At 63.2% G+C, this 55,961-nt stretch carries 53 protein-coding genes and 2 tRNA genes; 26 read left to right on the top strand and 29 right to left on the bottom strand.

The annotated features are described in order from the left end of the window. Positions 1-167 precede the first annotated feature (167 nt). The 10 genes from ACVOMF_RS03715 to ACVOMF_RS03670 all read left to right on the top strand — a co-directional run bounded on the left by ACVOMF_RS03715 (position 168) and on the right by ACVOMF_RS03670 (position 11,185). Complete coding sequence (locus tag ACVOMF_RS03715) at positions 168-1,178, top strand: N-acetylornithine carbamoyltransferase (protein ID WP_481508074.1); 1,011 nt, start codon at positions 168-170, stop codon at positions 1,176-1,178. 147 nt (positions 1,179-1,325) lie between these two features. Beyond that, on the top strand, positions 1,326-2,516 hold the full coding sequence (locus ACVOMF_RS03710) for an argininosuccinate synthase (RefSeq protein ID WP_282269815.1): 1,191 nt from the start codon (positions 1,326-1,328) through the stop codon (positions 2,514-2,516). 217 nt (positions 2,517-2,733) lie between these two features. Continuing rightward, positions 2,734-3,831 (top strand): acetylornithine deacetylase, encoded by a 1,098-nt coding sequence (locus ACVOMF_RS03705; protein ID WP_481508073.1) that lies wholly within the window; start codon positions 2,734-2,736, stop codon positions 3,829-3,831. A gap of 72 nt (positions 3,832-3,903) precedes the next feature. Then, the gene (locus ACVOMF_RS03700) at positions 3,904-5,232 is read left to right on the top strand and encodes an acetylglutamate kinase (protein ID WP_481508072.1); all 1,329 of its coding nucleotides are present in this window, start codon (positions 3,904-3,906) and stop codon (positions 5,230-5,232) included. A 2-nt stretch (positions 5,233-5,234) separates the two neighbouring features. Next, on the top strand, positions 5,235-5,843 hold the full coding sequence (locus tag ACVOMF_RS03695; protein WP_481508071.1) for a GNAT family N-acetyltransferase: 609 nt from the start codon (positions 5,235-5,237) through the stop codon (positions 5,841-5,843). Beyond that, entirely contained in the window at positions 5,840-6,793 is a 954-nt protein-coding gene (gene argC, locus ACVOMF_RS03690; protein WP_481508070.1) for an N-acetyl-gamma-glutamyl-phosphate reductase, read from the top strand. The genes ACVOMF_RS03695 and argC overlap by 4 nt, the downstream gene beginning before the upstream one ends. A gap of 91 nt (positions 6,794-6,884) precedes the next feature. Next, positions 6,885-8,183: an argininosuccinate lyase gene (locus tag ACVOMF_RS03685; protein WP_481508069.1), complete on the top strand. Its 1,299-nt coding sequence runs from the start codon at positions 6,885-6,887 to the stop codon at positions 8,181-8,183. A 304-nt stretch (positions 8,184-8,487) separates the two neighbouring features. Next, positions 8,488-8,745: a YciI family protein gene (locus tag ACVOMF_RS03680; RefSeq protein ID WP_481508068.1), complete on the top strand. Its 258-nt coding sequence runs from the start codon at positions 8,488-8,490 to the stop codon at positions 8,743-8,745. 4 nt (positions 8,746-8,749) lie between these two features. Then, the gene (proB, locus tag ACVOMF_RS03675) at positions 8,750-9,898 is read left to right on the top strand and encodes a glutamate 5-kinase (RefSeq protein ID WP_481508067.1); all 1,149 of its coding nucleotides are present in this window, start codon (positions 8,750-8,752) and stop codon (positions 9,896-9,898) included. Positions 9,899-9,928: 30 nt separating this feature from the next. Next, entirely contained in the window at positions 9,929-11,185 is a 1,257-nt protein-coding gene (locus tag ACVOMF_RS03670) for a glutamate-5-semialdehyde dehydrogenase (RefSeq protein WP_481508066.1), read from the top strand. Positions 11,186-11,404: 219 nt separating this feature from the next. On the opposite strand, the gene ACVOMF_RS03665 is transcribed toward ACVOMF_RS03670, so the two are convergent. The 6 genes from ACVOMF_RS03665 to ACVOMF_RS03640 form a co-directional block, all read right to left on the bottom strand. Next, entirely contained in the window at positions 11,405-12,616 is a 1,212-nt protein-coding gene (locus ACVOMF_RS03665) for a CynX/NimT family MFS transporter (RefSeq protein WP_481508065.1), read from the bottom strand. An 80-nt stretch (positions 12,617-12,696) separates the two neighbouring features. Continuing rightward, positions 12,697-12,773 (bottom strand) — tRNA-Pro (locus ACVOMF_RS03660). A 162-nt stretch (positions 12,774-12,935) separates the two neighbouring features. Beyond that, positions 12,936-13,012 (bottom strand) — tRNA-Pro (locus tag ACVOMF_RS03655). A gap of 60 nt (positions 13,013-13,072) precedes the next feature. Further along, complete coding sequence (gene cydX, locus ACVOMF_RS03650; protein ID WP_282269734.1) at positions 13,073-13,183, bottom strand: cytochrome bd-I oxidase subunit CydX; 111 nt, start codon at positions 13,181-13,183, stop codon at positions 13,073-13,075. A gap of 30 nt (positions 13,184-13,213) precedes the next feature. Further along, the gene (gene cydB, locus ACVOMF_RS03645; protein WP_481508064.1) at positions 13,214-14,365 is read right to left on the bottom strand and encodes a cytochrome d ubiquinol oxidase subunit II; all 1,152 of its coding nucleotides are present in this window, start codon (positions 14,363-14,365) and stop codon (positions 13,214-13,216) included. Positions 14,366-14,380: 15 nt separating this feature from the next. Then, positions 14,381-15,967 carry a cytochrome ubiquinol oxidase subunit I gene (locus tag ACVOMF_RS03640; RefSeq protein WP_481508063.1) on the bottom strand — a complete coding sequence of 529 codons (1,587 nt, stop codon included), beginning with the start codon at positions 15,965-15,967 and terminating at the stop codon, positions 14,381-14,383. A 191-nt stretch (positions 15,968-16,158) separates the two neighbouring features. Here ACVOMF_RS03640 and cydD point away from each other — a divergent pair, with 191 nt between their 5' ends. Together cydD and cydC are read left to right on the top strand one after the other, a co-directional pair. Next, on the top strand, positions 16,159-17,889 hold the full coding sequence (cydD, locus tag ACVOMF_RS03635) for a thiol reductant ABC exporter subunit CydD (RefSeq protein WP_481508062.1): 1,731 nt from the start codon (positions 16,159-16,161) through the stop codon (positions 17,887-17,889). Further along, entirely contained in the window at positions 17,886-19,553 is a 1,668-nt protein-coding gene (cydC, locus tag ACVOMF_RS03630) for a thiol reductant ABC exporter subunit CydC (protein ID WP_481508061.1), read from the top strand. Before cydD ends, cydC begins: the two co-directional genes overlap by 4 nt. A 66-nt stretch (positions 19,554-19,619) precedes the next feature. Here the strand turns inward: cydC and ACVOMF_RS03625 are convergent, their stop codons facing one another. The 18 genes from ACVOMF_RS03625 to ccmA all read right to left on the bottom strand — a co-directional run bounded on the left by ACVOMF_RS03625 (position 19,620) and on the right by ccmA (position 34,639). After that, positions 19,620-19,892, bottom strand: coding sequence for a hypothetical protein (locus tag ACVOMF_RS03625; RefSeq protein ID WP_481508060.1), 273 nt, complete (start codon positions 19,890-19,892; stop codon positions 19,620-19,622). A gap of 50 nt (positions 19,893-19,942) precedes the next feature. Then, positions 19,943-20,545 carry a GyrI-like domain-containing protein gene (locus ACVOMF_RS03620; RefSeq protein WP_481508059.1) on the bottom strand — a complete coding sequence of 201 codons (603 nt, stop codon included), beginning with the start codon at positions 20,543-20,545 and terminating at the stop codon, positions 19,943-19,945. Positions 20,546-20,596: 51 nt separating this feature from the next. Next, a complete protein-coding gene (locus ACVOMF_RS03615) occupies positions 20,597-22,570 on the bottom strand; it encodes a PEP/pyruvate-binding domain-containing protein (protein WP_481508058.1) in 1,974 nt (657 codons plus the stop codon). Positions 22,571-22,816: 246 nt separating this feature from the next. Further along, on the bottom strand, positions 22,817-23,425 hold the full coding sequence (locus tag ACVOMF_RS03610; protein WP_481508057.1) for a DUF1294 domain-containing protein: 609 nt from the start codon (positions 23,423-23,425) through the stop codon (positions 22,817-22,819). A gap of 243 nt (positions 23,426-23,668) precedes the next feature. Continuing rightward, complete coding sequence (locus ACVOMF_RS03605) at positions 23,669-24,505, bottom strand: DNA ligase (RefSeq protein ID WP_481508056.1); 837 nt, start codon at positions 24,503-24,505, stop codon at positions 23,669-23,671. Positions 24,506-24,596: 91 nt separating this feature from the next. Further along, positions 24,597-25,721: a homoserine O-acetyltransferase MetX gene (gene metX / locus ACVOMF_RS03600; RefSeq protein ID WP_481508055.1), complete on the bottom strand. Its 1,125-nt coding sequence runs from the start codon at positions 25,719-25,721 to the stop codon at positions 24,597-24,599. A 63-nt stretch (positions 25,722-25,784) separates the two neighbouring features. Continuing rightward, the gene (locus tag ACVOMF_RS03595) at positions 25,785-26,456 is read right to left on the bottom strand and encodes an endonuclease/exonuclease/phosphatase family protein (RefSeq protein ID WP_481508054.1); all 672 of its coding nucleotides are present in this window, start codon (positions 26,454-26,456) and stop codon (positions 25,785-25,787) included. A gap of 54 nt (positions 26,457-26,510) precedes the next feature. Then, the gene (locus ACVOMF_RS03590) at positions 26,511-26,801 is read right to left on the bottom strand and encodes a hypothetical protein (protein ID WP_481508053.1); all 291 of its coding nucleotides are present in this window, start codon (positions 26,799-26,801) and stop codon (positions 26,511-26,513) included. Between the two features lie 10 nt (positions 26,802-26,811). After that, positions 26,812-27,846, bottom strand: coding sequence for a tetratricopeptide repeat protein (locus ACVOMF_RS03585; protein WP_481508052.1), 1,035 nt, complete (start codon positions 27,844-27,846; stop codon positions 26,812-26,814). Continuing rightward, positions 27,840-28,292, bottom strand: coding sequence for a cytochrome c-type biogenesis protein (locus ACVOMF_RS03580; RefSeq protein WP_481508051.1), 453 nt, complete (start codon positions 28,290-28,292; stop codon positions 27,840-27,842). Before ACVOMF_RS03580 ends, ACVOMF_RS03585 begins: the two co-directional genes overlap by 7 nt. Continuing rightward, positions 28,289-28,915 carry a DsbE family thiol:disulfide interchange protein gene (locus ACVOMF_RS03575; RefSeq protein WP_481508050.1) on the bottom strand — a complete coding sequence of 209 codons (627 nt, stop codon included), beginning with the start codon at positions 28,913-28,915 and terminating at the stop codon, positions 28,289-28,291. Before ACVOMF_RS03575 ends, ACVOMF_RS03580 begins: the two co-directional genes overlap by 4 nt. Beyond that, the gene (locus tag ACVOMF_RS03570; protein ID WP_481508049.1) at positions 28,912-30,846 is read right to left on the bottom strand and encodes a heme lyase CcmF/NrfE family subunit; all 1,935 of its coding nucleotides are present in this window, start codon (positions 30,844-30,846) and stop codon (positions 28,912-28,914) included. The genes ACVOMF_RS03575 and ACVOMF_RS03570 overlap by 4 nt, the downstream gene beginning before the upstream one ends. After that, complete coding sequence (gene ccmE, locus ACVOMF_RS03565) at positions 30,847-31,314, bottom strand: cytochrome c maturation protein CcmE (RefSeq protein WP_481508048.1); 468 nt, start codon at positions 31,312-31,314, stop codon at positions 30,847-30,849. Then, positions 31,311-31,484, bottom strand: a complete 174-nt coding sequence (gene ccmD / locus ACVOMF_RS03560; RefSeq protein ID WP_481508047.1) for a heme exporter protein CcmD — start codon at positions 31,482-31,484, stop codon at positions 31,311-31,313. Before ccmD ends, ccmE begins: the two co-directional genes overlap by 4 nt. Then, on the bottom strand, positions 31,481-32,233 hold the full coding sequence (gene ccmC / locus ACVOMF_RS03555; protein ID WP_481508046.1) for a heme ABC transporter permease CcmC: 753 nt from the start codon (positions 32,231-32,233) through the stop codon (positions 31,481-31,483). The genes ccmD and ccmC overlap by 4 nt, the downstream gene beginning before the upstream one ends. Before the next feature lie 322 nt (positions 32,234-32,555). Beyond that, positions 32,556-33,188 (bottom strand): TetR/AcrR family transcriptional regulator, encoded by a 633-nt coding sequence (locus tag ACVOMF_RS03550; protein ID WP_481508045.1) that lies wholly within the window; start codon positions 33,186-33,188, stop codon positions 32,556-32,558. Between the two features lie 99 nt (positions 33,189-33,287). Continuing rightward, entirely contained in the window at positions 33,288-33,983 is a 696-nt protein-coding gene (ccmB, locus tag ACVOMF_RS03545; protein WP_481508044.1) for a heme exporter protein CcmB, read from the bottom strand. Beyond that, positions 33,980-34,639 carry a heme ABC exporter ATP-binding protein CcmA gene (gene ccmA / locus ACVOMF_RS03540; RefSeq protein ID WP_481508043.1) on the bottom strand — a complete coding sequence of 220 codons (660 nt, stop codon included), beginning with the start codon at positions 34,637-34,639 and terminating at the stop codon, positions 33,980-33,982. The genes ccmB and ccmA overlap by 4 nt, the downstream gene beginning before the upstream one ends. A 171-nt stretch (positions 34,640-34,810) precedes the next feature. Here ccmA and ACVOMF_RS03535 point away from each other — a divergent pair, with 171 nt between their 5' ends. The 4 genes from ACVOMF_RS03535 (at position 34,811) to ACVOMF_RS03520 (ending at position 37,630) form a co-directional block, all read left to right on the top strand. Next, a complete protein-coding gene (locus ACVOMF_RS03535) occupies positions 34,811-35,959 on the top strand; it encodes a pyridoxal phosphate-dependent aminotransferase (protein ID WP_481508042.1) in 1,149 nt (382 codons plus the stop codon). Positions 35,960-35,973: 14 nt separating this feature from the next. After that, positions 35,974-36,285 carry a hypothetical protein gene (locus ACVOMF_RS03530; protein WP_481508041.1) on the top strand — a complete coding sequence of 104 codons (312 nt, stop codon included), beginning with the start codon at positions 35,974-35,976 and terminating at the stop codon, positions 36,283-36,285. Positions 36,286-36,290: 5 nt separating this feature from the next. Further along, positions 36,291-37,106 (top strand): amidohydrolase, encoded by an 816-nt coding sequence (locus ACVOMF_RS03525; RefSeq protein WP_481508088.1) that lies wholly within the window; start codon positions 36,291-36,293, stop codon positions 37,104-37,106. A gap of 92 nt (positions 37,107-37,198) precedes the next feature. Next, entirely contained in the window at positions 37,199-37,630 is a 432-nt protein-coding gene (locus ACVOMF_RS03520; protein ID WP_481508040.1) for a hypothetical protein, read from the top strand. 372 nt (positions 37,631-38,002) lie between these two features. On the opposite strand, the gene ACVOMF_RS03515 is transcribed toward ACVOMF_RS03520, so the two are convergent. The 5 genes from ACVOMF_RS03515 to ACVOMF_RS03495 form a co-directional block, all read right to left on the bottom strand. Then, the gene (locus ACVOMF_RS03515; RefSeq protein ID WP_481508039.1) at positions 38,003-38,638 is read right to left on the bottom strand and encodes an ATPase; all 636 of its coding nucleotides are present in this window, start codon (positions 38,636-38,638) and stop codon (positions 38,003-38,005) included. A gap of 3 nt (positions 38,639-38,641) precedes the next feature. Next, positions 38,642-38,986 carry a type II toxin-antitoxin system prevent-host-death family antitoxin gene (locus ACVOMF_RS03510; RefSeq protein WP_481508038.1) on the bottom strand — a complete coding sequence of 115 codons (345 nt, stop codon included), beginning with the start codon at positions 38,984-38,986 and terminating at the stop codon, positions 38,642-38,644. A 178-nt stretch (positions 38,987-39,164) separates the two neighbouring features. Next, positions 39,165-40,799 (bottom strand): pseudouridine synthase, encoded by a 1,635-nt coding sequence (locus tag ACVOMF_RS03505; RefSeq protein ID WP_481508037.1) that lies wholly within the window; start codon positions 40,797-40,799, stop codon positions 39,165-39,167. Then, positions 40,792-41,643, bottom strand: coding sequence for an SMC-Scp complex subunit ScpB (scpB, locus tag ACVOMF_RS03500; protein ID WP_481508087.1), 852 nt, complete (start codon positions 41,641-41,643; stop codon positions 40,792-40,794). Before scpB ends, ACVOMF_RS03505 begins: the two co-directional genes overlap by 8 nt. Positions 41,644-41,659: 16 nt before the next feature. Continuing rightward, positions 41,660-42,556: a segregation and condensation protein A gene (locus tag ACVOMF_RS03495; protein ID WP_481508036.1), complete on the bottom strand. Its 897-nt coding sequence runs from the start codon at positions 42,554-42,556 to the stop codon at positions 41,660-41,662. Positions 42,557-42,623: 67 nt separating this feature from the next. Here ACVOMF_RS03495 and ACVOMF_RS03490 point away from each other — a divergent pair, with 67 nt between their 5' ends. From ACVOMF_RS03490 to ACVOMF_RS03445, 10 genes are all read left to right on the top strand, one after another. Continuing rightward, positions 42,624-42,827: a hypothetical protein gene (locus tag ACVOMF_RS03490; protein ID WP_481508035.1), complete on the top strand. Its 204-nt coding sequence runs from the start codon at positions 42,624-42,626 to the stop codon at positions 42,825-42,827. Between the two features lie 80 nt (positions 42,828-42,907). After that, positions 42,908-43,207 (top strand): YciI family protein, encoded by a 300-nt coding sequence (locus ACVOMF_RS03485; protein ID WP_481508034.1) that lies wholly within the window; start codon positions 42,908-42,910, stop codon positions 43,205-43,207. Then, positions 43,204-43,482: a BolA family protein gene (locus tag ACVOMF_RS03480; protein ID WP_481508033.1), complete on the top strand. Its 279-nt coding sequence runs from the start codon at positions 43,204-43,206 to the stop codon at positions 43,480-43,482. The genes ACVOMF_RS03485 and ACVOMF_RS03480 overlap by 4 nt, the downstream gene beginning before the upstream one ends. Before the next feature lie 144 nt (positions 43,483-43,626). After that, positions 43,627-44,646 carry a LacI family DNA-binding transcriptional regulator gene (locus tag ACVOMF_RS03475; protein ID WP_481508032.1) on the top strand — a complete coding sequence of 340 codons (1,020 nt, stop codon included), beginning with the start codon at positions 43,627-43,629 and terminating at the stop codon, positions 44,644-44,646. 77 nt (positions 44,647-44,723) lie between these two features. Next, positions 44,724-47,693, top strand: coding sequence for a TonB-dependent receptor (locus ACVOMF_RS03470; protein WP_481508031.1), 2,970 nt, complete (start codon positions 44,724-44,726; stop codon positions 47,691-47,693). Between the two features lie 202 nt (positions 47,694-47,895). Further along, positions 47,896-49,428: a glucoamylase family protein gene (locus ACVOMF_RS03465; RefSeq protein WP_481508086.1), complete on the top strand. Its 1,533-nt coding sequence runs from the start codon at positions 47,896-47,898 to the stop codon at positions 49,426-49,428. Between the two features lie 13 nt (positions 49,429-49,441). Next, entirely contained in the window at positions 49,442-50,716 is a 1,275-nt protein-coding gene (locus ACVOMF_RS03460) for a sugar ABC transporter substrate-binding protein (protein ID WP_481508085.1), read from the top strand. Continuing rightward, on the top strand, positions 50,713-51,594 hold the full coding sequence (locus ACVOMF_RS03455) for a carbohydrate ABC transporter permease (protein ID WP_481508030.1): 882 nt from the start codon (positions 50,713-50,715) through the stop codon (positions 51,592-51,594). The genes ACVOMF_RS03460 and ACVOMF_RS03455 overlap by 4 nt, the downstream gene beginning before the upstream one ends. Continuing rightward, positions 51,591-52,442 (top strand): carbohydrate ABC transporter permease, encoded by an 852-nt coding sequence (locus tag ACVOMF_RS03450; protein WP_481508029.1) that lies wholly within the window; start codon positions 51,591-51,593, stop codon positions 52,440-52,442. The genes ACVOMF_RS03455 and ACVOMF_RS03450 overlap by 4 nt, the downstream gene beginning before the upstream one ends. A gap of 128 nt (positions 52,443-52,570) precedes the next feature. Further along, entirely contained in the window at positions 52,571-55,720 is a 3,150-nt protein-coding gene (locus tag ACVOMF_RS03445; protein ID WP_481508084.1) for a discoidin domain-containing protein, read from the top strand. The last annotated feature ends 241 nt before the right edge of the window (positions 55,721-55,961 follow it).

The raw sequence follows: 55,961 nt of genomic DNA, 5'->3' as shown, positions 1-55,961 counted from the left end.
CCCACATATTCGCTGGGTGACCGGAGCTTCGTGCTGTCTGTTCGGAAAACCCAGCCCAGGCTGGGTTTTTTCGTTTCTGGTTCGGCAAAAGTTTCAAACGCAATGAGCCGCGCGCATGCGCATCCGCCCACCGGCGACGGTGGATCTCCGCAATAAAGGATGGATCGATGTCTCTGAAGCACTTTTTGAACACCCAGGACTGGAGCCGCGCCGAGCTCGACGCGCTGCTTACCCAAGCGTCGTTGTTCAAGCAGAACAAGCTGGGTGATGACCTGAAGGGCAAGTCGATCGCCCTGGTGTTCTTCAACCCGTCCATGCGTACCCGCACCAGCTTCGAGCTGGGCGCGTTCCAGCTGGGCGGCCACGCGGTGGTGCTGCAGCCGGGCAAGGATGCATGGCCGATCGAGTTCAATCTCGGCACGGTGATGGACGGCGATACCGAAGAGCACATTGCCGAAGTGGCCAAGGTGCTGGGCCGTTACGTCGATCTTATCGGCGTGCGTGCCTTCCCGAAGTTCGTCGACTGGAGCAAGGACCGCGAGGACCAGGTGCTCAAGAGCTTCGCCAAGTACTCGCCGGTGCCGGTCATCAACATGGAGACCATCACCCATCCCTGCCAGGAGCTGGCGCACATCCTGGCGCTGCAGGAGCACTTCGGCACCAGCGACCTGCGTGGCAAGAAGTATGTGCTGACCTGGACCTACCATCCCAAGCCGCTGAACACCGCCGTGGCGAACTCGGCGCTGACCATTGCCACCCGCATGGGCATGGACGTGACCCTGCTGTGCCCGACCCCGGACTACATCCTGGACGAGCGCTACATGGGCTGGGCCGAGCAGAACGTCGCCGAAAGCGGTGGTTCGCTGCAGGTCAGCCACGACATCCGGAGTGCCTATGCCGGCGCCGACGTGGTCTACGCCAAGAGCTGGGGCGCGCTGCCGTTCTTCGGCAACTGGGAACCGGAAAAGCCGATCCGCGACCAGTACAAGCACTTCATCGTCGATGAAGCCAAGATGGCGCTGACCAACAACGGCGTGTTCAGCCACTGCCTGCCGCTGCGCCGCAACGTCAAGGCTACCGACGGCGTGATGGATTCGCCGCAATGTATTGCAATCAACGAAGCCGAGAATCGCCTGCACGTGCAGAAGGCGATCATGGCGGCAGTGATCGGCAAGTAATGCTTTAGCCCCTCTCCCGCCGGGAGAGGGGTTGGGGTGAGGGTAAGGTCCCTCGCTCCAGATGCATCCTCATATACGCCAACCCCCTCCCCAACCCCTCCCCCGGCGGGGGAGGGGCTCAAGAACCACAGCAGAGATTCCTTCCCCATGAGCAAAGACATCGTCCTCGCCTTCTCCGGCGGCCTCGACACCAGCTTCTGCGTGCCTTACCTGCAGGAGCGCGGTTACAACGTGCACACCGTGTTCGCCGACACCGGCGGCGTGGATGCCGACGAGCGTGATTTCATCGAAAAGCGTGCGGCCGAGCTGGGCGTCACCAGCCACGTCACCGTCGATGGCGGCCCGGCCATCTGGAATGGCTTCGTCAAGCCGTTCGTGTGGGCAGGCGAGGGCTACCAGGGCCAGTACCCGCTGCTGGTCTCTGACCGTTACCTGATCGTCGATGCCGCGCTCAAGCGCGCCGCCGAGCTGGGCACCAACATCATCGCCCACGGCTGCACCGGCATGGGTAACGACCAGGTGCGTTTCGACCTGGCGGTGAAGGCATTGGGCGATTACCAGATCGTCGCGCCGATCCGTGAAATCCAGAAGGAGCACACCCAGACCCGTGCCTACGAGCAGAAGTACCTGGAAGCGCGTGGCTTCGGCGTGCGCGCCAAGCAGCAGGCCTACACCATCAACGAGAACCTGCTGGGCCTGACCATGTCCGGCGGCGAGATCGACAAGTGGGAAGCCCCGGGCGAAGGCGCACGTGGCTGGTGCGCACCGCGCAGCGCCTGGCCGATCGAGCCGCTGACCGTGACCCTGAAGTTCGTCGAAGGCGAAGCGGTTGCCCTGGACGGCAAGGAACTGCCGGGTGAGCAGATCCTGGCCAAGCTCAACAAGCTGTTCGCGCAGTACGGCGTGGGCCGTGGTGTTTACACCGGCGATACCGTGATCGGCCTGAAGGGCCGCATCGTGTTCGAAGCCCCGGGCCTGGTCTCGCTGCTGGCTGCGCACCGCGCGCTGGAAGACACCGTGCTGACCAAGCAGCAGAACCGCTTCAAGCCCGAAGTCGCGCGCAAGTGGGTGGAGCTGGTGTACGAAGGCTTCTACCACGACCCGCTCAAGACCGACATCGAAGCCTTCCTGAAGGCCTCGCAGGCCAAGGTGACCGGTGAAGTGGTGCTGGAAACCCGCGGCGGCCGCGTTGATGCGGTGGCGGTGCGTTCGGAGCACATCCTCAATGCCAAGGGCGCGACCTACGCGCAGTCGGCCGACTGGGGCGTGGAAGAAGCCGAAGGCTTCATCAAGCTGTTTGGCATGAGCTCCACGCTGTACGCGCAGGTAAATCGCTAAGGCGAGATGCGTGATGCTCAAAGCCCCTCTCCCGCCTGCGGGAGAGGGGTTGGGGTGAGGGGAGCTTTTGCCTTGGCCTGTGCTGTTGTCTCTGCTTTTGCATCCAGAGCAAAAGCAAAAAGCAAAAGCGCCCCCCATCCGCCCTTCGGGCCCCTTCCCCCGCAAGCGGGAGAAGGGATGCTCCCCCGATCATTGCTGTGATGACCTGCCTGCAACCATGACCAAGCTGCTCCAATCCACCCTCGATCACCTAGAAAAGCTGGTGTCCTACGACACCCGTAATCCGCCGCGTGCCATCACCACCGGTGGCATCTTTGATTACCTGCGCGACAACCTGCCGGGCTTCAATGTCGAGGTGATCGACCACGGTGCCGGTGCGGTCAGCTTCTACGCGGTGCGTGGCACGCCGAAATACCTGTTCAACGTGCATCTGGATACCGTGCCGGACTCGCCGCACTGGTCCGCCGATCCGCACGTGATGCGTCGCCTGGACGACCGCGTTGTCGGCCTCGGCGTCTGCGACATCAAGGGCGCCGCCGCAGCGCTGGTGGCCGCTGCCAACCTGAGCGATGGCGACGCCGCTTTCCTGTTCTCCAGTGACGAAGAAGCCAACGATCCGCGCTGCATCGCCGCCTTTCTGGCGCGTGGCATCGCCTATGAAGCGGTGATCGTCGCCGAACCGACGATGAGCGAAGCGGTACTCGCGCACCGCGGAATCAGCTCGGTGCTGATGAAGTTCCAGGGCCGCGCCGGCCACGCCTCGGGCAAGCAGGACCCGTCCGCCAGCGCCCTGCACCAGGCCATGCGCTGGGGCGGCAAGGCACTGGACCACGTCGAGTCGCTGGCGCATGCGCGCTTTGGTGGCCTGACCGGCCTGCGCTTCAACATCGGCCGCGTCGAAGGCGGCATCAAGGCCAACATGATCGCGCCCGAAGCCGAGCTGCGCTTTGGCTTCCGGCCGCTGCCGTCGATGGATATCGACGCGCTGCTCGGGACCTTTGCCGGCTTCGCCGAGCCGCAGGCCGCGCATTTCGAAGAAACCTTCCGTGGCCCCAGCCTGCCATCCGGTGATATCGCCCGCGCCGAGGAACGTCGCCTGGCCGCGCGCGACATCGCCGACGAGCTTGGCCTGCCGATTGGCAATGCCGTGGATTTCTGGACCGAGGCTTCGCTGTTCTCGGCCGGTGGCTACACAACCATGGTGTACGGCCCGGGTGATATCGCCCAGGCCCACACCGCCGATGAGTTCGTCACGCTGGAGCAGTTGCAGCGCTACGCAGAATCGGTGCTGCACATCCTGCAACGCGGCGCCTGAGCCGCCCGTGGCCCGGCGGCATGCCGCCGGCTCCTTTCCGCGACCCTCAAGGTCGCCATGTAGATACAAGCAATGTCCCCAGCCATGCAGCCGCACCGCCAGACCCGCCAGACCATCGTCCGCCTGCTTTCGAGCATGGCCAGCGCGAAGGAAATCAGCCAGTACCTCAAGCGCTTCTCGCAGCTTGATGCCAAGCGCTTTGCCGTGGTGAAGGTCGGTGGCGCCGTGCTGCGCGACGATCTGGAAGCGTTGACTTCGTCGTTGTCGTTCCTGCAGGAAGTCGGCCTGACCCCGATCGTGCTGCACGGTGCCGGCCCGCAGCTGGATGCCGAGCTGTCCGCTGCCGGCATCGAGAAGAAGACCATCGATGGCCTGCGTGTGACCTCGCCCGAGGCACTGGCGATCGTGCGCAAGGTGTTCCAGCAGTCCAACCTCAAGCTGGTCGAAGCGCTGCAGCAGAACGGTGCGCGCGCTACGTCGATCACCGGTGGCGTGTTCGAGGCCGAGTACCTGGACGTGGACACCTACGGACTGGTCGGCGAAGTGAAGAAGGTCAACCTGGCGCCGATCGAAGCCAGCCTGCGTGCCGGCTCGATCCCGGTGATCACCAGCCTGGGCGAAACCCCGAGCGGGCAGATCCTCAACGTCAACGCCGACTTTGCCGCCAACGAGCTGGTGCAGGAACTGCAGCCGTACAAGATCATCTTCCTGACCGGTACCGGCGGCCTGCTCGACGAGGAGGGCAAGCTGATCGATTCGATCAACCTGTCCACCGAATACGACCAACTGATGCAGCAGCCGTGGATCCACGGCGGCATGCGGGTCAAGATCGAGCAGATCAAGGACCTGCTGGATCGTTTGCCGGAAGAGTCCTCGGTATCGATCACGCGCCCGGCCGACCTGGCCAAGGAGCTGTTCACCCACAAGGGTTCCGGCACGCTGGTACGCCGTGGTGAAAAGGTGCTGAAGGCGACGTCGTGGGACCAGCTGGACACCGCACGCCTGAAGTCACTGATCGAGTCGAGCTTCGGCCGCACCCTGGTGCCTGATTACTTCGAGAAAACCAAGCTGCTGCGTGCCTACGTCAGCGAGAACTATCGCACTGCGGTAGTGCTGACCGATGAAGCCGAGGGCGTGTACCTGGACAAGTTCGCGGTGCTCGACGACGCCCAGGGCGAAGGCCTTGGCCGCGCGGTGTGGAACGTGATGCTGGAAGAAACTCCGCAGCTGTTCTGGCGCTCGCGCAATGGCAACCCGGTCAACCATTTTTACTATTCCGAGTCGGACGGTTGCTACAAGCTCGACCATTGGAAGGTGTTCTGGTTCGGTGCCAATGACTTCGACAGCATCAAGGGCTACGTCGCGCACTGCGGTGAGCGCAAGCCGAGCCTGCAGGGGTGAGCATGGACCTGGCCACCGCCGGGCACTGGAGCCAGGTGCCGACCCTGAAGGGCGGGCATGTGACGCTGGAGCCACTGCAGCTTGAGCACGTGCCAGCGCTGCAGCGTGCCTTGGGCGAGGGCGAGTTATCGCGCTGCTGGTATACCAACGTACCCGCGCCGGAACGCGCAGGCCACTACATCGTCGCCGCGCTGGAAGCGCAGGCACAGGGCAGGGTGCTTGCGTTCGTGGTCAAGGATGCCAGTGGCGAGGTTGTTGGCAGCACTCGCTACTACGCGCTTGAAGCCGACGTGCCGCGCTTGAACATTGGCTACACCTGGTACCACCCGCGCGTGCAACGCAGCGGACTCAATACCGAGGCCAAGCTGCTGTTGCTGCGGCATGCATTTGAAACCCTGGGCTGCATCAGCGTCGGCTTCGAGACCAGCTGGTTCAACCATGCCTCGCGTACCGCCATTGCCCGCCTCGGTGCGAAGCAGGATGGCGTATTGCGCAGCCACAAGCGTCACGCCGACGGATCGCGTCGCGATACCGTGGTGTTCTCCATCATCGATACGGAATGGCCGGCGGTGAAAACCCATCTGCAATTCCTTCTGGATTCGCATTCATGACTGACAAGAAATTCTCGGTAGGCATCGTTGGTGCGCGCGGTTACACCGGCGCCGAGTTAATCCGCCTGCTGGCCGCACACCCGCGCATCGAGCTGGCCTTCGTGTCCTCGCGTGAGCTGGCCGGACAGCGCGTGGCCGACCACAACGATGCCTACAACGGCGAGCTGTGCTACGAAAGCCTGGACCCGGAGGCGGTCGCTGGGAAGGGTGTGGACGCGGTGGTGCTGGCATTGCCCAACGGCAAGGGCGAACCGTTTGTGGCCGCGCTGGATGCAAACGCGCCGGATACGGTGATCGTTGATCTGTCAGCGGACTATCGTTTTGACAACAGCTGGTACTACGGTCTGCCGGAATTGACCCGCGCCCGCTATGCCGGGCAGAAGCGGATCAGCAACCCGGGCTGCTACGCCACCGCGATGCAGCTGGCCATCGCGCCACTGCTGAGCCAGCTGGCCGGTCCGCCGACCTGTTTCGGCGTTTCCGGTTGGTCCGGTGCCGGCACCACACCGTCGGACAAGAACAACCCCGAGCTGCTGCGTGACAACCTGATGCCGTATGCGCTCACCAACCACGTGCACGAGCGCGAGGTGTCGACCCAGCTGGGCGTGCCGGTCGAGTTCATGCCGCATGTCGCGCCGCATTTCCGCGGCATCACCATGACCGTCAACTTGTGGCTGCAGCAGCCACGCGGTCGCGAGGAAGTGATGGCGCTGTACCAGCAGCGTTACGCCAACGAGCCGCTGGTTGAAGTAGTGGATGAGGCGCCGTGGGTCAGCCGCATTGCCGGCAAGCACGGCGCGCAGATTGGTGGTTTCACCATGGCGCCTGGCAACAAGCGCGTGGTGGTGGTGGCGACCATCGACAACCTGCTCAAGGGTGCGGCTACGCAGGCTCTGCAGAACCTCAACCGGGCGTTGGGGCTGGATGAATTGATGGCGGTTCCTTATTGATTTTGTGGAGTGCTGGTGGCCGTAGGGTCACCGGCTTCGCGGCTTACGCCGCTCCCACAGGTTCCACAGCGCTGCACTGAGAGAGACAGACATGACTAATTTGCTTTGGCAGAAACCCGGCGTTGCGGTAGACGCGAAGATCCAGACCTTCCTGGCCGGTGACGACGTCATCCTGGACCGCGAGTTCTTCCTGCACGACATCCAGGCCAGCACCGCGCATGCCGAAGGCCTTCAGCACATCGGCATCCTCAGTGCCGACGAGTTGGTTGCGTTGAAGCGTGAGCTGGCGATTCTGGCCGAGGATTTCCGCAGTGGTGCGTTCGTGCTGGACGAGCAGTACGAGGATTGCCACTCGGCCATCGAGGCACGCTTGACCGAGCGCCTGGGCGATGCCGGCCGCAAGATCCACACCGGCCGCAGCCGCAACGACCAGATCCTGGTCGCTACCCGCCTGTGGCTGAAGGACAAGCTCGAGCGTGTTGCGCAGATCAGCACCGAAGTTGCGAAGGTCGCGCTGGACCGCGCCGCTGCCGAACAGCTGCAGCCCTTGCCGGGTTACACGCATATCCAGCGCGCCGTGGTTTCCTCTGCTGGCATGTGGTGGGCCGGCTGGGCCGAGGCCTTCATCGACAATGCCATCCGTGCCCGCGACACCCGCGCGCTGATCGACACCAATCCGCTGGGCACTGCTGCCGGTTATGGCGTCAACCTGCCGCTCGATCGCGAACACACTACGGCAGCACTGGGTTTCTCGCGCATGCAGATCAGCCCGATCTACGCGCAGCTCTCGCGCGGCAAGTTCGAGCTCGCCGCATTGGAAGCACTAGGCGGGGCGACGCTGGACCTGCGTCGTATCGCCTGGGATCTGTCGCTGTTTACCACGGGCGAGTTCGCTTTCGTCGCGTTGCCGGCGCAGTACACCACCGGCAGCTCGATCATGCCGAACAAGCGTAACCCAGACGTGATCGAGCTGATGCGCGCCATCCATGCCAGTGTTGCTGCTGCACGTACCGAGATCGAACAGCTCCTGTCGCTGCCATCCGGTTACCAGCGCGACCTGCAGAACTCAAAGGGCGCAATCGTGCACGGCTTTGGCCGCGGCCTTGCCGCGCTGGAACTGCTGCCGGCCTTGCTGTCGAATCTGGATTGGCGCGATGACAACATCCGCGCAGCGATTGATTCGGGCATGTATGCGACCGACGTTGCGGTGGAAGCCGCGGTGGCGGGCGTGCCGTTCCGTGATGCTTACAAGGCTGCAGCAGAGGCGGCGGATACGGCGGGGCAGGGGCGTACGCCCGAAGGCAGCCTGGCGGCGCGCGTTTCGCCCGGTGCTGCCGCGGATCTGCGACTGGAAGAGCTCAGTGCGCGCTGGAGCGCGTTGCAGGGCTGATGTTCTGATGCGGGCGCCGGAAGGCGCCCGTATTGGTTTGGCTCTTGCTCAAGCCCCTCTCTCGCTTGCGGGAGAGGGGTTGGGGTGAGGGGAAGTTTCTAGCTAGGTAGAGTCAAAAGTCCCCTCATCCGCCCTTCGGGCACCTTCTCCCGCAGGCGGGAGAAGGGACAGCCATAGCCGCAGCCAAAGCCCAAGCCGAAGCCAAAGCCAAAGCCAAAGCCAAAGCCAAAGCAAGTTCCAAGCGAAAGCAATCGCGCCAACTTCCCCTTCGGCGTGGTGTCATATGCAGCTAAAGGAGAATGCAATGAAGCTCTACCTGGTACTGGCAATGCGCAAGCCGTCATTCGACGACGCAGTGATTGCCCCACACATAGCGTTCCTCAACGCACTTGTTGCGAAAGACCAGCTGCACCTGACCGGTGGCTTCAGCGACGGTACCGGCGGCGCCTACGTGCTGAAGAACGTCGACACCCTCGAAGCCGCCAAGGCCATCGTCGCCAGCGACCCTCTGGCCATCCAGGGCAGCTCCGAGCTGACCATCCACGAGTGGAACACTCGCTGATCCCATGATCCAGACATCGTTCTCCCCGTTCACCGAACAAGCACTGCCGCAGTGGCGCCGCGCCGTCCTCAAGGTCGGCAGCAGCCTGCTGGCGGCCGATGGTGGCGGCTTGACCCCGCGGGACGCGCTTGGGCTGGCGCAGTTCGGGGCGGCCAATGTGCTGGCAGGGCGCGACGTGGTGATCGTTTCTTCTGGCGCAGTGGCCGCAGGCCGCGCCATCGTACCCAAGGCCGCCGAAGCCGGCGCGGCCATGGCGGCCAGACAGGCCTTGGCTGCACTGGGCCAGGCGCAGCTGATCGGGCTGTGGCAGCGTTTCTTCGAACGCCCGGTGGCGCAGGTGCTGCTCACCCACGACGACCTGCGCAATCGCCGCCGCTATCTCAACGCGCGCGCAACGCTCAACGAGCTGCTGGCGCTGGGCGCGCTGCCGGTCATCAACGAGAACGACACCGTGTCGGTGGATGAACTCAAGCTCGGCGACAACGACAATCTCGCCGCCATCGTTGCGGCGTTGGTCGATGCCGATGCCTTGTTCATCGCTACCGACATCGACGGCCTCTACACCGCCGATCCGCGCAGCAATCCCGATGCAGAACCAATCAATGAGGTCACCGAGCTGACGCCGGAGGTCCTTGCCATGGCCGGCGGCAGTGGCAGTACGGTCGGTACTGGTGGCATGCATACCAAGCTGCAGGCTGCCGCCAAGGCCGGTGCTGCGGGGATCGACACCTTCCTGTTCAATGGTCGCAGCGGCGATGTGGTGCGCGGGCTGGCGCAGGGGAGGTTGCATGGCACGCGCCTGCATGCCGGGCAGTCGCGTATCGCCGCGCGCAAATATTGGCTGAAGCACGCACCGCTTGAACCGGGCGCGATCCTGATCGACGCCGGCGCTGCACGTGCGCTGCGCGACAAGGGGGCATCGCTGCTACCCGGTGGCGTGGTGGCCGCGGAAGGCGAGTTCCGTCGTGGCGACATGGTGGAAGTGCGGTTGTTCGATCCGCACGGCCAGCAGCGCGTGGCACGTGGCGTCAGCCAGTATTCCGCCGTCGATATCCGCCGCATCAGCCAGCACCACACCAGCGAGATCGAATCCATCCTCGGCTACAACTACGGCGACAACGTGGTCCATCGCGATGACCTGGTGCTGCTGTGAGTTTTTCTTTGATCATCGGCAGGACAGTACATGAGTGATATCCGCACCCTCGCATTGCAGTGCCGCGACGCCGCGCAGAAACTGGGCCTCCTTTCCAGTCAAGCCCGCTGCACGCTGCTGAAATCGATGGCAGCTGCCTTGGAGGCTGATGCTGGCAGCATCCTCGCCGCAAACGCACGCGATCTACAGGCGGCGCGCGAGAAGGGCGTTGGTTCGGCAATGCTGGATCGCCTGGCTTTGAATCCAGAGCGCCTGCGCGGGGTCGCCGATGCGCTGCGTGAAGTTGCCGCCTTGCCAGATCCGGTGGGCGAGGTAACCCGTGATTACGATCGCCCTAATGGCATCCGTGTGCAGAAGGTGCGGGTGCCGCTGGGCGTGATCGCGATGATCTATGAGGCGCGGCCGAATGTGACGGCTGACGCGGCAGCGCTGTGCATCAAGGCCGGCAATGGCGTGATCCTGCGCGGTGGCTCCGAAGCCATCTATTCCAATACGGCAATCGCCGCCAGCCTGAAGCGTGCTCTGCGCGAGGCTGGCCTGCCGGATGCTGCATTGACGCTGGTCGAAGACCTGCGCCGCGAGACCATGCTGGAGCTGCTGCAGCTCAATGACATCATCGATCTGGCGATTCCGCGCGGTGGCGAAGGCCTGATCCGCTTCGTCGCCGAGCATGCTCGGGTGCCGGTGATCAAGCATTACAAGGGCGTCTGCCACCTGTTCGTTGATGACAGTGCCGACCTGCAGCTTGCTGTGGATCTGTTGATCGACGGCAAGACCTCGCGACCGTCAGCCTGCAACTCGTTGGAGACGTTGCTGGTGCATGAGGGCATCGCAGCTGAGTTCCTGCCATTGGCAGCGGCGGCGCTGCGTGAGCGCGGTGTCGAGCTGCGTGGTGATGCGGCTACCCAGGCGCTGGTTGGCGATATCGTCCCGGCCGCAGATGATGACTACGCCGCCGAGTACCTCGACCTGATTCTCGCAATCCGGGTTGTACCGGACATGGCTGCGGCCATCGCCCATATCCAGGCCTATACCTCCGATCACACCGAAGTTATCGCTACCGGAAGCTCGGCTCATGGCGAAGCGTTCGTGCGGGCGCTGCGTTCTGCGGTGGTGATGGTCAATGCTTCTTCGCGCTTCTCTGATGGCGGCGAGCTCGGCCTTGGTGCGGAGATCGGCATTTCCACGACTCGCCTGCATTCCTACGGCCCGATGGGTCTGGAGGCGCTGACGGTGGAGCGCTTCGTTGTGCGCGGCGAGGGGCAGGTCAGGCATTCGTTGAAGTAGTTGTGGCAACCAAACTTGGTGGCCCAGGTGAGCCGCGAGGCACCCACAGCTTTGGCGTGTACAAAGCTCCAAGACTTTCAACACTCTCAGCGTCGCGGCTTACGCCGCTCCCACAAGAAGCGTAAGCCACGGGTGCGCCGCGCTTACCGGGGCCAGGTTGCTTCCGCGAATAAAAAAGCCGCCGATTCATATCGGCGGCTTTCATGTTTCAACGGCAGTTTACTTCCAGTGATCTTCCAACTGCTGCGGTTTGCAGGCAAACCACGCACCGGTCAGCAATACACCCGAACAGCAGGCGAGGAAGGCAAATGACCATGCCCAGCCATCGCTCATGCCGTGCAGCCATCCAAACAACAGCGGGCCCAGGCTTGCCAGGCTGTAGCCGACGCCCTGCATGAAGCCGGACAGTGCCGCCGAGCCGGCCTGGCTGCGCGTGCGCAGGTTGATCAGGGTCAGGCCGAGCGGGAAGGTCGATGGGCCAAGGCCGGCGATGACGGCCCATAGCAGCGGTGCGCTCATTGGTGCCCACAGCAGGCCGGCAAAGGCAATCATGTTCAACACGAACACCATCACCGCAATCGGGAAGGGGTTGCGCATGCGCACCGCCAATGCGGGCACCAGCAGCGAGGGCAGCAGGCCGATGGCCGAATACACCGCCACCATCACGCCTCCGAAGGATTCACTGGCACCGGCTTCCACCATTACCTTCGGCAACCAGGTGAACAGTGAATACGTGCCCAGCGAGGTCATGCCGAACATCAGTGCCATGCCCCAGCCGAGTTGCGTCTTCCAGACGCGGCCAGCGGCGTGCTCGGTGCTGGTGGTGATTGCTTCCGCGCGTGGGGCGCTGCGTGCGAGCAGGATCCAAGGCAGCAATGCGGCCAACGACAGCAGTGACCACATGCCAAGCGAGATGCGCCAATCGAATTGATCAGCCACCGGCACCGCCAGCAGCGCCGGCACCATCGTGCCGGCCTGCAGCACGGTGATGTAGATCGTGCTCAGCGTGCCCACGCGGTCGGCGAAGTAGCGTTTCACCAGCGGTGGCACCACCACGTTGCCCATGCCCATGCCGGCCAGGGCGATCGCCGAGCCCAGCAGGAGCACGCCGACGTTGCCGGAGAAGGCGCGCAGTAGCAGGCCGATGGTGGCCAGCACCATGGTCAGCACGGCAGTGCGTTCCAAGCCGATGGCGCGGGTGATACGCGGCGTGGCCAGGCCAAACACGGCGAAGGCGGCGGTCGGCATCATGCCGAGCACACCGGTCATGGTGCTGCCGAAATCGAAGACGTGGCCGAGCCGGTCCAACAACGGGGTCAGCGAGGTGACCGCGCTGCGCAGGTTGGCCGAGACCAGCACGATTGCGATGAACGCCAGCAGGCGGCCCTTGAACAGGGGGTGCCGGATGAGGGACTGGGCGGGCGTGGACATTGCTTACTCCGACGCGGTGGGTGGCGTCGTTTGAAACCCACCAATAACAAAAGCCGACCAGAGGCCGGCTTTTGTCAAATTGGTCGGGGAGACAGGATTCGAACCTGCGACCTCTACGTCCCGAACGTAGCGCTCTACCAGACTGAGCTACACCCCGAAGGAGCCGCCTATAATAGCGGTGAACCTCGTGCCTTGCAAGTTCTTTTGTTCAGCCAACGCTGCCTGCAAGGCGTGGTGCGTTGACTGCCAGCAACTGTGTACTGGCGAATAAAAAGCCTGGAAAACGTTGCCGTTATTCCAGGCTTTTTTACCGACCCTTTGGTCGGGGAGACAGGATTCGAACCTGCGACCTCTACGTCCCGAACGTAGCGCTCTACCAGACTGAGCTACACCCCGCGAAGGGAGCCGGAAAGATACGCTCAGTCCGGCGTTTTGGCAATACCTTCACGCAGTTTTTCAGCGCTTTGCATCGATCTTGTTTGCTTCGCGCGCTTCAAACCACATGCCGTTGAGGATGGCGACCGTCGCAGCGAGGCCAGCACCCAGAATCCAAGCGAAGTACCACATGAGTTGTCTCCTTAGTGTTGTCGTTGCGGATCAGTAGGCGTTCGGGTTTTCACCCATTTCTTCCAGCGTGGTCTTGCCCTTCAGTACGCGGTACACCCAGGTGGTGTAGGCGATGATGATCGGCAGGAAGATCACGGTGGCCAGCAGCATCACCCACAGGGTCAGGTGGCTGGAGGAACCGTCCCACACCGTCAGGCTGGAGCCTGGCTGGGTGGAGGAGGGCAGCAGGAACGGGAAGATCGCAAAGCCAACGGTGAAGATGATGCCGGCAATGGAGGCACCGGAGGCGATGAAGGCCAGGCCGCCACGACGCTTGCGCAACAACACAGCACTGGCCAGCGCACCCAGCAGGCCCACCACCGGCGCCAGGATCGTGACCGGCATGGTGCTGTAGTTGTGCAGCCAGCCTCCAGCCTGCGTAAACTCAGCCGTCTTCAACAGCGGGTTGCTGGCACCGTCGGTAACCACCTGCGAGGTGATCTGGTAACCCGGCAGGCCGAAGGCAACCCAGGCACCGGCAAGGGCGAACAGTACGAACGAGGCGATGGCGGCGATGCTGCCGATCTTTGCCGAACGCTCAGCGACCGGGCCGCTGGTCTTGAGCACCAGCATGGCCGCACCGTGCGACACCAGCATCGCCACGCTGACCAGGCCAGCCAGCAGGGCGAACGGGGTCAACAGGCCGAGCAGGTTGCCGGTGTAGAACACGCGCTGGGTGTCATCGAAGTGGTACGGCACGCCAAGCAGCACGTTGCCAACCGCCACGCCCATGATCAGCGCCGGGATGAAGCCGCCGATGAACAGCGCCTTGTCCCAGTTGTTGCGCCAGCGCTGGCTGGGCATCTTGCCGCGGTACTTGAAGCCGACCGGGCGCAGGATCAGGGCGAACAGGATCAGGAACATCGCCAGGTAGAAGCCGGAGAAGCTCACCGCATACAGCGGCGGCCAGGCGGCGAAGATCGCGCCGCCACCGAGTACCAGCCACACCTGGTTGCCTTCCCATACCGGGCCGATGGTGTTGATCACCAGGCGGCGCTCTTCATCGGTCTTGGCCACGAACGGCAGCAAGGTGCCAACGCCCAGGTCGAAACCGTCCATCACCGCGAAGCCGATCAGCAGCACGCCAAGCAGCAGCCACCAGATCACGCGTAGCGTCGTGTAGTCCAGAAGAATGAATTCCATGTGTGTTCTCCTGCCTTATGCCTGGCCGTTGCCGGCGGCATTGGCGTGGTTGTTTGCGACGGCCGACTGCTGCAGCGAGGGCAGGATGTCGTCCGGGCCCTTGCGGATGGCCTTGAGCATCAGCTTGATTTCGATCACCAGCAGCACCGTGTACAGGGCGGTGAAGCCGACCAGCGTTGCCAGGATTTCGTAAACGGCCAGACCGGAAGCGGCGTAGAAGGTCGGCAGCACGCCATCAACAGCCCACGGCTGGCGGCCGTACTCGGCGATGAACCAACCGCATTCGATGGCGATCCACGGTGCCGGCAGCGACCACAGGGCAACCCGCAGGAAGGTGCGCTTGTCCTCGAAGTTGTTGCGGCAGGAGTAGTAGAAGGCCAGGGCGAAGAAGCCAATCATGTAGATGCCGAGGCCGACCATGATGCGGAAGGTCCAGAACAGCGGGCCAACCGTCGGCACCGTATCCAGCGCAGCCTGTGCAATCTGCTCGGGGGTGGCGTTCTCGATGTCGTCGCGGTAACGCTTCAGCAGCAGGCCGTGGCCCAGATCCTGCCAATGACGGTCAAAGACCTCGCGGGCTTCAACATCGTTCTTGTCGGCGCGGATGCGTTCCAGTGCGGCGTAGGCGATCTGACCACCCTTGACGCGACCCTCGGCCTGCTTGACCAGGTCCAGGATGCCCGGGATCTCCTCATCCAGCGAACGGGTGGCGATCAGGCCCATCACGTACGGAATCTGCACTTCGAAGTCGTTGCGCTGTTCCTGCTGGTTCGGGATTCCGAATGCAGTGAACGGCGCCGGAGCCGGATGGGTATGCCACATGCCTTCGATGGCAGCCAGCTTCATCTTCTGGTTTTCGGCCGTGGCGTAACCGGATTCGTCACCCAGCACGGCGACCGAGATGGACGCCAGCAGGCCGAACGCCGAAGCGACAGCGAACGAGCGGCGGGCGATGTCACGGTGCTTGCCGCGCAGCATGAAGAAGGCCGAGATCGACATCACGAACATCGCGCCAGCCACATAACCGGCCGAGACGGTGTGCACGAACTTGGCCTGGGCAACCGGGTTCAGCAGCACGGCGGCGAAATCCACCACTTCCATGCGCATCGTTTCCGGGTTGAACACCGCACCCACCGGGTACTGCATCCAGCCGTTGGCGATCAGAATCCACAGCGCCGACAGGTTGGTGCCGAGTGCCATCAACCAGGTCACGGTCAGATGCTGCACCTTGGACAGGCGGCCCCAGCCGAAGAAGAACAGACCGATGAAGGTCGCTTCCAGGAAGAACGCCATCAGGCCTTCAATGGCCAGCGGCGCGCCGAAGATGTCACCCACATAGTGGCTGTAATAGGACCAGTTCATGCCGAACTGGAACTCCATCACGATGCCGGTACCCACACCCATGGCGAAGTTGATGCCGAACAGCACGCCCCAGAACAGGGTCATCCGGCGCCAGACATCCTTGCCGGTCATCACATAGACGCTCTCCATGATCGCGATCATGAAAGAGAGCCCCAGCGTGAGCGGGACGAAAATGAAGTGGTACATCGCGGTCAGCGCGAACTGTAGACGTGACAGTTCTACGACTGTTGAGTCGATCATGGCCTGGCTACCTCGTGGGAATTGGGCGTCATGGAGTGGCTGGGAGGGGTTCTATGGCAGCAATACTCCCCGTTCAGGCCTGCCAATGCCTTGATCTGGATCAATGTGGGCTGGCTGTCCAACGCCGATCGTGCAGGGCCGGCAGGCTGGGTACGGCTTGCTTACAATCACGTAGATCTCCTTCACCTGAGTTGTCAGTCTTGAGCGAAGTTCCACATTCCAACACGGTGCAACAGCAACGCCGCGTACAGCAGCAGTGGCTGGCGGCTCTGGCGTCCGGGGCCCGGTCACAGCAGCGTTTGGCGGCCTTGGCCGTCTGTACTTCAGGTGCGCTGCTGATCGTGCAGGCTGGCGCCATTGCCTGGTTGATCCAGAGCATAGTCGTGGAACGGCTGAATTGGGTACAGGTAGTTCACGGTTTCTGGATACTGGCGGCCGTGCTGGTGCTGCGCAGCCTGCTCGGCGGGGTCGCCCAGACCGCCGCCGGCAAGGTCGCCGACAGCGCCAAACTGGCGCTGCGCGAGCAGGTTTACCGGCGTTTGCTGGCACGCGGACCGTTGTGGCTGCGCCGTCAGCGCACGGGTGAGTTGGGCGAGCTGCTGCTGTCGCATGGCGATGCCATCGAGGGCTACTACGCCGGTTTCCAGCCGGTGCGGGTCGAAGTGGTGGTGGTGCCGCTGCTGATTGCCGCCGCCGTGGCCTATGTGGACTGGGTGGTGGCGCTGATCTTCATCTTCACCGCGCCGCTGGTGCCGTTCTTCATGATGCTGGTGGGCTGGGGCGCCGAGGCGGCCGGTCGGGCACAGCTGGGTGAGCTGGCGCGCATGAGCGGCCACTTTGCCGACCGCATCAAAGGTTTGGGGCTGCTGCGCCTGTACGGGCGCGGTGAAGCCGAGCTGGAAGGGGTTGCCGCCGCCGCTGATGGCGTGCGCGAGCGCACCATGAAAGTGCTGCGCATCGCCTTCCTGTCCTCGACCGTGCTGGAGTTCTTTGCCTCGGTCAGCGTGGCGATGGTGGCCCTGTACCTGGGGTTGAGCTATCTGGGCCTGATGTCCTTGCACTCGGTGGTGCCGACCCTGGGCACCGGCATGTTCTGCCTGCTGCTGGCGCCGGAGTTCTACGCGCCGCTGCGGCGGCTGGCCGCGCATTACCACGACCGTGCCAATGCGTTGGCGGCAGCGGCCGAAGTCGAGCGCCTGCTGGCTGACGATCAGGATGCTGCTGCGGCAACTTCCGTCGCTGCGTCCCTGGTAGCGCCGGAGCCGGCGCAGTTGCACGCGCCGCTGGTGTCGGTACGCAGTGTCGTGCTGCGCCCGCAAGGCGCCACCCACGATGTGTTGAAGGACTTCTCGCTCGAGATTGGCGACGGTCAGCGCCTGGCCCTGATCGGCCCCAGTGGCAGTGGCAAGAGCACCTTGCTGGAAGCCCTGGCCGGCTGGCTGCCGCCGCGCGAAGGTCGCATTGTTGTCCGCGACGGCGTGCGCATCGGCTACGCAGGCCAGCGTCCCTATCTGTTCCACGGCTCGATTGCCGACAACCTGCGCATGGCCGACCCGGCAGTAAGCGCTGCGCGCCTGCAGGCGGTGGCTGAAGTGGCCCAGGTGATGCGCTTTGCCCAGTATCTGCCCTTGGGCTTGAACACGGTGATCGGTGAGCGCGGCTTTGGCCTGTCCGGTGGCGAAGCGCGACGGATTGGACTGGCGCGGCTATTGCTGCTGGAGCCGGATCTGTTCTTGCTTGACGAACCCACCGCCTTCCTCGATCCGCAGACCGAAGCGGATCTATTGCAGGCCCTGGCCGCGCATACGCGTGGTCGCACGGTGCTGATGGCCACCCATAGCGAGGCGGCGATGCGCTGGGCCGACAAGATCATCGATCTGCAGGACAGCGTGCAGGTTGCAGTGCAGGGAGCGCGCGCATGAGCCCGCAGACGATGCGTGATGTATTCAAGCGCCACCGCTGGCGGCTGGCGTTGGCGACGGCGTTGCTGTTCACCACCATGCTGGCGGGGGTTGGCCTGCTGGGTTTGTCTGGTGGCTTCCTCACCGCCGCAGCGTTGGCTGGTGCCTTGGGCATGGGGGGCACTTTCAATTTCTTTTCACCGTCGGCCGGCATTCGTGCATTGACGATGGCGCGCATCGTGTCGCGCTATTTCGAAAAACTGGTCGGCCACGATGCGACCTTGCGGATTGCGCGTGACCTGCGCGTGTGGTTCTTCCAGCGTGCACTGCCGTTGGCGCCTGCCCGACTGGGCAGCAGTCGTACCGGTGAGTTGCTGGCGCGGTTGATCACCGATATCGGCGAAGTCGATGGTTTGATGGTGCGCGCCATCAGTCCTTTGTTGGCCTTGGCGGGCATCGCGCTGGCAACGGTGGGAGCGGCTGCTTTGATCTACTGGCCGGCGGCGCTGCTGTTGCTGGTGCTCGCCTTATTGGTGGGCATCGGCGTGCCAGTGTTCGCGGTGCGCCGTGGCGACGCGGTCGAGGCCGAGCGCGCGCAGCAGCGCGCCAGCCTGCGCACGCTGGCATTTGAAGGCCTGGAAGGCGCGGCTGATCTCACCGCCCTGGATGCCCGCGATGATTGGGCGTTGCGTGTGGATGCAGCAGCGCAGCAGCTGGCGCGCAGCGATCAACGACGTCGTGGCCGTCTGATCGGTGGCAACGTACTGCACTCGGCGCTGGCTGGGCTTGGCCTGTTGGCGATGCTCTGGCTTGCCTTGACGGCGTTCCAGGCTGGCAAGGTGGAGGCGCCATTCGCCGCAACGCTGGTATTCCTGACCGTTGCGCTGTTGGAAGTTTCCGCAGGCAGTGGCATTGCCTGGCAGGCCCTGCAGTCGGCGCGGGTCGCAGGCAAGCGTCTGCGGCAGATTGTTGATCAGGCACCAGCCGTGCAGGACCCGGCCCGGCCTCGCGCCGTGGTTGCGGGTGCCGCCGCGGTTGTGTTCGAGCAGGTGGTGTTTGCCTGGCCGGGTGAGACGCGGCGCCTGCTCGATGGCGTGGATCTGCAGTTGGCGCCGGGTGATCGCATCGCGATTCGTGGCGACAGCGGTTGCGGCAAGACGACCTTGTCCGCCCTGCTGCTGCGGCTATGGGACCCGCAGCAGGGGGCAGTGCGCTTCGGTGGTGTCGATCTGCGTGAGTTCGCCCAGGACGATTGGTATCGACAGATTGCCTGGTTGCCACAAGGGGCGCCGGTGTTTGCAGGCAGCATTGCGGACAATCTGCGGTTGGGTGATCCGCAGGCCAGCGACGACGCGCTGTGGGCGGTACTGGCGCAGGTGCGCTTGAACGATTGGGCGCAGCAACAAGGCGGGCTCGCCGCTTGGGTGGGTGAGAACGGTGCCACCATGTCGGCGGGTCAGGCGCGGCGTTTAGCCTTTGCGCGTGCCTTGCTGCGCAACGCGCCGATCATGGTGCTGGACGAGCCGACCGAAGGCCTGGACGTGGATACCGCGCATGCGCTGCTGCTCGATCTGGCCGTGGCGCTGGGTCAGCGCAGCCTGTTGATGATCACCCACGACCGCTTGCCCGAAGGTGTGGTGCAGCGCGAGTACCGGTTGCAGCAGGGGCGGTTGAGCCTGCAGTAGCAAGCGTTGAGCCGGGTTGTGCCCGGCTGTTTAGACCTCCGGCTTGCGATGCGCAGGCGTGCGTCGTCAGCTGCGTTTGTTTCTACGCAAGCGTTTGAAAGCGTAGGCGACAATGCTGGCTGTCGGTAGGGTAACCATCGGCCCGAACAGGAAGGCCAGACCATCCTGGGCATCGCGGTGGCCGGTCACGTCCCAGACAAAGCGCAGGCCAAGATAGGGGGCGAGCAGGCCGCCGAGCAGGGCGGCAAACAGCACGGCAAGCCAGGTTCGCCGGCACAAGGCGCCGGCCGCCAAGCCCAGGCCGATGCTGGCTGCTGCTGCGACCAGCCAGAAGGTCATGCTGGGTTCCTGCTATTCGGGCTGAGGGCGGGGTTGGTCATCATTGCGATTCACTGCATGGGCTGGCGGATGATGGTTTTCCACTTCTCCGGCGCGGCCCTTCTGATGTCACTCAAGTAGATCTCATGGTGCTTGCCGCGCAATGCGGATCGTTCGCCGATGAAAGCATGCAGGCGCTCGATCGCTGGTCCCTCATCGGCGAAGGGACCAACATGCAGCAGCTGCGCACATCGTCCTTCGTGAAACGTCTCGAAGCGCAGCTTTGACAGGCTGGCAAGTGACTTCTTCTGCAATGCGATGATCGCGGATTCCACGTCCTGCCCGCACACGTCCTGCGGTTGCATGATCATCATGGTCCACAGCCAATGCTGCTTCTCATCGCGCTGGAAGGCCGCCATGTCATCAGCCCACCACAGTCCCTCCAGCGGCATCACGGCGTAGTCCAGTCGCCCGGCTTTCTTGAGTGCGAACTTGATGGTGTAGGCGATGGAGAACAGCGCCTCCACGGCATCCCTGTAATCCTGCGAGGTGTTCGGATTGCCAGCGCCGTCGATCATCAGGAAGTTGAAGGCAGGCACGTCGACCTCGGCAATGGCCTTGGCCGAGGGCTGGTAGAGGTGCTTCAGCTGGCGCTTGAGATCGATCTTGTCCATGAGCACGTCCGGATTGGCTGGTACTGGGCGACGGAGAGGTTGGGACGGTCCCTAGCGGCTGCTTCCATCCACGTAGGGGCGCGATTGCAGGATGAGTATGTCATCGCCAACCACTGCCCATTCGATGTCCTGGTCGACTCCGCCCAATGCCTGTTTGGTACGGTTGCCTACGGCTGCCAGCCTCGCGATCAAGGCGTCGGTCAACACTTGGCGGGAGCCGGTCAGCGCCACCTCGCGGACACCGCCGCTGGCATTGGCGACCAGTTGGGTGTCCTCCGCGGAGCGGCTGAGCACCTGTACGGCCTTGGACCAGTTCGAATACATCACCTGCTCGGCCTGTCGCTTGCCTTCCACCACCCGGATGCCGAGGCCGCGCTTGGCCGAGATATAGGTGATGTGGCGATGTCCTGCATCAAATGGGTCGCGGGTGATCATCACCCCGGAACTGTCCGAGGGCGCGGCCAGCTGCACCAGTACCGCCATCGCCACTGCATCTTGGCCCAAACCAGCAGCGCGGCGTGCTTCGTAGGCCTCGAAGTTGTAGACCGACGCCCATACCGTCTGCACTGCGCGCACCAGCGTATCGGCAGCGATCACGTTGGGCACGGTCGTGTACAGGCCGGCGCCGCTGAAATTCGGCAGGTCCTCCGAGTTGGAAGAGCTGCGCACGAACACGCCGCGGCCCCGCAATTGGCTCTGCCACTGCGATTGCAGGCTGCGGACCAGTGCCGGGTCGGGGGTGGCACCGCTGATCTCCGACCGTAGCGCGGCAAGCGCCTCGCGGCGGACCTTGGCATCGCTGGCGAAGCCGGGCTGCTGCTGCAATGCGGCCAGCCGCTCGCTGATGCGCAGTCTCTGCATTGCAGATTGGTAATGCGAGAAGGGGACACAGAATCCATCCGGGACCCGCGCGGAGGGCGGCAATGCGGATTTCAATGTGCCCAGATTGGCCGCCTTGACCCCGCAATGGCTGCTGTCCCTGGCGCGAAGCGCCGAAAGCGGCTTCAGCGCGGTTATCGATACGTCGGGCCGTGGCAGATTGCGCACGGCTGCCTGCGTGGTTGTGGAGGGCGTGTTGGCCGGACGAAGGGCTGGCCGCACCTTGTAGTCATTGTTAGTGACTTCCAGCTCGATCCATTGTCCGTCGTAGACGCGCAAAGCAGCCTGCGCGTCGCGGACATAGACGTTGGGGATACGCCACCCCTTGGCAAGCAGGTTGACGTGCGACAACAGCGTCGATGGGCGTTGGGTGACAAGGCCGGCTACCGGCGACAGCGAGATCGGAACCTCGTCCAGTACCACGATGTCCTGCGGCGACAGGTCGCTTGCCTGTTCGATCGAGCCGACGATGCGCAGGCGGCCCTGTGCGATACCCGTGTTCAAGGGCAGGAAGGGCTGCTCGCGCAGCAGTGCTTCCTGGGTGATGAAGGGTAGGCCGGCGGAGCGGGCGGTTTGCTCGTGCAGCGTGGAATTGGTCTTGAAACGGATCGCCTCGTAGAACGAGCCCCGCACCAACTGATCGGTCTGCCTGAGCAGTGCGGCTGTCAGCTGGTCGCCTTCCCAGAACTCGTAGGTATAGCCAGGCAGATCGCGCTGCCAGCTCACCGTGCCGAACAGGAAGCGCCGCTGCGGGTCCTTGTACTGCGCGTTGAGCGTGGCCTTGTTCAGGTGCGGCAGCAACCGTTCGCGCCGCACGAAGTTCTCGTGCAACTCGTAGCGCTGCGTATTGATGTAATGGATACGGGCCGGATCGCGGCGGTCGATGGTGAATATCAGGTGGGGCATTTCCAACGGCGTGCCCGGGTTGTAGATCCGGGCAAGACGCATGAAATCCTCGCGGCTGGCTATGCGCGGCAATTGCGCCGGGGCTTGGGCGTTGTCGATGGCGGGTGCGGTGGTGCCCTGCCTGGCCTCGTAAGGCGAGGGCTTGCGTGCGGTTTGCGCCAGCGCGGTCGGCATCGCTGCGAGGAGGAGGGCACTGAGGGCGACAAGATGCAGGCAAGCGAGGCGGAGTGCGGACTTCATACGGGCTCGATCCATGATGCCGTGTTGGAGCTGGGGAGCGCAGATGATAAGCGACCGGTATCTGCACGGCTCGGCTGCACAGCCAGGCCATGATCGGTCTTCAAGCTGGAAGTCGCAGAATCCATTGGCATGGTCGGCGACTTGCTGGCCCGGAGAAAGCGTTTCACCTCCAAACCTGAGGAAGCGGTGGCTGTTTTTGGGTGCTCGGCCGGAGTTCCCGGGTGCGCTGGCATTGCGGCTGCGTGCTTAGTGGGGAAGGCTCAGTCTGCCGCTGGCAAGGAGCCAGATTGCGGTGACATTGAGTACGACCGTCAGCCAGAACATGAGCTGGAAGCTGGACTTGCTGGTCTTGTGGCGGAACAGCCCCTGGCCGATCAGCGCGCCCGGCCAGCCACCGAGCAGGGAGATCAGGTGCAAGGTGTTTTCGGGCGTGCGCTGCTCACCGCGGGCAGCTGCGCCCTTGTCGTAGAGATAGAAGCCCAGCGCTACGACGCTCATCCCGCCAATCACCGGCAAGGTCCATTCGGGTATCAACTTGGCAATCCATAGTCCCAGTACGCAGAGCAGGGCACATACGCCCAGCAGGACATGCGGCAGGCGGGCGGTGAACGGAGGCTGCTTGGGCTTGGAAGTGACGGTTTTGGTGGCGCTTGCCGAACGCACCGCGATGGCATTGAAACGGCCGCGTCCATCCTTGCGCAGCGCGTAGCTGATCAGCATGCCGTCAGTCGGGCGTTGCGTGCGCTGCTCGAAGGCTTTGATATGGACGAAGGCGCGGTCACCACCGCCGTTCGGAACCACGAATCCGAAGCCCTTGTCATCGTTCCAATCCTGCAGCCGACCTTGATAACGCATTGAGCTTGCCCTTGTTTGTCGCCGCTATTGCAGCGCAAACATGGGTAGCTGTGAAGCCCTGTTCCTGCATGGGAACTGTTCTTTGTGGGAGCGGCATAAGCCGCGAAGCTGGCAATGCTGAAGGTCTTTGCATGTTTGCCATCTGATGAAGCCTTTGCTTCGCGGCTTACGCCGCTCCCACAAAAAAAGCCGGCTGCATCGTTCATTTTCTTGCGTTTAGCACTACGGATGAATCGAGCCCTTTCAAGGCTCGTCGCGCACCCGCAGGAAGCGCGGGAAACGCGGCAACCCGTGCACGGTCAGCCCGTTGTACCGATAGGTCACCTGGCTGCCGATCGGCGGTGGATCGGCACGCTGCGCATCACTCAGACCGCTGCCGAGGCGGAACTGTGCACCGCTGTCGGCACGCACCAGCAGCGCGCCGACCATGCTGGCGTACTTGCCCTTGCCAGGGACATAGCCGATCACGCGCGCTTCGGCATCGTCATACAGTTTGAGTTTGAACAAGCCAGCGCTGCGACCATCGCTGTAGCGATTGTCCTGATGATGCAGCATCAGGCCTTCGCCGCCGGCCTGGACGACGCTGCGCAGGTGTCGGTGCAGGCTCTCTGTATCTGGCAGGCGGCGTTGCTCTATGGCGAGCAGGTAGGGGTTGGCTTGATTGGCGATGATCCGGCGGAGCTGGGCGTGGCGCCGGGCGAAGCCATCGGTTGCAGTAGGCAGATCGAAGGCCATGAAGCGTAGGGTGCGCCACTGCGCTTCGTCGGTCGTGCTGCTGCGGATGAGCGCACTGGTGGCTTCGAACTGACCGCGCGCCATCCACAATTCGCCGTCGATCGCCTGCTTGGGCCAGCCCTGGGTAAACCATGCCGGCGTCGGGATGCGGTGACCGGCGCGGGTCCAGAGCGCGTGGCCGTCCCAGCGTGCGCGCACGCCGTCGAGTTTCTCGCTGACCAGATAGAGGGATACATCCGGCCCGTCCTGCCAGCTGCTGGCCAGCATCAAGGGTGGCGCGGCAGCGAGCGCCGTGTTGAGCGAGCTGGCCAGCAAGAAAAGTAGAATCAGGAGGAAACGTCGCATGCTCGGCCCCGGTTGTCGGAAGCTCAAGCGTGCTTTGCAGTCAGTGCAGGCGACCATCAGCGGCCGCCTGCATCCAAGATCGGTGTACTGGCTATGCGTTCGTCGGCAGTGCCTGCAGAAACTGCGCTACTGCTGGCCCGAAGCGGTCGTAGTCCACCAGGAAGGCGTCATGGCCCTGTGGTGAATCCATACCGATGAACTGCGCGTCGGCGCCGCCTGCGCGTAGGCCGTCGGCGATCTGCTGCTGCTGTTCTACCGGGAACAGGATGTCGGTATTGGCGCCGATGGCAAGTGCGCGCTCAACGCGGATCTTCGCCAGCCCGGCCAATACATTGCCATCGGCGTATTCGGCCAGATCGAACCAGTCCATGGATCGACCGAGGTAGAGATAACAGTTCGGGTCGAAGTTGCGCACGAAGCGGCGGGCGTGGCCTTCCAGATAGCTCTCGACCTGGAATTCCAGGCCGAACGGGTCTTCGTCGGTCTGGTCCGAGTCCAGTCGCACGCGGCCGAAGCGGCCATCCCATTCCAGCGCCGAGCGATAGGTGATGACGCCGAGTTTTCGCGCCATGCGCATGCCCGATTCCGGGTAATGCACTTCGTCGTAATCGCCGTTGTTCCATGCCGGATCGAGGCGGATTGCTTCGCGTTGCAGCGAACGGATGGCGATCGAGAACGGCAGGGCGCGGGCGCTGCCGGAAATGTTGATGTGGCTGCGGGCGATGCCCGGGTGTTGCAGCAACACCGCCAGTGCGGTCATGCCGCCCATCGAGTTGCCGATCAGGCAGGCCAGCTGGGTGATGCCAAGTGCGCGCACGACTTCGGCGGCGGCGTTGGCCACGTCTTCAATCGACAACTCGGGGAAGGACAGCCGGTAGGTCTTGCCGGTGGCGGGGTCCAGCGAGGCCGGGCCGGTAGAGCCCTTGCAGCTGCCCAGCGAGTTGACGCAGATGACGAACCAGCGGTTGGTATCAATTGGCTTGCCGGGGCCAAGCATCGGCTCCCACCAGCCGTTGGCGGGGTTGTCGGCATTGCTGGCAGCGTGTGCATCCGGCGAGAGGCCGGTGACGATCAGGATGGCGTTGCTGGCATCGGCGGCCAACTTGCCCCAGGTTTCGTAGGCAACGTGGGCGCCGACAAGGCTGCCCCCGCGCTTCATCGGGAATGGGGAAGACAGCGCATGGAAGCGGCTGCCGACAGGGGTGAATTCAGTCATCTGCCAATTTTAACGGGGATGCCGGGCGCATCTTCGCATGGATGATAACCAGTGGTTATCACGCTATTCCGGCGAGGAGGGCGCGGCAGCGGAGCGTGCTGGGGCTGAATGCCAAGCCAGTCCTGCGCGCACGGGTAGATGGTCGGAGCCAATGTCGGGCCCACGTTGGCGGAAGGTGCCGGCCAACTGCGAAGAAACCAACACATGATCAATACCGATGCCGATCAGCCCTGCTCCTTCGCTTGGGTAGGTAGGGGCGCTGCCGGTAACGCGTAGCAGCTGATGTCGTTGGGCTGCATACAAGGCGCGGGACCATGGTGTCGCATTGAGGTCGCCCGCAACGATAAGTGGTTGGGCCGTGGACTGGGCAAGTTCGCGTAGCAGTTGATCGCGTGCGCGGAACTTGCGTACTGCCATTGGCGGCTTGGGGTGCGCTGCGATCAGGCGTATCGATTGGCCATGAAGGACGATCCGCGTTTCCAGATGCAGGGCACCGAGCGCATCGCTGTAAAGGCGTTGGTCGTGCAAGGGCCGGTCGGAGAGGATGCCGAGCCCGAGCGGGGAGTCCTGAGCGTGTATTGCTGCGTGAGAGAAGCCGCCGTTCGCCGCCGCAGCCAGTTGCTTGGCATAGGTGGGCGAAAGCTCGGTCAATACGACGATATTGGCTGGATGTGTGTGCAACCATTCCAGCAGGCGATGAGGGTCACGTTGGTGGATGTTGACGTTGGCGACCACTACTACCAGTTCGGTAGGTCGCAAGGTTTCCGTGCCTGGACGACTTGCGGTAAGCTACGGCAGCGCAGCAAATGGTAGCGCCCACAGCCAAGGTCGCTGGTTGATAGCGATCAGCGTGCAGCTCAAGCCCCAGGCCACGGCGTACCACGGCTGCCAATGGGTGAGCAGGTCCAGAGCCCAGGCCAAACCGTCGTTGCCGGGAAACCAGGCCCGCTGCAGGGGCGGCAGCATTCCAAACAGAGCTAGGGCAGCCAAACATCTCAGTAGCGTGCGCAGTGAACGATGCATGCCGGTGATGCCTTGCCATCGCCGGGGTTTGGACCTGCTCTCGGTCAAGGCGTCCATGCCTGATGGCTCAGGGTTTGCCGCCGATCTGAAGATCCAGCGGAGCGCTTGCTGGCAGTTTTACCCTTACTGCATGTGATTCCACATCGTCCTGTCCGCGCATCGCCGTGCCGCTGCTGGACAGGCGCGCGAATACTTCCACTTCCTGCAGGTCGGACAGCTTCTGCGTGGGCATCGGGCTGTCGCCGTCGTCGAGGGTGACGGTCAGCGGCGCTGCCTGTGCAGGGTGGCGCTCGACGGCGACCGGCATTGGCGGCCCGCCGGGGATGCGGGCGATGACGAACACAGTTTCCTTGCCGGAGGCGGCGCGTTCGGCCAAGGCAGGAGCCAGGGTTACTGTTACGGTGATGCCAGCACCCGCAGCGTTTGCTGGAGCCGCTGTTGTTGCCGCTGTGCCAGTCTGCGCGGTGGTCGGTGCTTTGCCACGGGCGATATCGATCTGTGCCTGCAGCGCGTTTGCTGCGGCGGGCTCCAGCCTTGGCAGCAGGCTTTCCCAGGTCTGCGCGGCCTGTTCGTTCTGGCCTTGCTGGCGCTGCACGATGCCGGTTAGCCAGATGACCCGCTCGTTGTCCGGTGCGATCTGGCGGGCGCGGGCAAGCCACTGCTGGGCGGTGTCGTCGAACAGGAATTTGGGATCGGCCTGGGCGCGGGTCTGTGCGGCTTCGAGCAGCAGGCCTGGTTCATCCGGCGCCAGCTGTACGGCGCGCTGGTAGGCCGCGGCGGCATCAGGGATCTTGCCAATCTCCAACTGCGAGCGGGCCAGCAGCACCCAGCCGTCAACGCGCTCCGGGTTCTGCTTCAGGGCGTCCTGCAGTTGGGCGATGCCTTCTTCGATGGTCTGCGGCGCGGCGGCAGCTTCAGGTTGCGGCTGCATCGCTGCCGGGGTTCCCAACAACTGGTACAGGCCCAGCGTGGCGACCAGCGCCATCGCAACCAGGCTGCCCCATATCCGCCGTTTGCCGGCGCGCCACAGCGGCCACAAGGTGATGCCGGTTGCCACTACCGCCAGCACTGCAGCGCCTGCCATGAACCCGGTATTCACCATTCGCGTTCTTCCTGACTGCCGTCGTCATTGGCCGAGACAGGTACGGCGCGGCCACGCCGCCGTACATATACGATCAACAGCACGGCGCCGGCCAGCAACAACAGGCCGGGACCGAACCAGAGCAGGGCGGTGCTGGCTTCCAGTTGCGGGCGGTACAGCACGAACTCGCCGTAACGGTCGACCAGGAATTGCTTGATCTCGGCATCGCTGCGGCCTTCGTGCATCAGCTTGAGCACTTCGCGACGCAGGTCGTGGGCGATCTGCGCGTTGGAATCGGCCAGCGATTGGTTCTGGCATTGCACGCAGCGCAGCTCGGCGGTGAGTGCGTGGAAGCGTACTTCCTCGGCGCGGTCGCGGTATTGCAATGGGCTGGGGTCGCCGGCTGGCTGCGCGCTGGCACTGAAAGCCAGGCACATCCACAGCAACACACCAGCCCACGCTTTCATCGGGCGGCTCCCAGATCCGGTGCGCCGTGTTTGCCACCGGCGGCGGCTTCGACTTTTTCCAGTGCCGGAATCAGTTGCTCGTCCATGACCTGCTGGGTGATGGCACCGCTGTACTTCCAGCGCACGATGCCGCTGCCGTCGACCAGGAAGGTTTCCGGTGCGGCGGCGATGCCCCAGTCCAGTGCGGCGCGGCCTTCCTGGTCGGCCAGCACCACCATGTACGGATTGCCCAACTGCTCCAGCCAGCGCAGTGCTTCGCTGGGCTCGTCCTTCCAGTTGTAGCCGATCACGCGCACGCGCTTGGTTTCGGCAAAACGGGTGAGGATGGGGTGTTCGTCGCGGCAGGTCGGGCACCAGCTGCCCCAGACATTGAGTAGATAGGGTGCGCCGCGCAGCTGCTTGTCGGTGACATGCACGCTGGGGTCATGCAACACCGGCAATGAGAATTCCGGGGCAGGTTTTCCGATCAATGCCGACGGAAGACTGTCGCGATCGGGTTTGCCGGAGCGGCTGACGCCGTACAGCATCAAGCCCATCAGGCCGAGGAAGAACAACGCACCGAGCACGATGGCGACCGGCGGCAGGCGATGCTTGGTTTTGGATTCGGGAGATGGATTGGTCATTTCGATTTCTCAGGCAGCCGGCGGAAACGGCGATCGACGGCGGTAATGAAACCGCCCAGCGCCATCAGCGCCGCGCCCAACCAGATCCAGCGGACAAAAGGTTTGATCTGTACGCGCACGGCCCAGGAGCCGTTGCCCAGTGATTCTCCCAGTGCGACGTAGATATCGCCACCCAATGCGGGGTGGATGCCGGCCTCGGTCATCGGCTGGCCGCCGCTGGCGTACATGCGTTTTTCCGGGTGCAGGCGGGCAATCAGCGTGTCGCCGCGCAATACCTGCAGGTGCCCGCGGTCGGAGTGAAAGTTCGGCCCATCGCTGGCATCCACGCCTTCGAACAGCAGCGTATAACCGCCGGCGTCGATGGAGTTGCCTGGTGCCAGGGCCACTTCATGCTGCACATGCAGCGCTTCCACCAGCAAGGCGCCGACCAGGAACACGGCCACGCCGAAGTGGGCGATCAGCATGCCCCAGGTTTCGGCATTGGGCCGGCCACTTTTGCGCAGGCGCATCCACAGGTAATAGCCGGTGCCGCCAGCGACCCAGGCCGCGCTGGCAATGCCCATTGCAGTCTTGAACTTGCCTTGCGGGGCCATCCACCAGCCGATGATGCCCAGCACTACCGCCAATCCCGCCCACGGTGCGAGCAGCGCCAGGGTGCGAAGGCCTTGCTCGCGTTGCCAGCGGCTGAGCGGGCCGAATGGCAGCAGCACGATCATCGGTGCCATCAACAGCACGAACAGGGTGCCGAAGTACGGTGGGCCCACCGAGACCTTGCCCAGATCCAGCGCATCGGCCAACAGCGGATACAAGGTGCCGAGCAGCACCATCGCGCAGGCGCAACTGAGCAGCAGGTTGTTGGCCAGCAGCAGGCTTTCGCGGGAGTTGAGCGCGAACGCGCGGCGCGGGTCGTTGCTGTTGCCACCCATGCCGGGTGCGCGCAGTGCATAGAGAAGCAGCGAGCCGCCCACCACGATGCCGAGGAAAATGAGGATGAACAGGCCGCGCGAGGGATCGGCGGCAAACGAGTGCACGCTGGTCAGCACGCCGGAGCGCACCAGGAAAGTGCCGAGCAGGGACAGCGCAAACGCGGCGATTGCCAGCAGCAGGGTCCAGCCGACAAACACACCACGTTTTTCAGTGGCCGCTTGCGAGTGCAGCAAGGCCGCGCCAACCAGCCACGGCATGAAGCTGGCGTTCTCCACCGGGTCCCAGAACCACCAGCCGCCCCAGCCCAGTTCGTAATACGCCCACCAGCTGCCCAGCGCGATGCCGATGGTCAGGAAGCCCCAGGCCGCGTTGGTCCACGGCCGGGTCCAGCGCAGCCAGCGCACGTCGATGCGGCCGTCGATCAAGGCTGCGATGGCGAAGGCAAACGGTACCGCGAAGCCGACGTAGCCCAGATAGAGCAGGGGCGGGTGGATGATCAGCCCGGGGTCCTGCAGCAGCGGATTGAGGTCGTGGCCTTCACCTGGTGCCGGCAGCAGGCGCGCGAACGGGTTGGAGGTGAACAGCAGGAAGGCAAGGAAACCGACGCTGATCATGCCCATAACCGACAGCACCCGCGCCATCACCTCGGGCGGCAGCTGCCGCGAGAACGCGGCCACCGCCGCCGTCCACAGCGTCAGCACCAGCGACCACATCAGCAGCGAGCCTTCGTGTGCTCCCCATACCGCCGAATAGCGGTAGATCATCGGCAGCAGGGTATTGGAGTTATCGGCGACGTAGCGCAGCGAGAAATCCTGGCGCACGAAGGCAATCGTCAGCACCACGAAGGCGGCGAGCACCATGGTCAGCTGCAGCATCGCTGCCGGGCGTGCGATCGCGGTGAGTGCGGGGATGCCACGCTGGGCGCCGATCAGTGGCAGGACGCTTTGCAGCAGGGCTGCCAGCAGGGCGAGGATCAGTAATACCTGTCCGATTTCACCGAGCACTCAGGGCGTTTCCGTCGTTGGGGTGGTGGCCGGGACCTGGTGCTTGTCGTGCGCCACGCCCATCTTGTCGGCCAGCTCCTTGGGCATATAGGTCTCGTCGTGCTTGGCGAGCACGTCTTCGGCGACGAATACGCCGTTGACCATGCGCCCGGTGGCGACCACGGCCTGACCTTCGCGGAACAGGTCGGGCAGGATGCGGTCGTAGGTGACGGGCAGCATCGCGTCGCCGTCGGTGACCTCGAAGCGCGCCAGCAGCGCACCGGGTTCGCGGTTGAACGAGCCCTTGGCAACCATGCCGCCAAGCCGGAAACGTGCGTCCGGGGCGACCTGGCCGGCGTTGACCTCGGCTGGCGTGTACAGATAGGCGATGTTGCGCTGCAGGGCATTGCTGACCAGGGCGACCGCTGCGCCGGCAATCAGCAGGACCAGCAACACGAGCAACAAGCGGCGGCGCTGGGTCGGGCTCATCGGCTCAGTTCCTCGTCAACGGCTGCTGCGCTGCTGCGACTGGCGCGATTGAGGCGCGCACGTGCCTCGCGCAACTGCTGGCGGATCTGCAGGCGCGGCACGATGAAGTCCCAGGCCAATACGATGAAGAACACGGCATAGGCCAGTGCCACGTATTTGAAATAGGTCATGCCGACTTCTCCAGCCGTTCGCGCAGCCAGGTCTTGCCGACCTCGCGGCGCAGGTTGTCGGCGCGGGCGCGCGACAGCAGCGATCCGACGAACCAGAACTTGGTAGCCAACACCATGATCCACAGCGGCAGAATCATGCTGCTATCCATGCTGGACTCGCCGAACACGCGGATGGTCTGGCCCTGGTGCAGCGAGTTCCACCACACCACCGAGTAGCGGATGATCGGCAACATCACCACGCCGACGATGGCCAGCAGGCCGGCGGCGCGGGCGCCCGCGCGGCGGTCATCGATGGCGCCATACAGCCCCATCACGCCGAGGTACATGAATAACAGGATCAGTTCGGTGGTCAGACGCGGGTCCCAATCCCACCAGGTCCCCCACATCGGCTTGCCCCAGATGCTGCCGGTGAGCAGGGTGATCAGGGTGAATGCGGCGCCGATGGGTGCGCAGGCCATGGCCAGGATCTCGCAGAGCTTGATCCGCCAGATCAGCGCGACGGCGCTGTAGAAGGCCATCAGTCCGAATACGAACAGGCTCATCCATGCCGATGGCACGTGGATATACAGGATGCGGAAGCTGTCGCCCTGCTGGTAGTCAGCCGGTACCACTGCCAGCGCCTGCCAGAGGCCGAAGCCAAACAGCGGCAGCGCGGCGATATAGCACCAGGTGGACCAACGGGCGGCGAAGGTGTCGAAGTAGGGCGGTGAGCCCAGCTTATGAAACCAACCAACTAAACCTTTGAACATCCGCTCGCTCGCTGAGGAAGACGATGACCGGGCCGCGATCAGCGGCCCGACCGGCTGGGCGGTGCGGGTTGCACCACCGTTGCTGTTTTCAGACTAGCGCAAGATACCGCAAATTCAGAAAACCGGCGGGGAGCGGCTGGTCAACTTGAGGGTGGCGTCCTTGATCGTCGGAGCAAGGCCCCCGAAGCTGCGGAAAACGGCAGTGATGTAGACGTGCTGCAGGGACTGCGACGATGGCGTTGCCACGGACTGTTCGCAGGCATGCCTGCAGACAGCTGCTGCAGATTGGGGGGCGCGGCTGATCCGAGGTCAGCTCATCAGCTCAGCTTCGGGGCAGGGCGCCTGCCATGAACAGGCGTACGGCTGCACGAGCCTGCTCTTGTGCTCGAGGCAGGTCGCTGGCAACCACGCGGCCATTGACCGAACGCAGGATCAAGCCGCCGATCACCACCATGTAGAAGAAGTGGGCGGCTTGTTCCGGGTTTTCGATATACATGCGCCCGGCGGCAGTCTCGCGGGCGAAGTATTTGCTGAGCAGCACTTCCATTGGTGCCACGCCGTGGGCATGGAACCAATCGCGCAGCCCGGGTTGGTTCATGCCTTCGGAAATAACCACGCGATGGCAGGCCAGGCGCGCGGGCGAGAGGACCTCTTCGGCCATCTGGCTGGCAGCTTCTTCCAAGGCCTCGGTAGGCGGCAGCGGCGACTGCAGCAAGGTGTCCAGGCTGCGGCCGAAATCATTGATGCTCTGCTCCATCAGGGCATGAATCAAGCCTTCCTTGTCGCCAAACGCTCGGTAGAGCGTGGCCATGGAGCCGCCGGCACGTTTGACGATATCGGCAAGACGCGCGGCTTGATAACCCTTTTCGTTGAAGACTTCGGTGGCGGCCGTCAGGAACTTCTCTACACGCAGTTCGCCACGGCGTTGCAGCTCGACCACTGGACGGGGCGGCAAGGTAGGCTTGTCTACGCTCGGAACATCCGTGTGGGGCCGCTCAGCCATGTGCTTGGTTTGATTTGTGAAGTGAACGTCAAGAATAGCGCTGTTTTGCGCTCAGGAGTTGGCGATGCGGATTGCCGCCGCGGCAGTCAGCGGGGCGAGCACTGCGCTGACCAGCAAGCCGGCCGCCAGCATCAGCAGTGCACCGCTGGGATCAAAGCCCTGTGCCGCTGCCGCCACCGCGCCGGCACCGAACACCAGTACCGGTACGTAGAGCGGCAGCACCAGCAGCGCCAGCAGGATGCCGGCGCGGCGCATGCCCACGGTCAAGGCGGCGACAACCGCCCCGAGCAGGCTCAGCAGGGGGGTGCCCAGCGCCAGCGCGGCGAGCAGTACCGGCAGCTGCGCGCGCGGCAGATGCATCAGTTCGGCCAGCAAGGGGCTGACCAGGACCAGCGGGAAGGCGGTGGTCAACCAGTGCGAGAAGACCCGCACCGCGACCAGCCAGGCCAGCGGCACCGGCGACAGCAGCCATTGCTCCAGCGAACCGTCCTCGGCGTCGCTGCGGAACAAGGTGTCCAGTGACAGCAGGCCGGCCAGCAGAATCGACAGCCACAGCACTGCCGAAGCGACGCTTTGCAGCAACCTGGGTTCGCCGCCCAATGCCAGCGCGAACAGCGCTACCACCAGCGAGGCGAACAGGATCGGTTGCGCAGCATCGCCGCGGCGACGCCATAGCAGCTTCAGGTCGCGGGCCAGCAGGGCGCGCGCGGCAGAGAACAGTGTTGGCTGCGGACCCGGCAGGCTCATGCCACGTCCTCCTGCGCTGCTGCGCTGCTCAAGGTAAGCGTCCGATTGCGGACCGGTGGTGCCGCGTAGGCACCATGGGTGGTCACCAGTGCGCCGCCGCCGCCGCGCAGATGCGCGGAGATCATCCGGTTGACCAGGTTGATGCCATCCAGGTCGAGGTTGGCGTAGGGCTCGTCCAGCAGCCAGATCGGTGCCGGTGACAACCAGATACGGGCCAGCGACAGACGTTTTTTCTGGCCGGCCGACAGCTGCCTGGACAAGGTGTCCTCGTAGCCGGCAAGGCCGACGATTGCCAGGGCATTGCCCGGCATCTGCCGCGCGCGGCGGCCTTGCAGTCCGCACAGGAAATGCAGGTTCTCCAGGCAACCTAGGTCCTGCTTGAGCGCGGTGAGGTGGCTCAGATATGCGATATAGCGGGAGCGGTCGGTACTGTTGGCAGGACGGCCGTCGATCTCGATCCTGCCTTCGTCCGGGCGCAGCAGCCCGGCCAGCACGCGCAGCAAGGTGGTCTTGCCGGCGCCATTGCTCCCCTGCACCAACAGCGCTTCGCCCGCATCAACGTGCAGGTCCAGCGGCCCGAATACCGGATCGTCATTGCGGGTGAAGCGCAGGCCGCGTGCGGTTAGCAGCGGCGGGATGTTTGCGGTTTCAATCATCGGATCGGGCGCTTCCGTCCTTGGAGAGGTGGCGCAGGCAGGGCAGCGCGTCGGGCCGCGCAGTATAGCGCCGCGATGGTGCTGTCCCGGGGCCTGTGGGCACGGTTTGGGAAGCCTGGCGTGCCAGCTTTGCGTACACTCGGGGTTTTCTCCCCCGGTGTGTACGTACCCATGCATCCGCAAACCAAGTTGCCCAAGGTGGGCACCACCATTTTTACCGTGATGTCGCAGCTGGCCGCCGAACATGGTGCGGTCAATCTTGGTCAGGGTTTTCCGGACTTTTCCGCCCCGCAGCGCCTGATCGACGAGACTGCCAAGGCCATGCGTGAGGGCTTGAACCAGTACGCGCCGATGACCGGCGTGGCGCCGCTACGCCAGGCGATCGCGCAGAAGGCGCTGGATTGCTATGGCGCACAGGTTGATCCGGACAGCGAGATCACGGTTACCTCCGGCGGCACCGAGGCGATCTTCAATGCCATCCACGCCGTGGTGCGTGCCGGGGAGGAAGTCATCGTGCTGGACCCGGCTTATGACTGCTACGAGCCGGCGATCGATCTGGCCGGCGCGCGCGCTGTGCACGTGCCGCTGGACCCGCAGACCTTCGCGGTGGATTGGGACCGTGTACGCGCGGCCATCACCCCGAAGACGCGTATGTTGATGGTGAACACGCCGCACAACCCGTCTGGCGCGATGTTGACTGCCGACGACATGCAGGCGCTGGCCGATGTGCTGCGCGGCACCGACATCTACCTGATTTCCGATGAAGTGTACGAGCACATCATCTACGACGGCGCTCGTCACGAGTCGGCACTGCGTTATCCCGAGCTGCGCGAGCGTGCGTTCGTGATCTCGAGCTTCGGCAAGACCTACCACTGCACCGGCTGGAAGATCGGCTACGCCATCGCACCGCCGGCAATGACCGCCGAGTTCCGCAAGGTCCACCAGTACAACACCTTCACCACCTACAGCCCGGCGCAATATGGCTTTGCCGCGATGATTCGTGACGAGCCCGAGCATCATCTGGAACTTGGCGCGTTCTACCAGGCCAAGCGTGACCGCTTCCGCGAGCAGTTGCTGGGTACGCGGCTGAAGCCGCTGCCGGTGCCGGGCGGTTACTTCCAGTTGGTGGACTATTCGGCGATCAGCGACCTGCCGGACCATGAGTTCGTGCGCTGGCTTACCATCGAGAAAGGCGTCACCGCGATTCCGCTGTCGCCGTTCTACGAAACCCCGCCGGCTCGTCAGCGTTTGGTACGGCTGTGCTTCGCCAAGAATGATGCGACGCTGGACGCGGCCATCGAGCGCCTGCGCGCGCTCTGATATCCGAAACCACCATGGATACCGGCCTGTTCGTTTTCCTCGTGGCGTTCGGCACGTTCCTGCTTGCGGTTGTGGTGAAAGGCTATCTGTTCCTTTCCGTGGTTCAACCCGGCTTGCAGGCGCGTGGAGTGTCGGTGGATGAGGGACGCTTGGCGTTTCGTGGCAACTTTGGTCGCTATACCCGCGAGTATCTGGCGCTGCTTGATGATGTCGAGCGGCGCCAGCTGGTCAATCGTTGGATCGCGCTGCTGCAATGGCGGGTGCCGGTACTGGGCGCTGCCATGGCGATCAGCGCTGTTCTTTCTTCATGGCTTTCAGGACGATGACGACAATGCAGGACCTGCGTATTTCCCTGGTGCAGGGTGACACCCGCTGGCACGACCCGGCGGCTAACCGCGACTACTACGGTGCGCTGCTGGCACCGCTGGCAGGCAACACCGATCTGGTGATCCTGCCGGAAACCTTCACCAGCGGTTTTTCCAACGACGCCATTGACCAGGCTGAAGACATGGATGGCCCGACCGTCGCCTGGATCGCCGGACAGGCGCGCGCGCTGGGTGCGGTAGTGACCGGCAGCGTGCAGCTGCGGGTCGATGGCAGTGTCTACAACCGTCTGCTGTGGGCCACGCCCGAAGGCGAGTTGCACTACTACGACAAGCGTCATCTGTTCCGTTTTGGTGGCGAGCACAAGCGTTATGCCGCCGGCAACGAGCGCCTATGCGTGGAGTGGAAGGGCTGGCGGATCAATCCGCAGATCTGCTACGACCTGCGTTTCCCGGTGTTCTGCCGCAACCGGTTTGATGTGGAGCGGGCAGGGCAGATGGATTTCGACCTGCAGATCTTCGTCGCCAACTGGCCGTCGGCGCGTGCCTACGCCTGGCAGACCCTGGCGCGTGCGCGTGCGATTGAGAACCTCTGCTATGTGGCGGTGGTGAACCGCATTGGCGTGGATGGCAATGGTCTGCACTACTCCGGCGACAGCGCGGTGATCGATTTTCTCGGCCAGCCGCAGCTGGAGATTCGCGAGCGCGAGCAGGTGGTCACCACCACTATCTCGGCGCAGGCGCTGGCGGCACATCGCGAGCGCTTCCCGGCGATGCTGGATGCCGATGCGTTTACCTTGGGCGGGCCGGTGGTGCTTCGCTGAACGCCGACCGGGCGCGGGGTCTGTCAGCTCTTTGCAATGCGCGGGGGTGCTGTCAGGCTCGGTCCCGGCTCCAATCAAGTAGAGGGTGCGCGATGAAAAGGATGATGGCGGTGGCTGCAGTGCTGGCGCTGGGTATGGCTCCTGCGGCGCAGGCGGCGGGCAATATCGACTGTGAGTTGCACTACAACCTCACTGGTTGGTCGATGTTCTACAAGACCTCCAGTGGTACCGGCACGATCACCTGCGACAACGGTGCCAATATTCCGGTCAAGATCAGCGCCAAAGGTGGCGGTTTGACTGTGGGTCGCACCACCATCACCGATGGTCGCGGCAAGTTCAGTGGCGCTTATTCGCTCAACGATTTGTTGGGAACCTACGCGGCAGCAGAGGCACACGCCAGTGCTTCGCGCGCCAATGATGCGCAGGTGATGACCAAGGGCGACATCTCGCTGGCATTGGCGGGTACCGGGCGTGGCTGGAGCATTGGTATTGGCTTCGGCAAGTTCGTGATCGAGCGCCGCTGATTTCTTGTGGTGGTGAGTCGCAGAGCAAGAGCTCGCCCTCATCCGCCCTCCGGGCACCTTCTCCCGCTTGCGGGAGAAGGGAATGCATAAAGCAACGGCCAGAGCCGAAGCAACGGCCAGAGCGATGGAAATCGCAGTGGCAACAAGTGAAGCAATGTTTGAGGACTGCTCCCTTCTCCCGCTTGCGGGAGAAGGTGCCCGGAGGGCGGATGAGGGGGCTTTTCGCTCAATTGCAGATGTGCGACTAGCAAGCAGTCCGCTTGCCTGCGTTGTTACCGCTTGGCCTTCAAGCTGGCCTGAGCGCTCAAATCGAAGGTCGCACACGGTGGTGCAGGGCAGCTGTTGGCTGACGTAAATTCCTGGCTTTGCTGCTCACTTTTCACTTGCGGCCGGAAAGGCCTTGAGCGCCGCCCACACCACGGGCTTGGCCCACTCCGGTACCTGTGCAAACTCGTCCTGGCTGACCGGGCAGAGAATCCGCCCCTTATCCATTTCCAGCACCAGCAACGGCTCGACCAGACCGTCGTGATCCGGCGGGCGGCTGTTGTCATAGACGTGCAGCGTCGTCAGGTGCGGCAATAGTTCGATCAGATTCAGACGCGAGCTGTCGTAGCGCTGGCGGATCTTGTCCTCGGGAATATCGTGGCCGCCAGCGGCAACCCGCTCGGCCACACGTTGCAGATGCAGCTCGACGCTCTCCAGGCCGCAGAACCACACCGTTACCTCATGTTGCACGCAGGCTTCGCGCAACAGCTTGGGAATGGTGTTGGCGCCAAGCGTTGTTTCGAAAGCGTAGTCTCGATTGAGCTGCATCGCCTCGCGCAGACGGCGGGTGCCTTCCTGCCACGCGGTTGCATTGGCTTCCGCCAGCGGCCAGTCGCGTTCGACCAGTTGTTGAGTGAAGGCGTCCGGGTTGAACCAGGTGGCGCCATCGTGCGCCAGCATCATGCCCAACAGGGAGCTCTTGCCGGCGCCATTGACGCCGGCCAGTACCAGGATGCGCGCCATCGGTCAGCGCGACTTGCCTGGGGTGATCTTCAGGCCACGGCGGGCAGGGCGCCCCAAGGCCTTGCTCAAGGCGGTACCGTCATCAAGTACGGCAAGATGGGCATCGAACTCGGCCTGTAGTTGCCGGAGCGACTGCGCGCGCTGCGCCGCCGCCGAGGCGCCGGAGGCCTGCGCAACCAAGCGCTGGTACTCCTCGGCAGAGACCACTACTGCCTGAGGATGGTTGTGGTTGGTAATCACGACAGCGCCAAGCTTGGCGACCTTGCGCATCAGATCTGGCCAGCCTTTGGCCTTGACGTCACTGGCAGGCGTCTTCTCCAGATCCAGCAGGTTCAGGGACAGATCCATGGCGATCTCCAGGTGCGTATAGGCAAAATATACCAAATTGTCTATTTTGGGTATTTTTACCTTTATTGGTTCATCCATCGTTTGTAGGCGGGGCCCAAAAACGCAAACGCCCGGTGCAAGGTGCACCGGGCGTTTGCTTGCAGTGTTGCGCGGTGAGGCGCGTCAGCTGCGTCGCGGATCAGGCGCCGCGCGGACCGCGGTTGCCGCCGCCGGGGCGACCGCCGCCACCCGGGCGACCAGCGCCGCCTGGACGGTTGCCGCCCGGACGCGGGCCACCTGACGGACGACCGCCTGGGCCGCCCGGGCCGCGGTTGCCGCCGCTCGGGCGGCCGCCAGCCGGACGTGCGCCGTAAGGGCTATAGCTCGGGGTGGCGTGATCGGAGGGGAAGCTCGGGGCGTTGCCCGGGTGGCCGTAAGGGTGCTTGCTGCGCTGACCCTGACCGGCGCCCTGACCGCCTGCGCCCTGCGGACGACCCTGGCCGGGGCCGCCACGGCTTGCGCCTGGGGCGCCGCCCGGACGCGGCTTGCCGTAGGGGCGTGCCTGGCCATCAGCGGCGGGGCCGCGGGCAGGACCACGGTTGCCGCCCGGGCCGCGTGCTGCGCCTGGACCCGCATTGCGGTGGCCGCTCGGACCGGTGCTGACACCGTCCGGCACGTACCAGGTGCGGAACGCGGCCGGGTTGCCGTCCGGCAGGCTGCGGTCGCCTGCGGGCTTGCGCTGCTTGAACGGCTTCTGCGACTGCTTGGCTGCGGCTTCGCCGCTGACCGTCAGGCCGCCCTTGTAGCCGCCGCTGTTGCCACGGCCACGGCCGCCGCGGTCTTCGCGCACGTTGTCGAAGCGGCGCAGTTCGCGGCCTTCGTCGGCAGTGTTGTGGCCATTGACGTAGGCATTGCCGCGGCCACCATCGCGCGACACGCGCAGGGTGGTCTTGACCGCCTTGCGCTGGCCGATCACAGGCTGCAGGGTCAGTGCCGACGGGGTGCCTTCTTCCAGCTTCAGCTGGGCGCGCAGTGCGTCGACCTGCTGGGTGGTCAGTTCCACCGACTTGCCGCGCATCAGGTCGCGCGGCCGCTCGATCATTCCGTAGCGGGTGCGCTTCAGGCGGCTGACCTGGCAGCCCTGCGATTCCCACAGGCGGCGCACTTCGCGATTGCGGCCTTCCTTGACGACCACGCGGAACCAGTCGTGCGAATCGGTGCCGCCAATGCGCTCGACTTCGTCGAACTTGGCGCCGCCGTCTTCCAGCAGCACGCCGCGGCCAAGGCGCTCGACGATTTCGTCGGAGACCTTCTCTTCGCCTTCCGGCGCACGCACGCGCACCACGTACTCGCGCTCGACCTCGAACGACGGATGCATCATCGCGTTGGCGAGTTCACCGTCGGTGGTAGCCAGCAGCAAGCCGGTGGTGTTGATGTCGAGGCGGCCGATGGCGATCCAGCGTGCGCCCTTCAACGGCGGCAGTGCTTCGAATACGGTCGGGCGGCCTTCGGGATCGTCACGGGTGGTGACTTCGCCTTCGGGCTTGTTGTAGATCAGCACGCGCGACGGGTCGGTCAGCGCGCTGGCGACAAAGCTGCGACCGTCGAGGTCGATCTTGTCGCCGCTCTTGATCGACATGCCGGTCTTGGCGACTTCGCCGTTGACCTTGACCAGGCCGTCGGCGATGCGCTGCTCCAGCGCACGGCGCGAGCCCAGGCCGGCCTGGGCCAGGACCTTGTGCAGGCGCTCTTCGAGCTTGGGCTGTTGGTCGGTGTCGGCTTCGCGCTTGAGCGAGAGCTTGTTCAACGAAGATTTACGCGGGGTGTCACTCATCTGTTTGGCTCCGGCCGGCGTTTTCCGCGTCGGCCTGTGGTTCGGAATCGGCTACATCAACAGCCACGGTCGTCGTCGCGACGGCGTTGTTTTCAGTTTTTTCCACTTCCGCCGCGCGCTCTCCCGGCGCGGCGTCGGGTTCGCCGGTGAAGGCGGTGTTGGATGCGACTGCGTTCGAATCCGGGGATTCTGGCGTAGCTGCGGGTGTGGGGTCGCTGTCGTTGGCGGCATCCAGGCCATGCGGCGAGGCGGCACCAGCGGCAAGCGGGGCAGCTGGTTGGCCGTCGCCATCCAGCGGTAGTTGCGGTTCCAGCTCGCCGATGTCGCGCAGTTCGGACAGCGGCGGTAGTTCGTCCAGGCGCTTGAGCCCGAAGTAGTCCAGGAAGCCCTTGGTGGTGCCGAACAAGGCGGGCTTGCCGGGCACGTCACGGTGGCCGATGACCCGGATCCACTCGCGCTCTTCCAGGGCCTGGATGATGTTGCTGCTCACTGCCACGCCGCGCACCTGTTCAATCTCGCCGCGGGTGATGGGCTGCCGGTAGGCGATCAAGGCCAGGGTTTCCAGCGTGGCACGGGTGTAACGGGTCTTGCGTTCGGTCCATAGCCGCGACACCCAGCCGTGCACTTCGCTGGTGATCTGGTAGCGGTAGCCCGAGGCCACCTCCGTCAGTTCCACGCCGCGACCCGCGCAGCCTTCGCGCAGCAGTTCCAATGCCCGTTCGATGCTGCCCGGCGGTGCCGGCTCATCTTCGGGAAACAGCCCCTGCAGTTGCGCCAAGGTGACCGGCTGGCTGGAAGCAAGCAGGGCGCCTTCGACAATGCGGTTGATCAGCGGTTGATCCATGCGTTGGGTCGGTTGCTCAGGCGGGAGTGTCAGCGTCATCGAACTCGCTGGAGAACTGCAGCGGTGCGTTGGTGTTGCCAGTGGCCAGGGACTTCACATAAATCGGGGCGAGCGGGGCTTCCTGCACGATGTCGAGCAGTTGCTCCTTGGCCAACTCCAGTACTGCAAGGAAGGTGACCAGGACGCCGAGCTTGCCTTCTTCGGCGGTGAACAGACTTTCAAAACGGTAGAACTTGTCGCCTTCCAGCAGGCCGAGCACATCGCCCATGCGCTGCCGCACACTCAGTGCCTCGCGTTTGATCGCGTGGCCGCTGAACAGCTCGGCGCGCTTGAGTACGTCATGCAGCGCCAGCAGCATTTCCTTCAACTCCACCGGCGGCGGAGTCTTGACCAGTACCCGCTCCGGCACGAAGGCGTGCGCCAGGCTGGTGTCGCGGTCCTGCCGGGGCAGGCTGTCGATATCCTCGGCGGCCTGCTTGAAGCGTTCGTATTCCTGCAGACGGCGCACCAGTTCGGCGCGTGGATCTGCTTCTTCGCCTTCGATGCTGGGTGGGCGCGGCAACAACATGCGCGACTTCACTTCAGCAAGAATTGCTGCCATCACCAGGTATTCGGCCGCCAGTTCGAAGCGCAGCTCCTGCATGACGTTGATGTATTCCACGTACTGCTTGGTGATCTCGGCGACCGGAATATCGAGGATGTCCAGGTTCTGCCGGCGGATCAGGTAAAGCAGTAGATCCAGCGGGCCCTCGAAGGCGTCGAGAATGACTTCCAGTGCATCCGGTGGAATGTACAGATCCTGTGGGATCTGCAGTACCGGTTGGCCATGCACCATCGCCAGCGGCATTTCCTGCTGCTGCGGTAAGGGATGCGGCGCTGGCGGGTTCGCGTCGTGCGCGAGTTCGGAAGTCATCAGGTCGACATTCGGGGTATTGCGAGCCGGACACGTCCCAGGTTCCCGCCCGGGAGCATTCCAGCCCATGTATTACGAGCTACTCGCGCTTGTTTGGCGCGCTTCCACACATGAACAACAAGGCGCGCCGCAGGATCAGCGGCAACGTCATTACGAGGAGGTCGTCTACGCGGTCCGGGAAGTGATGCGCTCCAGTGGTTGGGTGGCGGGCCTGACCCGCTACCGCACCGGGCGGCTACTGGCCGGCTGCGTGCAATGGACTAAAGAGTAATCGCCCGGGCAGGGCGGTGTCCAGCCTTGTGACGCTAGACTTGGCATCCTTCCATTCAGCAGACAAGCGGAGAAAGGCCAGTGTGGTACGTAATCGAGGGCTATGACGGAGAGGATGTGCTGGCGGCGCGGTTGCAGGCGCGGGCGGCACACCTGGCGCGGTTGCAGACATTGCTTGACCAGGGGCGACTGCTTTTGGCCGGTCCCTGTCCTGCAGTTGACGCGGAAGACCCGGGTCCGGCTGGTTTCAGTGGCAGCGTGGTGATTGCCAGCTTTGAAGACCTTTCCGCCGCAAGGGCCTGGGCCGATGCCGACCCGTATGTGGCTGCCGGCGTCTATACCCATGTGGACGTGCGTCCATTCCGCAAGGTGCTGCCATGAGCCGGGTCGAGCGGATCCAGGCGGCCCTGCAGGCTGCCTTTGCGCCGCTGCAGTTGGAAGTGAAGGATGACAGCCACCGTCATGCCGGTCATGCCGGTGCCAGCGATGGGCGCGGCCATTTCAAGGTCATGGTGGTCAGCGAGGCCTTCTCCGGCAAGGCGCCGCTTGCCCGCCACCGGGCGGTGTATGCCGCACTCGGCGAGATGATGGAGACGGATATCCATGCCTTGTCGATCAAGGCGCTGACGCCACAGGAGTTGGGCGGGGCTGGCTGAACGGGATGGGGCATTGCCAGGTTCCTGTGGAGACTGTCCAGACAGACGCTGTCCAGGTGGGTCAAATCGAGCTAACGAACTGTTTACAAATGCGATTGAAAACGTTTACAGTCCGACCGACCCTGTACTGCGGTGGGTAGGCCAGTGGCGAAGTCGGCAATAACGATCAAGGATGTTGCCCGTGAGGCGAATGTCTCCGTCGCAACCGTGTCACGCGCCCTCAACGGCCATGACAATGTCGCCGCGCCGGTCCGCAAGCTGGTGCTGGAAGTTGCCAGTCGGCTGCGTTACACCCCGCATGCGGCAGCCCGCAGCCTGAGCAGCCGCAGTACCCAGACAGTCGGTGTGGTACTTCCCGACCTGTACGGCGAGTTTTTCTCCGAGTTGATGCGCGGCATTGACGGTGTGGCCAGCGCCCATCGGCGGCATCTGTTGGTGTCCAGCTATCACGGTGACCAGCAACAGCAAGGTTCGGTGTTGCAGGCCATGCGTGGGCGCGTTGATGGTCTGTTGGTGCTGTCGCCGTATGCAGGCGATTCCGATTTCCTGGTCGACAATCTGCCCCCTGCGCTGCCGACCGTGTTGATCAACACGCCGTTGGCCGAGGCACGCTATCCGGTTTTCAGCATCGATGACCATGCCGGTGCGCTGAGCATGACCCGACACCTGCTTGAAGGCGGGCATCGCCGTATTGCCTTCATCGGCGGCCCGGAACACAACCACGATGCGCAACAACGCCTGCTTGGTTTCCGCGAGGCGATGGCGGCATTCGACGGCAGGGTTGAAGCCATCGAGCTGCCGGGTAATTTTGATGAAGCCTCCGGTCATCAGGCCGGTTTGGCGCTGTTGGCGGGTTCCGAACTGCCTGATGCGGTGTTTGCCGCCAACGACATGATGGCCTTGGGCTGCCTGTATGCGTTCTCGCAGGCAGAGGTGAAAGTGCCCGCGCAGGTGGCATTGGCCGGCTTTGACGACATTCCTTTGGCGCGCTTTGTTCACCCTTCTTTGACGACGATGCAGGTGAGCATCGCCGAGCTGGGCGAGCGGGCGATGCTGCAGCTGGTGCAGATGATCGATAGCGGTGAGGCGCAGGCAACGCCTGCTGTAACGCTGGTTCCAACCTTGGTGGTACGTGACTCAACCACCGCCTGCGACTTCCTTTGACCCGGCGTCAGACCGGGACGCTTGCTCACATACATGTTCTTCACGGCCAGGTGCCGTCGCCTTGGGAGAGGACGAAAATGAACAAAAATGCTCGGAAATTCACACCAACGCGCAAGCTGCTCAGTAGCGCGCTTGTCGGTTGCCTGCTGTTGGGTGCTGCACCCGCGTTCGCGCAAAGCACCAGTGCCACCATTCGTGGTCAAGTGATGGCCGACTCGAGCCCTGCCGCGCAGGCGCAGGTAACGGCGACGAATATCGCTACGGGTCTGAGCCGCAGCGTGCAGAGCACCGGCAGTGGCGCTTATTCCTTGGCCGGCCTTCCGCCGGGTACCTACCGGGTCGACGTGAGTGCTGCAGGCAAGACCAATAGCCAGAACATCACGGTGCAGGTGGGGCAGACCGCAACAGTCAATCTGGGCGTGGGTGGCGTGACGGAAACCGCGGCTGGTGGTGCAACGACCAATCTGGACGCTGTCCAGGTGACTGCAGAGGCACCGGTCGAGACCAAGACCTCGGAGATCGCCACCTATGTGACGCCCAAACAGATCCAGGCGTTGCCGCAGGGCACCCGCAACTTCCTTGCATTTGCGGATACAGCACCGGGTGTTCAGTTCTTGACCGACGCAAGTGGCAACACTCGTGTCCGCTCCGGGGCGCAAAGCGCGAACGCGGTCAATGTGTTCATTGATGGTGTTGGCCAGAAGAACTACGTGACAACCGGCGGTGTGAGTGGACAGGACACCAGTCGTGGTAACCCGTTCCCGCAGTCGGCTATCGGCGAATACAAGGTCATCACCCAGAACTACAAAGCAGAATACGATCAACTCAGCAGTGCCGCGATCGTTGCAGCAACACGATCCGGTACAAACGAGTTCGAAGGCAGCTTTTTCTGGGACCGGACCAGTACGAATTGGCGTTCACGCAGCCGCTTTGAAGAGCGCGAAGGGGCCACCAAGGCGATCAGCAAGGAGGAGCAGTACGGTGTCTCCTTTGGTGGGCCGATCCTCAAGGATGTGGCGCACTTCTTCGTGGCTTATGAGGCCAAGGAATACCTTTCGCCGCGCACTTTCAACCTAGGCCGAGGCTATCAGGCTTCGCAGCTGCCGGCTGACATGCTGGCCGAATATGGAACTGGCACCTACAGCTCGCCGTTCAAGGAAGACCTGTACTTCGGCAAGATTGACTGGACGCTGGGCCAGAACCACTACTTCGAGCTCACCGCGAAGTACCGCGATGAAAGCGAGACAATCCAGGTGCAGGATCAGCGCCTGCCCAGCGCAGCCACCCTCAATACCAACGAAGAAACGCGGGTGGACCTGCGTTATCAGTTCAGTTCCTACAACTGGCTCAACGATGCGCACCTCACCTATGAGGATGCGTTCTGGAGCCCGAAGCCCGCCAGTTTCAGCAATGGCTACTTCCTGAGTGATGGCAATTGGTGGGACACCATCGCCCGCTCTGGCGGCTCGGACAACTACCAGAACAAAGGACAGAAGGGGTGGTCGCTGCAGGATGACCTGACCTTCAGCGGTTGGGAGAACCACACGGTAAAAATGGGTATCAAGTACAAGCAGGTCGATCTGAAGACGCTGGAGCAGAACGCATACAACCCGCAGTTCTACTACGACATCCGCGAGAGCCTGACCAATCCCACGCACGTGGAGTTCGGCGCGCCAGTTGCTGGCTTTGGCAATGGCACCGTGGAATCGAAGAACAAACAGTTCGGTGTCTACATCCAGGACGACTGGGTGGTCAATGAGCACCTCACGGTCAACGTAGGTGTGCGTTGGGACTATGAAAAGACCCCGAGCTACGACGACTATGTGACGCCGGGCGCTGTTGTCTCCGCCCTGCAGGCATCCAATGCGAACCTGCCTGGCTCAGGTATCAACATCAACGACTACATCAGCACCGGTGGCAACCGAAAGGCTGACAAGAACAACTGGGCACCGCGCGTCGGCTTCTCCTACGATCTTTTCGCGGATGAGCGTCACGTTGTATTCGGTGGTGCGGGGCGTTCCTACGACCGCAATCTGTTTGATTACCTGCAGAATGAAGTTTCCAAGGCCAGCTGGGGCAAATACGTCTACAACTTCAATACTGCCCTGCATCCCTGCAATACAGCTACCGACGCCACATGCCGGACCTGGGACCCGCGCTACCTGGATCCGGAATTCCTGCGCGCGTCATCGGTTGCCGGATCGCGTGAAGTATTCCTCAACAACAATGCACTTGAGGTGCCTTACTCGGACCAGTTCAGTCTGGGTATGCGCAACACCTTCACGGTCTTGGGCAATGATTGGAATACCGAGGTTGCCTACTCTTATATCCGCAGCCACGATGGCATCGCGTTCGTGTTGGGCAATCGCCGGGCTGACGGCAGCTTCTTCCCGTCCACTCCGGCCGGTGCAACCGATCCGCCGCCGTGGGGCGCAGGCTTTGCACCGTTCTCGAACCTGATCCTTGCCCAGAACGCGCTTGAGACCAAGAGCAAATCGGTCTACGTGAAGCTTGAGAAGCCGTATACCGAGGCGTCCCGGTGGGGCGTGACCTTGGCCTATACCTATACCGATTCGGAGCAGAACAGTCCGATCGATGGTTGGCCGGGGGCGTTCAACGCGGAAAAGGTCAGTGACTACGGCTGGTTCCCCGGCAAGGTTCCGGAGAATCGTGTGGTCCTGACCGGTATCTGGGATGGCCCGTGGGGTATCACCTTCTCCGGTAAGGGAACCTGGGCGGATGCAACGCCCAGGTACTACCAGAACTGCAATGTCTCAGCATGGGCATTCTGCCATTTTGAGAGCTATACGCCGGACGAGGATTTCAAGCAGATCGATCTCGCGATGGAGAAGGTTTGGGATACCGGCAGTGACATCCGGCTACGCGTTCGTGGTGATTTCTTGAACGTCTTCAACTGGTCCAACTATTCCGGCTACGAAGATTGGCGCGGCGGAGCTGGCGAACCACAGAACCCGGCGTGGGGTCGTCCCAACGCCATTGCATTGCCGACCCGGACCTTCAAGCTCTCGTTTGGTCTGGATTGGTAAGTGCATGGGTCCCGGTCGCCTTGTGCTTGGCGATCGGGACGTTTCCCAAATGCAGTACGCCTTGGCCACGTGAATGTGGTGCTAGGCTTTCAAGATGGATGTCGCCTTGAGCAAGTCACGTACCCCGCAGTTGTTGGCCTGTGTTCTCGCCGGTATCGGGCTGGCGTTGTTGGCGGGCTGTGGCAAGGCGCCGGAGCCGCCGATGCCGAAGGTATTGCCGCAGGTGATCCTGATTGAGGCGGACCTGCCGCCGCGCCCGATGAAGCCGGAACTGCCGCCGTTGTTCGACGACATCGAGCGGCGTACTTTCCAGTTCTTCTGGGATACCACCAACGAACAGAACGGGCTGACGCCGGATCGCTATCCGTCGCGGCCGTTTGCCAGCATCGCTTCGGTGGGTTTTGCGCTGACGTCCTATCCGATCGGTATCGAGAACGGCTGGGTAAGCCGCAACCAGGCGGTGGAGCGCACACTGGTCACGTTGAAGTTCTTCCGTGACCTGCCCAGCGGTCCGCAGCGCACCGGCAAGGGTGCTTACAAGGGCTTTTACTACCACTTCCTCGACATGCAGCAGGGGCGGCGCTATGACAGCTGGGTGGAACTCTCCAGCGTGGATACCGCGTTGCTGTTGATGGGTGTGCTGTTTGCGCAGAGTTATTACGATCGGGACGATCCGCGCGAGAAGGAGATCCGGCAGATTGCCGACACGATCTACAAGCGCACGGACTGGCAGTGGCTGCAACGCAACAAGCCGCTGGTCTCGATGGGTTGGTTCCCGGAGAGCGGTTTCATCCAGCACGACTGGATGGGCTACAACGAAGCGATGATGCTGTACATACTGGCCCTCGGGTCGCCGACGCATCCGGTCGAGCCCGATGCGTGGACGGTGTGGACGCGTACCTATGACAACGATTGGGGCGTGTACCAAGGCCAGGAGTACCTGTCGTTCGGACCGCTGTTTGGCCATCAGTACAGCCATGTCTGGATCGACTTCCGCGATATCCAGGACCCGTATATGCGCGAGCGCGGCATCGACTACTTCCTCAACAGCCGCCGCGCCACCTTGGCGCAACGCGAGTATGCGATTGAGAACCCGATGCAGTGGAAGGACTACAGCGCCAATGTCTGGGGTTTGACCGCAGGCGATGGCCCGCAGAACACCACCCAGGACTACAAGGGCGAACAGCGCCAGTTCCGCCACTACTCGGCACGCGGTGCTGGCCTGCGCGAAAACTTCGATGACGGCACCATCGTGCCTTCGGCCGCGATCTCCTCACTGCCGTTCGCGCCGGAGGTTGTGATTCCGGCCACGGTGGAAATGCACAAACGCTACGGCGATTACCTGTACTCGAGCTACGGCTTCCTGGATTCGTTCAACCCGAGCTTCAGCTACGACATCCCGCTCAAGACCGGTCGTCTGATTCCGGAGCGCGGCTGGGTGGCCAGTGATTACATCGCCATTGATCAAGGCCCGATCCTCGCCGGCATCGCCAACTACCGCGATGAGTTCGTGTGGGAAGTGATGAAGAAGAACCCTTACATCCGCAAAGGCTTGGAGCGGGCGGGGTTTACTGGCGGTTGGTTGGCGCCGGAAGACAGCTTCCAGCCGTTGCAGAAGGACGAGCAGGCGGCATCGGCGCGGGCAGCCGGTATTGCCGAGTCACGCGCTTCAGCTGCAGCAGAGCAGAAGGCAGCCAGCGAGCAGCCGGCAGCACCTGCGGCCAAGAAGCAGTGACGCGCGACCAATGATGCGCGCGTTTGCCATCGTGTTGCTGGTCTTGCTCGCAGGCTGCGCCAAGCCGGAGCAGGGCACTACCTTGCGGTTCTGGGCGATGGGCCGCGAGGCCGAGGTGGTCGGCGAGCTGGTCCGCGAGTTCGAGGCGGAGAACCCGGGCATTCGTGTCGATGTACAGAATATTCCGTGGACCGCAGCGCACGAGAAGTTGTTGACGGCTTATGCGGCTGACGGACTTCCCGATGTCTGTCAGCTGGGCAATACCTGGATCGCCGAGTTCGCCACCTTGCAGTCACTGACGCCGCTGCAGCCACTGGTCGATACGTCCACTGTCATCGATCAGTCCGACTACTTCGCCGGCATCTGGGATACCAATGTCGTCGATGGTCAGTTGGTCGGTATCCCTTGGTATGTAGATACACGTTTACTGTTCTATCGAAAGGATCTGCTGCGTCAGGCTGGGTACTCACAACCACCGAAGACCTGGGCCGAATGGGAGCAGATGAACGCGGCGCTGAAGAAGCTCATGGGCGCGCGTGGTTATCCGGTGCTGATGCCCTTGAACGAGTTCGAGCCGCAGCTGTCGTTCGCGCTGCAGCAGGATGATGCTCTGTTGCGCGATGGCGATACCCGCGGAAACTTCAGCAGCCCCGGTTTCCGCCGCACGCTGGCCTTCTACGACAACATGTTCGAGCAAGGCTGGGCGCCGAAGATGTCCGAGACCCAGATATCCAACGTCTGGGATGAGTTCTTCCGCGGTTTCACCGCGTTCTATCTGTCGGGCCCATGGAATATCCGCGAGTTCCGCCAGCGCCAGCCACCTGGCCTGGAAGGCGAGTGGGGCGCGACGCCACTACCCGGTCCGGATGGTCCGGGTGCAGGTATCGCCGGCGGCACCAGTCTGGTGGTATTTCGTTCCTCGCAGAAAAAAGAGGCGGCGTGGAAGCTGATCGAGTTCCTGTCGCGGCCGGCGATCCAGCAGCGCTTCTACAAGATCATTGGTGACCTGCCGCCGCGCCGTAGTGCCTGGCAGTCGCCAGAGTTGCAGGATGATCCGCTGACCGCCGCATTCGCCGATCAGCTCGAACGCGTCAAACCCACGCCCAAGGTATTGGAGTGGGAGCGCATCGCCCAACAGATGCGGGTGGTGACCGAGCAGGTGGTGCGCGGTGGTTTGCCGCAGGAAAGGGCGGTGGAACAGCTGGATCAGCAGGTGGATGACATCCTCGCCAAGCGCCGTTGGATCGTCGAACAGCAGCCTAGTGCGGCTGCCAAGGCTACGCCATGAAGCGCGGCTCGCTGGCTGGCTGGATCTTCGCCGCACCGGCGCTGATCGTGATCGGCGTGTTCTTCGGTCTACCCGTATTGTCAGCGCTGGCCTTGAGCCTGACCGACTTCGATCTCTATGCCTTGGCTGACCCACACAACCTGCGCTTCGCCGGCCTTGGTAATTACATCGACCTGCTGCAGACGCCGATGTTCTGGAAGTCGCTGGGCAATACCGCCTACTTCGTGGTGGCTGGCGTGCCCTTGTCGATAGGTGTTTCGCTGGGTGCCGCGCTGCTGCTCAACGCCCCGGCCGCGCGCTTCAAGGCGCTGTTCCGCACCGCGTTGTTCGCACCCGTGGTGACCACGCTGGTGGCGGTGGCGGTGATCTGGCGCTATCTGTTCCACACCCGCTACGGGCTGGTGAACTGGGGACTGGGCCAGATCGGGATCAATCCGATCGATTGGCTGGGCGACCCGAACTGGGCAATGCCGACCATCATCGGTTTCGCGGTATGGAAGAACTTTGGCTACAACATGGTGATCTTCCTGGCTGGCCTGCAGGCGATCCCCAAGGACTTGTACGAGGCGGCGCGCATTGATGGCGCCTCGCGCTGGCAGCAGTTCCTGCATATCACCTTGCCGATGCTGGGGCCGGTGCTGCTGGTGGTCGGCGTGATCACCGTGTCCGGCTACTTCCAGTTGTTTGCCGAGCCCTACGTGATGACCCGCGGTGATCCGCTGCAAAGCACGGTGAGCGTGCTGTACTTCATGTTCGAGGAGGGCTTCAAGTGGTGGAACCTTGGCCGCGCCTCGGCCGTGGCCTTCCTGTTGTTCCTGATCATCCTGGCGGTGACCACGCTGATGTTGCGCTTCGGTAAGCGCAGGGAGCTGGTATGAGCCAGATTGGTACGAGCCGCGAGATTGGACAATCGCGTTGGCATGCGTGGTGGGTGAACGGCGGGCTCTTGCTGTTGGCCGTGATCAGCCTGGCGCCGTTGGCGTGGATGCTGTCGGTGTCGTTCATGCCCAGCGGGCAGGCATCGCAGTTTCCGCCGCCGTTGCTGCCGGCGCACACCACGCTTGCCAACTATCAGGCCTTGTTCGCCCGCACCGGCATGGGCAACAACTTCGTCAACAGCTTGCTGGTGTCGATTGCGATTACCCTGGGTTCGTTGCTGTTCAACACCTTGGCCGGTTATGCCTTTGCCAAACTCCGTTTTGTCGGCCGCGAGCGGTTGTTCCAGATGTTGCTGGCCGCGCTGGTGATCCCGGCGCAGGTGGCGATGCTGCCGCTGTTCCTGCTGATGAAGCAGATGGGGTTGGTCAACACGTTTGGTGGCGTGGTGATTCCTGCCTTGGCCAGCGTGTTCGGCATCTTCCTGGTGCGTCAGTACGCGCGCTCGATTCCGGATGAGCTGCTGGAAGCGGCGCGCATCGACGGTGCCAGTGAGGCGCGGATATTCTTCCAGATCGTGTTGCCCATGCTCAAACCGGTGCTGGTGACCTTGGCGATCTTCACCTTCATGGGTGCATGGAGCGATTTCATGTGGCCGTTGATCGTGTTGACTGACCAGGAGCACTACACCTTGCCTGTGGCGCTGGCCAGCTTGTCGCGCGAGCACATCATGGATGTGGAAATGATGATGGCCGGCGCGGTGGTGACGGTACTTCCGGTGCTGTTGCTGTTCCTGGTGCTGCAGCGTTACTACATCCAGGGGCTGCTGCTGGGCAGCGTCAAGGGCTGATTCGCCGTGATCCGCAAGCGGGCTGCGGTGCTGCACTTCCATACGAAACATACCGCCGCGGATGGCGGTGATCTTTGCGAAAATCCAGCAGGTTTTGCTGGTGGTAAATCGGGACTTTGCTGATGAATATGCGTTTTGTGATCGGTCTGCTGAGCTTGTCGCTGGCGTGGGTGCAACCGGCTGGAGCGGCCGTGCTCGCCAAGTTTGACGATATCGGTGCTTGGCAGCTGATCACCTCGCCGCAGGTCAGCGGTTCGCTGCGTCCAGTGGCCGGCAACAGCGGCCGTGCATTGTGCCTGGACTACGATTTCCATGAGGTCTCCGGTTACGTCGGCATCCGTCGCCCGTTGGACGTGAGCTGGCCTGAGAACTACCAGCTGTCCTTCGACCTGCGCGGCGATTCGCCGGCCAACGACCTGCAGTTCAAGCTGGTCGATGCCAGCGGCGACAATGTCTGGTGGGTCAATCGCCCGGGTTTCAACTTCCCGAAAAACTGGACCCGCATCAGCTACCGCAAACGGCATATCGAAAAAGCCTGGGGCCCAGACCAGGACAAGACTCTGCGCCGTAGCGCGGCGGTGGAGTTCACCATCTACAGCAAGGTTGGCGGCCGCGGCACGGTGTGCTTCGACCAGCTGACGCTGCAACCGCTGCCCAAGGAAGACAACTCGGCGCTGAACACCACGGTGATCGCTGATACGGCGACTGCCCTGCAGCAGCGCATCGCCGATGGCAAGCCGGACACATTGTGGATCAGCGGCGGAATCAAGCAGCAGACAGTCAGCCTGGACCTGGGCAAAGTACGCGAGTTCGGCGGTGCAGTCGTGCAATGGGCACCCGGGCTGGAGGCAAGTCGGTACGTGGTGCGTGGGTCCGCCGATGGGCGTGACTGGAAGACGCTGCGTGAAGTCACCAGCGGCAGCGGTGGCAAGGATTGGCTGGCATTGCCGGAAACCGAGGCGCGTTACCTGCGCTTTGATCTGGTCGATGGCCCCAACTGGCGTTATGGCATCCGCGATATCAGTCTCAAGCCCTTGTCGTTTGCCAATACACCGAATGATTTCATCCGTTCTGTTGCGGCCGATCTGCCGCGTGGTTCCTTGCCGCGTGGCTTCAGTGGCGAGCAACCGTACTGGACCATCCTCGGCCTGGACGGCGGTCGCGAGCAGGCGCTGATCAGCGAGGACGGTGCGCTGGAGGCGATGAAAGGCGGCTTCAGCATCGAGCCGTTCGTGGTGCTTGATGGCAAGGTGCTTGGTTGGGCGGAGGTGAAATCCAGCCAGAGCTTGCAGGACGGTTATCTGCCGATGCCGTCGGTGGCCTGGCAGCACGATCAATTCGGTTTGAATGTCACTGGTTTTGTGCAGGGGCGGCCCGAACAGGCACAGCTGGTGGCACGTTATGAGCTGCACAACACCGACAAGGTTACGCACGAGTATCGTTTGGCGCTTGCGGTGCGGCCGTTCCAGGTCAATCCGCCAAGCCAGTTCCTCAATACCGTCGGCGGCGTCAGCCGCATCGACAGTCTGGCCACGCAGGGCGCGCGTATCAGCGTCAACGGCCAGCCGCGGGTCTATGCCACCTCACCGGCTGATGCCAGCTTCGCCAGCAGCTTCGACAGCAAGCTCGATGTCACCCATCTGGCTGACAAGGAGTTGCCGAGCACGCAGGAGGTGCGCGACGCCACCGGCTTGGCTTCGGGTGCCTTGGTCTACAACTGGAAGCTGGAGCCGGGCCAGCGTCGCGAGGTAGTGCTGGTACTGCCACAGACCGGCAATTGGCAGATGCCGGCCAGGTTCGATGCAGACAAAGCGCAGCAACAGGTCGCCACGATGTGGCGGCAAAAGCTCGATCAGCTCAAGTTGCGGGTGCCGGAAGCGGGCCAGCCGCTGGCCAATACCTTGCGCACAGCGCTCGCACATATGCTGATATCGCGGGTCGGGCCGAGCCTGCAACCGGGCACGCGTTCCTATGCACGCAGTTGGATCCGCGACGGCGCGATGATCTCCGAAGGTTTGTTGCGGATGGGACGCGCCGATGCGGTGCGCCAGTATGTTGACTGGTATGCGCCGTATCAATTTGAAAGCGGCATGGTGCCGTGCTGCGTGGATGCGCGTGGCAGCGATCCGGTGCCGGAGAACGACAGCCACGGTGAACTGATCTACACCATCGCCGAATACTGGCGACATACCGGCGACACTGCCTTCCTGCAGCAGATGTGGCCGCATGCGCAGTTGGCATGGAGCTACATGGAGCAGCTGCGCCTGAGCGAACGCACGGAGGAGAATCGTGCGCGCAATGCCGGCTTCTACGGAATGATGCCGGCCTCGATCAGCCATGAAGGCTATTCGGCCAAGCCGGTGCATTCGTACTGGGACAACTTCTGGGCGTTGCGCGGTTACAAGGACGCAGCCGATATGGCGACGGCCTTGGGCTTGGAAACCGAAGCGCTGACCATGGCCGCATCACGTGACCAGTTCCGCCAGGACCTGGATGAATCACTGCGCGCGGCGATGGCTGCGCACAAGATCGACTATCTGCCGGGCTCTGTGGAGTTGGGTGACTTCGATGCCACCTCGACCACGATTGCCTTGGCGCCGGGTGGCGAGCAGGGCAGGTTGCCGCAGCCGGCCTTGGACAATACCTTCGAGCGCTATTGGCAGCACTTCGTCGAGCGCCGCGACGGCAAGCGTAAATGGAAGGACTACACGCCTTACGAGTGGCGCAACGTAAGCGCCTTCGTGCGCCTGGGTTGGCGTGCGCGGGCCTGGGAGGCCACCGAGTTTTTCTTCAAGGACCGTGCGCCGCCGGCATGGAATCAATGGGCCGAAGTGGTGTCATCGACGCCGCGGCAACCGTTCTTTGTCGGCGATCTGCCGCATGCCTGGGTGGCGTCCGACTTCGTGCGTTCGGCCTTGGATATGTTCGCCTATGAGCGCGATGTGGACGGGCCGATCGTCTTGGCTGCTGGTGTACCGAATGCGTGGCTGACCGGCAGGGGCATCGCCATCGAGGATTTGAATACCTCGCACGGGATGTTGAGTTACTCGCTGCAGCGCAGTGACAAGCAGTTGACCTTGCAGGTATCCGAAGGACTGCGTTTGCCGGCAGCGGGACTGTTGCTGCAATGGCCATATGAGGGCACGCCGGGAGAGGCGACCATCAATGGCGAACCGGCACAATGGCTGGGCAATGAGCTGCACATCGGCAGCTTGCCGGCGAAGGTCGAAATCGAGATTCCCGCCGAGCTACGTCGCAGCGAGCGCAGCAAGCGTTGAGGAATAAAAACTGCGCCTCGAATACCGAGGCGCAGGCCAGTCGACGAGAGGGAGAGGAAGAACTTCCGTCGGATCTGAGAAAACAAATGCACCAGCCTCTCTTTGCCCGGCTGTAGTGCCTAGCCATGCTCGGCAGGAGCTTTCCCGGTGAATGCATGTAGGAGCGGCGTCAGCCGCGAAGCTGATGATGCATACGGGCCACGCATCGCAAGTACCGACACCCGCACCGAAGCTTTGGGGA

Source organism: Stenotrophomonas sp. STEN022, from assembly GCF_056760155.1.
The sequence above is the reverse complement of the archived record's forward strand: the minus strand, read 5'-3'. Positions and strand labels throughout refer to the sequence as shown.

What these genes read in the sequence shown, in the direction of transcription:
- ACVOMF_RS03715 (WP_481508074.1), top strand. Translation starts at nt 168, where the DNA reads ATGTCTCTGAAGCACTTTTTGAACACCCAGGACTGGAGCCGCGCCGAG.
- ACVOMF_RS03710 (WP_282269815.1), top strand. Translation starts at nt 1,326, where the DNA reads ATGAGCAAAGACATCGTCCTCGCCTTCTCCGGCGGCCTCGACACCAGC.
- ACVOMF_RS03705 (WP_481508073.1), top strand. Translation starts at nt 2,734, where the DNA reads ATGACCAAGCTGCTCCAATCCACCCTCGATCACCTAGAAAAGCTGGTG.
- ACVOMF_RS03700 (WP_481508072.1), top strand. Translation starts at nt 3,904, where the DNA reads ATGTCCCCAGCCATGCAGCCGCACCGCCAGACCCGCCAGACCATCGTC.
- ACVOMF_RS03695 (WP_481508071.1), top strand. Translation starts at nt 5,235, where the DNA reads ATGGACCTGGCCACCGCCGGGCACTGGAGCCAGGTGCCGACCCTGAAG.
- argC (WP_481508070.1), top strand. Translation starts at nt 5,840, where the DNA reads ATGACTGACAAGAAATTCTCGGTAGGCATCGTTGGTGCGCGCGGTTAC.
- ACVOMF_RS03685 (WP_481508069.1), top strand. Translation starts at nt 6,885, where the DNA reads ATGACTAATTTGCTTTGGCAGAAACCCGGCGTTGCGGTAGACGCGAAG.
- ACVOMF_RS03680 (WP_481508068.1), top strand. Translation starts at nt 8,488, where the DNA reads ATGAAGCTCTACCTGGTACTGGCAATGCGCAAGCCGTCATTCGACGAC.
- proB (WP_481508067.1), top strand. Translation starts at nt 8,750, where the DNA reads ATGATCCAGACATCGTTCTCCCCGTTCACCGAACAAGCACTGCCGCAG.
- ACVOMF_RS03670 (WP_481508066.1), top strand. Translation starts at nt 9,929, where the DNA reads ATGAGTGATATCCGCACCCTCGCATTGCAGTGCCGCGACGCCGCGCAG.
- ACVOMF_RS03665 (WP_481508065.1), bottom strand. Translation starts at nt 12,616, where the DNA reads ATGTCCACGCCCGCCCAGTCCCTCATCCGGCACCCCCTGTTCAAGGGC.
- cydX (WP_282269734.1), bottom strand. Translation starts at nt 13,183, where the DNA reads ATGTGGTACTTCGCTTGGATTCTGGGTGCTGGCCTCGCTGCGACGGTC.
- cydB (WP_481508064.1), bottom strand. Translation starts at nt 14,365, where the DNA reads ATGGAATTCATTCTTCTGGACTACACGACGCTACGCGTGATCTGGTGG.
- ACVOMF_RS03640 (WP_481508063.1), bottom strand. Translation starts at nt 15,967, where the DNA reads ATGATCGACTCAACAGTCGTAGAACTGTCACGTCTACAGTTCGCGCTG.
- cydC (WP_481508061.1), top strand. Translation starts at nt 17,886, where the DNA reads ATGAGCCCGCAGACGATGCGTGATGTATTCAAGCGCCACCGCTGGCGG.
- ACVOMF_RS03625 (WP_481508060.1), bottom strand. Translation starts at nt 19,892, where the DNA reads ATGACCTTCTGGCTGGTCGCAGCAGCAGCCAGCATCGGCCTGGGCTTG.
- ACVOMF_RS03620 (WP_481508059.1), bottom strand. Translation starts at nt 20,545, where the DNA reads ATGGACAAGATCGATCTCAAGCGCCAGCTGAAGCACCTCTACCAGCCC.
- ACVOMF_RS03615 (WP_481508058.1), bottom strand. Translation starts at nt 22,570, where the DNA reads ATGAAGTCCGCACTCCGCCTCGCTTGCCTGCATCTTGTCGCCCTCAGT.
- ACVOMF_RS03610 (WP_481508057.1), bottom strand. Translation starts at nt 23,425, where the DNA reads ATGCGTTATCAAGGTCGGCTGCAGGATTGGAACGATGACAAGGGCTTC.
- ACVOMF_RS03605 (WP_481508056.1), bottom strand. Translation starts at nt 24,505, where the DNA reads ATGCGACGTTTCCTCCTGATTCTACTTTTCTTGCTGGCCAGCTCGCTC.
- metX (WP_481508055.1), bottom strand. Translation starts at nt 25,721, where the DNA reads ATGACTGAATTCACCCCTGTCGGCAGCCGCTTCCATGCGCTGTCTTCC.
- ACVOMF_RS03590 (WP_481508053.1), bottom strand. Translation starts at nt 26,801, where the DNA reads ATGGACGCCTTGACCGAGAGCAGGTCCAAACCCCGGCGATGGCAAGGC.
- ACVOMF_RS03585 (WP_481508052.1), bottom strand. Translation starts at nt 27,846, where the DNA reads ATGGTGAATACCGGGTTCATGGCAGGCGCTGCAGTGCTGGCGGTAGTG.
- ACVOMF_RS03580 (WP_481508051.1), bottom strand. Translation starts at nt 28,292, where the DNA reads ATGAAAGCGTGGGCTGGTGTGTTGCTGTGGATGTGCCTGGCTTTCAGT.
- ACVOMF_RS03575 (WP_481508050.1), bottom strand. Translation starts at nt 28,915, where the DNA reads ATGACCAATCCATCTCCCGAATCCAAAACCAAGCATCGCCTGCCGCCG.
- ccmE (WP_481508048.1), bottom strand. Translation starts at nt 31,314, where the DNA reads ATGAGCCCGACCCAGCGCCGCCGCTTGTTGCTCGTGTTGCTGGTCCTG.
- ccmD (WP_481508047.1), bottom strand. Translation starts at nt 31,484, where the DNA reads ATGACCTATTTCAAATACGTGGCACTGGCCTATGCCGTGTTCTTCATC.
- ccmC (WP_481508046.1), bottom strand. Translation starts at nt 32,233, where the DNA reads ATGTTCAAAGGTTTAGTTGGTTGGTTTCATAAGCTGGGCTCACCGCCC.
- ccmB (WP_481508044.1), bottom strand. Translation starts at nt 33,983, where the DNA reads ATGAGCCTGCCGGGTCCGCAGCCAACACTGTTCTCTGCCGCGCGCGCC.
- ccmA (WP_481508043.1), bottom strand. Translation starts at nt 34,639, where the DNA reads ATGATTGAAACCGCAAACATCCCGCCGCTGCTAACCGCACGCGGCCTG.
- ACVOMF_RS03535 (WP_481508042.1), top strand. Translation starts at nt 34,811, where the DNA reads ATGCATCCGCAAACCAAGTTGCCCAAGGTGGGCACCACCATTTTTACC.
- ACVOMF_RS03530 (WP_481508041.1), top strand. Translation starts at nt 35,974, where the DNA reads ATGGATACCGGCCTGTTCGTTTTCCTCGTGGCGTTCGGCACGTTCCTG.
- ACVOMF_RS03525 (WP_481508088.1), top strand. Translation starts at nt 36,291, where the DNA reads ATGCAGGACCTGCGTATTTCCCTGGTGCAGGGTGACACCCGCTGGCAC.
- ACVOMF_RS03520 (WP_481508040.1), top strand. Translation starts at nt 37,199, where the DNA reads ATGAAAAGGATGATGGCGGTGGCTGCAGTGCTGGCGCTGGGTATGGCT.
- ACVOMF_RS03515 (WP_481508039.1), bottom strand. Translation starts at nt 38,638, where the DNA reads ATGGCGCGCATCCTGGTACTGGCCGGCGTCAATGGCGCCGGCAAGAGC.
- ACVOMF_RS03510 (WP_481508038.1), bottom strand. Translation starts at nt 38,986, where the DNA reads ATGGATCTGTCCCTGAACCTGCTGGATCTGGAGAAGACGCCTGCCAGT.
- ACVOMF_RS03505 (WP_481508037.1), bottom strand. Translation starts at nt 40,799, where the DNA reads ATGAGTGACACCCCGCGTAAATCTTCGTTGAACAAGCTCTCGCTCAAG.
- scpB (WP_481508087.1), bottom strand. Translation starts at nt 41,643, where the DNA reads ATGGATCAACCGCTGATCAACCGCATTGTCGAAGGCGCCCTGCTTGCT.
- ACVOMF_RS03495 (WP_481508036.1), bottom strand. Translation starts at nt 42,556, where the DNA reads ATGACTTCCGAACTCGCGCACGACGCGAACCCGCCAGCGCCGCATCCC.
- ACVOMF_RS03490 (WP_481508035.1), top strand. Translation starts at nt 42,624, where the DNA reads ATGTATTACGAGCTACTCGCGCTTGTTTGGCGCGCTTCCACACATGAA.
- ACVOMF_RS03480 (WP_481508033.1), top strand. Translation starts at nt 43,204, where the DNA reads ATGAGCCGGGTCGAGCGGATCCAGGCGGCCCTGCAGGCTGCCTTTGCG.
- ACVOMF_RS03470 (WP_481508031.1), top strand. Translation starts at nt 44,724, where the DNA reads ATGAACAAAAATGCTCGGAAATTCACACCAACGCGCAAGCTGCTCAGT.
- ACVOMF_RS03465 (WP_481508086.1), top strand. Translation starts at nt 47,896, where the DNA reads ATGCCGAAGGTATTGCCGCAGGTGATCCTGATTGAGGCGGACCTGCCG.
- ACVOMF_RS03460 (WP_481508085.1), top strand. Translation starts at nt 49,442, where the DNA reads ATGCGCGCGTTTGCCATCGTGTTGCTGGTCTTGCTCGCAGGCTGCGCC.
- ACVOMF_RS03455 (WP_481508030.1), top strand. Translation starts at nt 50,713, where the DNA reads ATGAAGCGCGGCTCGCTGGCTGGCTGGATCTTCGCCGCACCGGCGCTG.
- ACVOMF_RS03450 (WP_481508029.1), top strand. Translation starts at nt 51,591, where the DNA reads ATGAGCCAGATTGGTACGAGCCGCGAGATTGGACAATCGCGTTGGCAT.
- ACVOMF_RS03445 (WP_481508084.1), top strand. Translation starts at nt 52,571, where the DNA reads ATGCGTTTTGTGATCGGTCTGCTGAGCTTGTCGCTGGCGTGGGTGCAA.